This is a genomic window from Stenotrophomonas sp. GQ19 (assembly GCF_059758695.1).
This window is the reverse complement of record NZ_JCAXES010000002.1, coordinates 55,857-112,986: the sequence shown is the minus strand read 5'-3', so window position 1 is coordinate 112,986 and position 57,130 is coordinate 55,857. Positions and strand designations below refer to the sequence as shown.

Annotated in this window: 48 protein-coding genes (1 of these 48 running past the window's edge); 27 read left to right on the top strand and 21 right to left on the bottom strand. The window is 68.1% G+C overall.

The annotated features are described in order from the left end of the window. The 4 genes from AC6CHL_RS04665 to AC6CHL_RS04650 all read right to left on the bottom strand — a co-directional run. A protein-coding gene (locus tag AC6CHL_RS04665) for a M2 family metallopeptidase (protein ID WP_038686956.1) crosses the window boundary here: on the bottom strand, window positions 1–1,934 show its 5' portion. 64 nt of this gene lie to the left of the window's left edge; 1,934 of the gene's 1,998 nt are visible here — the first part of the coding sequence; it begins with the start codon at window positions 1,932–1,934; its stop codon lies off the left edge, out of view. A gap of 372 nt (window positions 1,935–2,306) precedes the next feature. After that, entirely contained in the window at window positions 2,307–3,959 is a 1,653-nt protein-coding gene (locus AC6CHL_RS04660; protein ID WP_498293573.1) for a phosphoethanolamine transferase, read from the bottom strand. Further along, window positions 3,956–4,729 carry a phosphatase PAP2 family protein gene (locus tag AC6CHL_RS04655; protein ID WP_498293571.1) on the bottom strand — a complete coding sequence of 258 codons (774 nt, stop codon included), beginning with the start codon at window positions 4,727–4,729 and terminating at the stop codon, window positions 3,956–3,958. Before AC6CHL_RS04655 ends, AC6CHL_RS04660 begins: the two co-directional genes overlap by 4 nt. 111 nt (window positions 4,730–4,840) lie before the next feature. Next, window positions 4,841–6,466 (bottom strand): ArnT family glycosyltransferase, encoded by a 1,626-nt coding sequence (locus AC6CHL_RS04650; RefSeq protein ID WP_498294003.1) that lies wholly within the window; start codon window positions 6,464–6,466, stop codon window positions 4,841–4,843. A gap of 214 nt (window positions 6,467–6,680) precedes the next feature. Here AC6CHL_RS04650 and AC6CHL_RS04645 point away from each other — a divergent pair, with 214 nt between their 5' ends. From AC6CHL_RS04645 to AC6CHL_RS04630, 4 genes are all read left to right on the top strand, one after another. Next, complete coding sequence (locus AC6CHL_RS04645) at window positions 6,681–7,382, top strand: response regulator transcription factor (RefSeq protein ID WP_128096234.1); 702 nt, start codon at window positions 6,681–6,683, stop codon at window positions 7,380–7,382. Continuing rightward, on the top strand, window positions 7,369–8,679 hold the full coding sequence (locus AC6CHL_RS04640; protein ID WP_498293568.1) for a sensor histidine kinase: 1,311 nt from the start codon (window positions 7,369–7,371) through the stop codon (window positions 8,677–8,679). Before AC6CHL_RS04645 ends, AC6CHL_RS04640 begins: the two co-directional genes overlap by 14 nt. 116 nt (window positions 8,680–8,795) lie before the next feature. Further along, entirely contained in the window at window positions 8,796–10,046 is a 1,251-nt protein-coding gene (locus AC6CHL_RS04635; RefSeq protein ID WP_498293566.1) for a DUF819 family protein, read from the top strand. Between the two features lie 355 nt (window positions 10,047–10,401). Beyond that, the gene (locus AC6CHL_RS04630) at window positions 10,402–11,538 is read left to right on the top strand and encodes a DUF3103 family protein (protein ID WP_498293564.1); all 1,137 of its coding nucleotides are present in this window, start codon (window positions 10,402–10,404) and stop codon (window positions 11,536–11,538) included. Window positions 11,539–11,960: 422 nt separating this feature from the next. Here the strand turns inward: AC6CHL_RS04630 and AC6CHL_RS04625 are convergent, their stop codons facing one another. Next, window positions 11,961–12,185 (bottom strand): YbdD/YjiX family protein, encoded by a 225-nt coding sequence (locus AC6CHL_RS04625; protein WP_038686969.1) that lies wholly within the window; start codon window positions 12,183–12,185, stop codon window positions 11,961–11,963. Beyond that, on the bottom strand, window positions 12,185–14,266 hold the full coding sequence (locus AC6CHL_RS04620; RefSeq protein ID WP_038686970.1) for a carbon starvation CstA family protein: 2,082 nt from the start codon (window positions 14,264–14,266) through the stop codon (window positions 12,185–12,187). The genes AC6CHL_RS04625 and AC6CHL_RS04620 overlap by 1 nt, the downstream gene beginning before the upstream one ends. A 262-nt stretch (window positions 14,267–14,528) precedes the next feature. On the opposite strand from AC6CHL_RS04620, the gene AC6CHL_RS04615 reads away from it, so the two are divergent. Together AC6CHL_RS04615 and AC6CHL_RS04610 are read left to right on the top strand one after the other, a co-directional pair. Then, window positions 14,529–15,380 (top strand): pirin family protein, encoded by an 852-nt coding sequence (locus AC6CHL_RS04615; protein ID WP_498293562.1) that lies wholly within the window; start codon window positions 14,529–14,531, stop codon window positions 15,378–15,380. A 223-nt stretch (window positions 15,381–15,603) separates the two neighbouring features. Further along, entirely contained in the window at window positions 15,604–16,287 is a 684-nt protein-coding gene (locus tag AC6CHL_RS04610) for a transposase (RefSeq protein ID WP_498293560.1), read from the top strand. Window positions 16,288–16,404: 117 nt separating this feature from the next. Here AC6CHL_RS04610 and aqpZ read toward each other — a convergent pair whose 3' ends face one another. From aqpZ to AC6CHL_RS04595, 3 genes are all read right to left on the bottom strand, one after another. Then, the gene (gene aqpZ, locus AC6CHL_RS04605) at window positions 16,405–17,127 is read right to left on the bottom strand and encodes an aquaporin Z (RefSeq protein ID WP_498293559.1); all 723 of its coding nucleotides are present in this window, start codon (window positions 17,125–17,127) and stop codon (window positions 16,405–16,407) included. A gap of 103 nt (window positions 17,128–17,230) precedes the next feature. Beyond that, on the bottom strand, window positions 17,231–18,094 hold the full coding sequence (locus tag AC6CHL_RS04600) for a pirin family protein (protein WP_038686977.1): 864 nt from the start codon (window positions 18,092–18,094) through the stop codon (window positions 17,231–17,233). Between the two features lie 414 nt (window positions 18,095–18,508). Next, a complete protein-coding gene (locus AC6CHL_RS04595) occupies window positions 18,509–20,572 on the bottom strand; it encodes a 3-hydroxyacyl-CoA dehydrogenase NAD-binding domain-containing protein (RefSeq protein WP_498293557.1) in 2,064 nt (687 codons plus the stop codon). A gap of 238 nt (window positions 20,573–20,810) precedes the next feature. Between AC6CHL_RS04595 and rpoE the strand changes: the two genes are divergently transcribed. The 9 genes from rpoE to recO all read left to right on the top strand — a co-directional run bounded on the left by rpoE (window position 20,811) and on the right by recO (window position 29,540). Continuing rightward, a complete protein-coding gene (gene rpoE, locus AC6CHL_RS04590) occupies window positions 20,811–21,431 on the top strand; it encodes an RNA polymerase sigma factor RpoE (RefSeq protein ID WP_038686981.1) in 621 nt (206 codons plus the stop codon). 8 nt (window positions 21,432–21,439) lie between these two features. Next, window positions 21,440–22,321, top strand: coding sequence for a sigma-E factor negative regulatory protein (locus AC6CHL_RS04585; RefSeq protein WP_498293555.1), 882 nt, complete (start codon window positions 21,440–21,442; stop codon window positions 22,319–22,321). A gap of 97 nt (window positions 22,322–22,418) precedes the next feature. Next, complete coding sequence (locus AC6CHL_RS04580; protein WP_038686983.1) at window positions 22,419–23,945, top strand: DegQ family serine endoprotease; 1,527 nt, start codon at window positions 22,419–22,421, stop codon at window positions 23,943–23,945. A 170-nt stretch (window positions 23,946–24,115) separates the two neighbouring features. Then, window positions 24,116–25,906, top strand: a complete 1,791-nt coding sequence (gene lepA, locus AC6CHL_RS04575; RefSeq protein WP_038686985.1) for a translation elongation factor 4 — start codon at window positions 24,116–24,118, stop codon at window positions 25,904–25,906. A gap of 114 nt (window positions 25,907–26,020) precedes the next feature. Then, window positions 26,021–26,815 carry a signal peptidase I gene (gene lepB / locus AC6CHL_RS04570; protein ID WP_498293553.1) on the top strand — a complete coding sequence of 265 codons (795 nt, stop codon included), beginning with the start codon at window positions 26,021–26,023 and terminating at the stop codon, window positions 26,813–26,815. Between the two features lie 32 nt (window positions 26,816–26,847). Then, the gene (locus AC6CHL_RS04565) at window positions 26,848–27,231 is read left to right on the top strand and encodes a DUF4845 domain-containing protein (RefSeq protein ID WP_498293551.1); all 384 of its coding nucleotides are present in this window, start codon (window positions 26,848–26,850) and stop codon (window positions 27,229–27,231) included. After that, window positions 27,221–27,901: a ribonuclease III gene (gene rnc / locus AC6CHL_RS04560; RefSeq protein WP_463601439.1), complete on the top strand. Its 681-nt coding sequence runs from the start codon at window positions 27,221–27,223 to the stop codon at window positions 27,899–27,901. Before AC6CHL_RS04565 ends, rnc begins: the two co-directional genes overlap by 11 nt. After that, the gene (era, locus tag AC6CHL_RS04555; RefSeq protein WP_038686993.1) at window positions 27,898–28,794 is read left to right on the top strand and encodes a GTPase Era; all 897 of its coding nucleotides are present in this window, start codon (window positions 27,898–27,900) and stop codon (window positions 28,792–28,794) included. Before rnc ends, era begins: the two co-directional genes overlap by 4 nt. Before the next feature lie 23 nt (window positions 28,795–28,817). Next, window positions 28,818–29,540 carry a DNA repair protein RecO gene (gene recO / locus AC6CHL_RS04550; RefSeq protein WP_038686995.1) on the top strand — a complete coding sequence of 241 codons (723 nt, stop codon included), beginning with the start codon at window positions 28,818–28,820 and terminating at the stop codon, window positions 29,538–29,540. Window positions 29,541–29,647: 107 nt separating this feature from the next. Here recO and AC6CHL_RS04545 read toward each other — a convergent pair whose 3' ends face one another. After that, complete coding sequence (locus tag AC6CHL_RS04545) at window positions 29,648–30,373, bottom strand: response regulator (RefSeq protein WP_463601438.1); 726 nt, start codon at window positions 30,371–30,373, stop codon at window positions 29,648–29,650. Window positions 30,374–30,510: 137 nt separating this feature from the next. Here AC6CHL_RS04545 and rlmD point away from each other — a divergent pair, with 137 nt between their 5' ends. Next, entirely contained in the window at window positions 30,511–31,845 is a 1,335-nt protein-coding gene (gene rlmD, locus AC6CHL_RS04540; RefSeq protein WP_447595075.1) for a 23S rRNA (uracil(1939)-C(5))-methyltransferase RlmD, read from the top strand. A gap of 60 nt (window positions 31,846–31,905) precedes the next feature. Here rlmD and AC6CHL_RS04535 read toward each other — a convergent pair whose 3' ends face one another. Next, a complete protein-coding gene (locus tag AC6CHL_RS04535) occupies window positions 31,906–32,541 on the bottom strand; it encodes a hypothetical protein (protein WP_498293550.1) in 636 nt (211 codons plus the stop codon). A 60-nt stretch (window positions 32,542–32,601) separates the two neighbouring features. Here AC6CHL_RS04535 and AC6CHL_RS04530 point away from each other — a divergent pair, with 60 nt between their 5' ends. The 8 genes from AC6CHL_RS04530 (at window position 32,602) to AC6CHL_RS04495 (ending at window position 38,381) form a co-directional block, all read left to right on the top strand. Next, entirely contained in the window at window positions 32,602–33,108 is a 507-nt protein-coding gene (locus AC6CHL_RS04530) for a CYTH domain-containing protein (RefSeq protein WP_447595071.1), read from the top strand. An 85-nt stretch (window positions 33,109–33,193) separates the two neighbouring features. Further along, window positions 33,194–33,883 (top strand): DsbA family oxidoreductase, encoded by a 690-nt coding sequence (locus tag AC6CHL_RS04525; protein ID WP_498293548.1) that lies wholly within the window; start codon window positions 33,194–33,196, stop codon window positions 33,881–33,883. A 96-nt stretch (window positions 33,884–33,979) separates the two neighbouring features. Then, complete coding sequence (gene nagZ, locus AC6CHL_RS04520) at window positions 33,980–34,987, top strand: beta-N-acetylhexosaminidase (RefSeq protein WP_447595067.1); 1,008 nt, start codon at window positions 33,980–33,982, stop codon at window positions 34,985–34,987. Further along, a complete protein-coding gene (locus AC6CHL_RS04515; RefSeq protein WP_038687008.1) occupies window positions 34,987–35,541 on the top strand; it encodes a hypoxanthine-guanine phosphoribosyltransferase in 555 nt (184 codons plus the stop codon). Before nagZ ends, AC6CHL_RS04515 begins: the two co-directional genes overlap by 1 nt. Next, window positions 35,541–36,287 carry an S-methyl-5'-thioinosine phosphorylase gene (locus AC6CHL_RS04510; RefSeq protein ID WP_038691933.1) on the top strand — a complete coding sequence of 249 codons (747 nt, stop codon included), beginning with the start codon at window positions 35,541–35,543 and terminating at the stop codon, window positions 36,285–36,287. The genes AC6CHL_RS04515 and AC6CHL_RS04510 overlap by 1 nt, the downstream gene beginning before the upstream one ends. 88 nt (window positions 36,288–36,375) lie before the next feature. Then, entirely contained in the window at window positions 36,376–36,582 is a 207-nt protein-coding gene (cspE, locus tag AC6CHL_RS04505) for a transcription antiterminator/RNA stability regulator CspE (protein WP_019183439.1), read from the top strand. A gap of 139 nt (window positions 36,583–36,721) precedes the next feature. Continuing rightward, window positions 36,722–38,005: an FAD-dependent oxidoreductase gene (locus tag AC6CHL_RS04500; protein WP_498293546.1), complete on the top strand. Its 1,284-nt coding sequence runs from the start codon at window positions 36,722–36,724 to the stop codon at window positions 38,003–38,005. Between the two features lie 109 nt (window positions 38,006–38,114). Then, complete coding sequence (locus AC6CHL_RS04495; RefSeq protein WP_038691935.1) at window positions 38,115–38,381, top strand: hypothetical protein; 267 nt, start codon at window positions 38,115–38,117, stop codon at window positions 38,379–38,381. Window positions 38,382–38,405: 24 nt separating this feature from the next. Here the strand turns inward: AC6CHL_RS04495 and pdeM are convergent, their stop codons facing one another. The 4 genes from pdeM to AC6CHL_RS04475 are packed head-to-tail and all read right to left on the bottom strand — an operon-like array spanning window position 38,406 to window position 44,110. Continuing rightward, window positions 38,406–39,050, bottom strand: coding sequence for a ligase-associated DNA damage response endonuclease PdeM (pdeM, locus tag AC6CHL_RS04490; protein WP_463601433.1), 645 nt, complete (start codon window positions 39,048–39,050; stop codon window positions 38,406–38,408). Then, window positions 39,040–41,487, bottom strand: coding sequence for a ligase-associated DNA damage response DEXH box helicase (locus AC6CHL_RS04485; protein WP_498294001.1), 2,448 nt, complete (start codon window positions 41,485–41,487; stop codon window positions 39,040–39,042). Before AC6CHL_RS04485 ends, pdeM begins: the two co-directional genes overlap by 11 nt. A 14-nt stretch (window positions 41,488–41,501) precedes the next feature. Continuing rightward, on the bottom strand, window positions 41,502–43,106 hold the full coding sequence (locus AC6CHL_RS04480) for an ATP-dependent DNA ligase (protein ID WP_498293545.1): 1,605 nt from the start codon (window positions 43,104–43,106) through the stop codon (window positions 41,502–41,504). Next, the gene (locus tag AC6CHL_RS04475; RefSeq protein WP_038687018.1) at window positions 43,103–44,110 is read right to left on the bottom strand and encodes a ligase-associated DNA damage response exonuclease; all 1,008 of its coding nucleotides are present in this window, start codon (window positions 44,108–44,110) and stop codon (window positions 43,103–43,105) included. The genes AC6CHL_RS04480 and AC6CHL_RS04475 overlap by 4 nt, the downstream gene beginning before the upstream one ends. A gap of 109 nt (window positions 44,111–44,219) precedes the next feature. Between AC6CHL_RS04475 and AC6CHL_RS04470 the strand changes: the two genes are divergently transcribed. Next, entirely contained in the window at window positions 44,220–45,851 is a 1,632-nt protein-coding gene (locus tag AC6CHL_RS04470; protein WP_498293543.1) for an isovaleryl-CoA dehydrogenase, read from the top strand. Between the two features lie 501 nt (window positions 45,852–46,352). Here AC6CHL_RS04470 and AC6CHL_RS04465 read toward each other — a convergent pair. The 3 genes from AC6CHL_RS04465 to AC6CHL_RS04455 form a co-directional block, all read right to left on the bottom strand. Next, window positions 46,353–46,757, bottom strand: coding sequence for a hypothetical protein (locus AC6CHL_RS04465; protein ID WP_038687022.1), 405 nt, complete (start codon window positions 46,755–46,757; stop codon window positions 46,353–46,355). Window positions 46,758–46,918: 161 nt separating this feature from the next. Continuing rightward, window positions 46,919–47,260, bottom strand: a complete 342-nt coding sequence (locus tag AC6CHL_RS04460) for a hypothetical protein (RefSeq protein ID WP_038687024.1) — start codon at window positions 47,258–47,260, stop codon at window positions 46,919–46,921. Between the two features lie 124 nt (window positions 47,261–47,384). Further along, window positions 47,385–48,560 carry a thiolase family protein gene (locus tag AC6CHL_RS04455; RefSeq protein WP_448134160.1) on the bottom strand — a complete coding sequence of 392 codons (1,176 nt, stop codon included), beginning with the start codon at window positions 48,558–48,560 and terminating at the stop codon, window positions 47,385–47,387. A 180-nt stretch (window positions 48,561–48,740) separates the two neighbouring features. Here AC6CHL_RS04455 and AC6CHL_RS04450 point away from each other — a divergent pair, with 180 nt between their 5' ends. After that, entirely contained in the window at window positions 48,741–51,596 is a 2,856-nt protein-coding gene (locus AC6CHL_RS04450; RefSeq protein ID WP_463601430.1) for a S8 family serine peptidase, read from the top strand. 94 nt (window positions 51,597–51,690) lie between these two features. Here AC6CHL_RS04450 and AC6CHL_RS04445 read toward each other — a convergent pair whose 3' ends face one another. After that, window positions 51,691–52,788, bottom strand: coding sequence for a Glu/Leu/Phe/Val dehydrogenase dimerization domain-containing protein (locus tag AC6CHL_RS04445; protein ID WP_038687030.1), 1,098 nt, complete (start codon window positions 52,786–52,788; stop codon window positions 51,691–51,693). Between the two features lie 327 nt (window positions 52,789–53,115). Here AC6CHL_RS04445 and AC6CHL_RS04440 point away from each other — a divergent pair, with 327 nt between their 5' ends. After that, window positions 53,116–54,207 (top strand): HDOD domain-containing protein, encoded by a 1,092-nt coding sequence (locus tag AC6CHL_RS04440; RefSeq protein ID WP_498293540.1) that lies wholly within the window; start codon window positions 53,116–53,118, stop codon window positions 54,205–54,207. Window positions 54,208–54,249: 42 nt separating this feature from the next. On the opposite strand, the gene AC6CHL_RS04435 is transcribed toward AC6CHL_RS04440, so the two are convergent. Both AC6CHL_RS04435 and AC6CHL_RS04430 read right to left on the bottom strand, forming a co-directional pair. Then, a complete protein-coding gene (locus AC6CHL_RS04435; protein WP_498293538.1) occupies window positions 54,250–55,827 on the bottom strand; it encodes a phospholipase D family protein in 1,578 nt (525 codons plus the stop codon). Between the two features lie 57 nt (window positions 55,828–55,884). Continuing rightward, complete coding sequence (locus tag AC6CHL_RS04430) at window positions 55,885–56,595, bottom strand: rRNA pseudouridine synthase (protein WP_141059600.1); 711 nt, start codon at window positions 56,593–56,595, stop codon at window positions 55,885–55,887. Between the last annotated feature and the right edge of the window lie 535 nt (window positions 56,596–57,130).

The following is a 57,130-nucleotide window of genomic DNA, read 5'->3' as shown; positions in this document are numbered from 1 at the left end:
CCGCACATCTGGCCCTGGTTCTGCTGCTTGAGCCAGTCGTTGACCGGGGTGAAGTACTCGATCATCGGGCCGGCATCGAGCTTGTCGCCGCCGGTGATCTCGCGCAGCGTGGCCTGCCACGGCTGGCTGGCGCCCTTGCTCAGCATCGCCCAGAACTTCTGCCCGGCTTCCTTGTTGCCGTAGAAGCTGCACTGGTGCAGCGGGCCCTTGTAGCCGGAGGCATCGCACAGGCCCTTGTAGAACTGGAACTGCAGGATGCGCGCCAGGAAGTAGCGGGTGTACGGGGTGTTGCCCGGCACGTGGTACTTGGCGCCCGGATCGAAGAACTCCTCACCGCGCGCACCCACCGGGGCCACGCCCTGGTACTTGGCCTTCAGGTCCCACCATGCCTGGTTGTAGTGGTCCGGGGTGATGGAGCCATCGAACACGCCCCAGCGCCAGCGGTCGATCATCAGGCCGAACGGCAGGAACGACACGCCGCTGAGGGCCATGCGCATCTGCGCGTTGATGGTGGCCTCGCGGCTTTCCTGCGGCTTGTCGACCAGGCCGATGGAGTTGAGGTACTGCGGGGTCATGGCCAGCACGATGGTGTCGCCGATCGCTTCATGGAAGCCATCGTTGGCACCGCCCTGGAACAGCGGCGGCAGCGGGTTGTAGGCCAGGTCGTAATAGATGTGGCCCAGCTCGTGGTAGATGGTGGTGAAGTTTTCTTCGGTGGGCTTGATGCACATTTTGGTGCGCACGTCGCCGTCCATGTTCATGTCCCAGGCGCTGGCGTGGCAGACCACGTCGCGGTCCAGGGGCTTGATGAACTGGGTCTTGTCCCAGTACGACTTGGGCAGCGCGGGCATGCCGAGCGAGACGTAGAAGTCCTGCGCACGTTCGGTCATCTGCTTGGCGGTACGCAGTTCGGCCTCGCGCTGCGCCTTGAACTGCGCTTCGATGGTGGCGTTGTTGCCGCCGGCCTTGGCCAGCGCGCCGCTGAGGTTGGTCTGGTACTGCTTTTCCAGTGCGGCGGTGATGTCCAGGCTGCCGGCGCCGGGATACGGTTCCAGCTGGTCCCAGAGGTTGGACCAGTCCTGCTGCCACATGTTGCCGAGCAGGTGGGCGGCGATCAGGCCACCCTCGGTTTCGGCCTTGTCCTTGCCGTAGGTGTCATCCAGCTTGGTGCGGGCGTAGCAGTGGAGCTGTTCGTACATGGGCTTGACCTGTTCCCACAGGCGGTCGGTTTCCGGGCCGATCTGCTCGGGGGGCATGTCGTAGCCGCTGCGCCACATCTGGCCGGCGTCGGCGAAGCCCATTTCCTTGGCACCTTCGTTGACCAGGCCGACGAAGCGCTGGTAGTCGGCGCGCATGGGTTTGGTGGTGGCGTGCCAGCCCTGCCAGGCGTCAAGCTGCTTGTCGTAGTCGCGGCTGCGGGCCAGGACCTGTTCGAGGTCGCCAAGCTGGCGGCAGGTGGCGGGGTTGGCGTCATCGGTGCAGTACTTGCCCGAGCCGTAGGCGCCTTCCATGCGGCTGGCGATGCGGGTGAGCTCGGAGAGCTTGGCCGGGTCGCGCGGGGCGGGCATGGAGGTCATGAGTTTGAGGAGGTGGATCTGGCGCTTGGTATCCTCGCTCATGGGCTTGCCGTCGTAAGTGCCGGCCTGGGTGATCCAGCCGTTGAGGACGGTGAGCCAGCGTTCGTTGGCCTTGGCCGCCACGCGCTCGGAATCCTCGTTGATGTAGGTCGAGGAGAGCCACTGTGCCGAGGTCATTTCCGGGTACATGGCCTTGTACTCGGCGTTGACGCGGGCGATGAACTGGTCCGCGGTTTCGGTCGGGGTGGCAGCAGCCGCGGCGGGGGCATCGGCCGGGGTCGTTTCCTTCTGGCAGGCCGCCAGCGTCAGTGCGGCAGCACTGACAGCCAGGGCCAGCAGGAGCGGGCGGTGGTTCACGGGGACATCCTTGGGTGGTGACAGACCGGCGAAGGCTAGTGAAGCGTCCGTCACACCGCAAGGGGCAGGGCAGCAACGTCCGCTCCGTTCGTCCTTTAAAAGCAGTTGGCTGCGACGCTCCGGAAGCGGGTCGGCGTGGGTGGGTTGGCGGGACACGCCGTGAATCCATCCCTGGAGGCTCGTGGGCGCCATCCATGGCGCCCAACGGTCCCGCCAACCCACCCACACCGACCCGTTCACACAGGGCTGGTCCGTATGGCAACGGCAACGGCATCGACCAGCATTGCGCTTGGGTCATGGCCGACGTTGGCTGCGTGTGTCTTTGCTATCCGGCGAAGCAGAAGCGGAGAGGGGAGAGTGGCCAGCAGGAAACTAAGCCTCGCATCCTGCAAACAGATCGCGGTCGCGTTCGTAGATCGTGGTCTTGACCTGCATCAGCCCCAGGACCGACGGGAAGACGTTGTCGTGGTCGGTGTACTTGCCCGCGCGCTGGCGCACGCAGGCGAGGTTGAGCCCGCGGTTGGCGGCGAAGGATGGGGAGAACCACATCGTCATCGGTACCCGCGTCTGTTCCTGCGGTGCAATCGCGTACGGCATGCCGTGCAGGAACAGGCCCTTCTCGCCGAGTGATTCGCCGTGGTCGGAGAGGTAGATCATCGCCGTGTCGTAGTCGTCCATGCCTTTCAGGGTGCCGATCGTGCGCGACAGCAGGTGGTCGGTATACAGCAGTGCGTTGTCGTAGCTGTTGGTGATCTGCTCGCGGCTGCACTTGCCCAGGTCGGCGGTGTCGCAGGTGGGCGTGAAGTGGCGGAAGCGGGCCGGGTAGCGTTCGAAATAGCTCGGCCCGTGGTTGCCCAGCTGGTGCAGTACCACCACCCGGTCGCCGGGTTTGGCGCGTACCTGCGCGGCCAGGTCGTCGATCAGGATCTCGTCCATGCAGCGTCCGTTGGCGCACAGCTGCGGGTGCTTGGCATCGTCCAGTGCCTGCATTGGCAGCCCTTCGCAGACCCCCTTGCAGCCGGACTGGTTGTCACGCCACAGCGTGCTGATGCCGGCGCGGTCCAGCACGTGCAGCAACGACTGGTGCGCGCGGATCTTTTTTTCGTCGTAGTCATGGCGACCGTACGGCGAGAACAGGCACGGCAGCGATACTTCGGTGCTGGTGCCGCACGAATGCATGTCCGGGAAGTTGATCACCCCGGCCTGCGCCAGTTCCGGTGTGGTCTGCCTGGCATAGCCATTCAGACCCCAGTTCTGCGCGCGTGCGGTTTCGCCCATCACGATCACCAGCAAGCGCGGCCGGCTGCCTGCGGCGCGCGGCGTGGCGGTGGCGTCGGTGCCGATCGGCAGCTTGGGGGCGCGCTGGATCGGATTGTCGCCGCGCAGCGCCTTGGGCAGGCCCAGCAGGACATTGCCGGGGGTAGCCAGGTAGCGCACCTCGCGCTGGTTGCGCATCAGCGCCGACATTTCCTGGAACGACAGCATCGCCCCGCCCAGTGCCACCAGCAGCGAGAGCAGCAGGAAGCCGGCGCGCCACAGCAGCGCCTTGCCCCAGCTGCGCTTGACCAGCTGTACCCGCCACAGCACCAGCATCGGCAGCAGCGCCAGCAATACCAACGGCGCAATCAGCGCCGAGGTCATCAGCTCACGGCTTTCCTTGTGGTCGGTGGCCAGCACGTTGCGCAGCATGTCCGCATCCAGGTAGATGTGGTAACTGCCCATGTAGTGCGCGGCCATCGCGGTGCACAGCAGCAATACCCCGATCACTACCTTGGCGTTCCACCGCCACACCAGCAGGCCCATCAGCAGGCAGTGCGCACCCACCAGGAACAGCAGCAGCGAGGTGGCAAAGCGCAGGCTGCCCGGGTGGGTGGCCATGGCGCTGTGCCAGAACAGGCTATTGCAGGCCAGCGCGAAGAACACGCTGGTCAGTACGATCAGGCGCTCGGTGGACAGCTGCGGCCGCCAGTGCAGCAGCGTGGCCAGCGCGGGCAGGCGCTCACTGCGCGGCAGGGTGGCGCTCATGCGGCCTCTCCCTGTGCAGCGATGGCTGGCACGCTGTGCGTGCGGGCGTCGATGCGCTGTACCAGCAGGTACAGGCCCAGCGAGATGGCCCAGCAGGTGGCCAACGTCCACAGGTCATGCGACAGGAAGTGCGCGCCGCGCAGCTGCTGGGACAGGCCGAACACGCCGCCGGCCACCAGCCCGACCGCCAACCCGCGCCAACGCCACGCCGGGCGCACCAGCAGCGCGAAGAAGTACAGGCTGACCCAGGCGAAGCCGGCGCTGGAATGGCCGGCCGGGAAGCACACCCCGCGCGGCATGCCCGGTGGACGGCTGGCGAACACGCCCACGTATTCGCGGAGCCCGCCATAGCGGGCCAGGTCCCACGGGCAATCCATGTTGGTCACCGACTTCAGCAGCGACACCGCCGCAGTGCCCAGGGCCACCGCCAGCACCAGGTACAGCAGCGGCCAACGCCATGCCGCGGTGCGGTCGCTGCGCCAGGCGTGCGTGCACAGCAGGATCGCGACCAGCACGCCCAGCGCGCTGGCCCACTTGCCGCCCTTGTGCACCAGCTGGCTGGTGGCCCAGGCGTTCTGCAATGCCCACTGCTGGCCTTCAAGCCGATAGAACTGGTCGGCCAGCCACTGGTCGCCGCCCATGCCCATCAGCACCGCGCTGGCGGCCAGGGTGAGCAGCAGGGGCAGCCACAGGTGGCTGCGCAGGAAGCCCGGGCGGATGGCTGCGGCCAGCGGAAGCGGGCGAAACGGTACGGCAGGAACTGAGGACATGGGCAAAGCGCCGGGCGGGGTGATCCGCGGCCATGGTCATCAGCGGTGTGTCGGAGAGCGGTCGGAGCGGTGTTGCCCGCAGGTTAAGCCCCGACCGCCGATGCCGCCGGTTCAGTCTTGCTCGTCGTCCGAGGCCGCATCGGGGGCCAGGTGGGCCTGGCACCCGGCGCGCCATGCACGGCCCGGCACCAGCTGCCAGCGATTGCGGTTGCTGCTGCCAATGTCCACCACCTGGGCGGCGTCCACGCAGGGGCTCATGGCCTGGTCCAGCACCAGCAGCCAGCGTGTATCCGGCGCCTGCTGCAGCCACGGCCCGGCCTGCTGCCATTGTTCGTCCCACGGCCGCTTGAAGCCGAACTCGGTCACCGGGCGATCGGCCTGCAGCAGGTTCTGCTCGCGCCAGGCCACCAGGCCCAGCTGCGCGTCCGGCCCGATCCGCTGGCCAACCCGCTGCATCAACGCCGAGGCCGAGCTGTAGGGGTCCAGCGCCGGCATCAGGCCCCAGCCGTACACGTTCCAGAGCAGGCAGGCGCACACCACCACCAGGGCGCCGACGCGTCGCTGGCGCAGCCACACCACTGCGGCCACCAACAGCACGCCGAAGCCGAGCAGCCAGCCGCCCAGCAGTGGCAGCAGGCTGTCGGGCATGCCACGCCGGTCGAGTTGCGCATGCGCCCACGGGCTTCCGCCGAGCAATTGCACGCTGACGTACAGCGCGGCAGCGGCCAGCACGCCTACGTAGGCCAGCAGCAGCCAGCGCGGGCCGGTGCGGCGCAGCAGCCCGGGCAACACCGGTGCGGCGGCCACGGACAGCAGCGGCAGCATCGGGAAAATGTAGACCTCGCGCTTGCCCGGGCTGGCGCTGAAGAACACCAGCACCAGCACCGCCCACCCCAGCAGCAGCCAGTAGCGGCCATCCAGGCGCTTCAGCCGCCGCCACCATGCCGGCAGCAGCGCCGGCAGCAGCAGGCTGCCGGGCAGCCACAGCGTGGCCATCACCTGCAGGTAATACCAGGCCGGCTTCACGTGGTGCCACGCATTGGCGTAGCGCGTGCCGGTCTGCTTGAACAGCAGTTCACGGGCGTAGGCCTGCAGGCTCGGATCGGGGGAGTGCAGCAGGGCCAGGCCCAGCGGCGCCAGCCACACCGCGGCACCGAGCAGGAACCCGGGCACCAGCAACCACAGCGCCCGTCCACGGCCGGCGTGGCCGTCGTCGCCCTGCACCCGCCACCGCCACAGCGCCCAGGGCAGCAGCACCAGCAGCGGCAGGAAGCCCACCCCCTTGGTCACCGTGCCCAGGCCCGCGGCAAACCCGGCCACCAGCACCGCGCGCCGGTTGGGCGCCTCCAGCAGGTGCCGCAGCAGGCCCCACATGGCCAACGTGGTCAGCCCCACCAGCACCATGTCGATCTGCGCGCGCTTGGCCATCAACCCGAACTGCAGGCAACTGGCCAACGCCAGCATGGCCCACCAGGCAACACGCCTGTTCCACAGGCGACGCCCCAGGTCCCAGCACAGCCAGAGTGTCAGCAGCGCCGCCAGCAACGACGGCAGCAGGAACGCCAGATTCCAGTTGCCCAGCAGCTGGTGGCTGGCGGCCTGCATCCACATGAACACCGGCGGCTTTTCGGCATACAGGTCGCCGCCGCGATGCGGCAGCAGCCATTGCCCGCTGTCCACCATGGCGCGGGCCGCCAGTACGAAGCGCGGCTCATCCGGCGGCGAGGGCTGACGCATGCCGATCCCGGCCAGCAGCGCCAGCACGATGGCCACGCAGGCGAGCAGATGCCAATGCTGGCGGGACAAGCGGGCTTCAGGCACGTCCGGATCCTTGGGCAAAACCAGTACTGTCTCCCCGACAGCGTAGGAAAAGCGTCGAAACCGGGCCATTGCGACCGGATTCCGACATGGATGCGGCTACCATGCGCCGATCCGTTCACGAGAGTCTGCCATGCGGCTCCTGGTCATTGAAGACAACCGCCAACTGGTCGCCAACCTGTTCGACTATTTCGAGTCACGCGGGCATGTTCTGGATGTGGCGCCCGATGGCGTCACCGGCCTGCACCTGGCCGCCAGCCATGCGTACGACGCCTTGATCCTGGACTGGATGCTGCCACGCATGGAAGGCCCGGAGGTGCTGCGCCGGCTGCGCGCCGACCATGGCTCGGAAGTCCCGGTGATCATGCTCACCGCACGTGACGAACTGCCCGACAAGATCGCCGGTTTCCGCGCCGGTGCCGACGACTACCTGACCAAGCCCTTCGCGCTGCCCGAACTGGAAGTCCGGTTGGAGGCGCTGATGGTGCGTGCGCACGGTCGCAACCCGCGCAAGCTGCTGGAGGTGGCCGACCTCAAGCTGGACCTGGCCACGCTGGAGGCGCACCGCGACGGCAAGGCGCTGCACCTGTACCCGGCCTGCCGCAAGCTGCTGGAAGTGCTGATGCGAGCCAGCCCCGGCGCGGTGACCCGTCAGCAGCTGGAGTTCGCGCTGTGGGGCGATGAACCACCGGACGGGGACCTGCTGCGGTCGCACGTGTACGAACTGCGCCGCAGCGTGGATGGACCGTTCCAGCAGAAGCTGATCCACACCCTGCCACGGGTGGGCTACCGGTTGGGTGTGAGCGCTGCGGACAGTGCCGATGAAACCGCGTAAACCGGCACCCCTGCATCGGCGCCTGGTGTGGTGGCTGCTGGGCTACCTGGGGCTGATTTCGCTGGCGGTGTTCAGCGTGGGCAACTACGTGCACGAACATGCCGAGCACTCGGCCTGGCGCGCCCTGCTCAACTCCGAGCTGGACAGCATCGTCAACCACATCGAACACGAGCCGCACTACCGCTGGCAGGACTCTGACACCCTGCGCCTGTTCACCGTGGATGCCAGTGAGCGCGTGCCGCCGATCCTGCGCACGCTGCACCCGGGCCTGCACGACGGGGTGGTGATCAACGGCCGCTCCAGCGCGGTGATGGTGCGCGATACCGAGCGGCTGGGGCGGCTGGCCTTGGTGCTGGACATCAACGACTTCCACGAGCTGGAAGAGTTCGCCACGCGCTGGGTGATGCTGGCCGGCGTGGTGATGATCCTCGTGACCGTGCTGATGGCCTCCTTCGGCGTGGGCCGGCTGGTACGGCCACTGCGGTCGCTGGCCCAGCGCATCGACGGGCTCAAGCCCGGCGTCCCGGGGCAGCAGGTGCAGGTGGATCCGCGCGGCAGTTCGGAGCTGTATGTCATTGCCGATGCGGTCAACGACTACCTGGCCCGCAACGAACAGTTCGTCGAGCGTGAGCGCATCTTCGTCAGCACCGCCAGCCACGAACTGCGCACGCCGATCGCGGTGATCACCGGCGCGGCCGAACTGGCGCTGGAGCAGCCGGGCCTGCCCGAACGCGCGCGCCAGCAGATGCAGCGGGTGCATCGCACCGCGCAAGGCGTGGAGCAACTGATCCAGCTGCTGCTGGTGCTGGCCCGCGAACCGGCGCGGCTGGTTGCGCTGGGCGAGCGCATCGCGCTGGACCAGCTGGTGCCGGCCATCATTGAAGACCACCGCCACCTGATGGGCGACAAGGACCTGCGCATCGCCGTGGACGGCCTGGCCCGCATCGACATCATCGCGCCACCGGCGGTGGTGCAGGCGGCCATCGGCAACCTGCTGCGCAATGCCATCGAAAACAGCGGGCGCGGCACCATCCATGTGCACGTATCCGACCGGGCCGTGGTGACACTGCAGGATCCCGGGCACGGCATGAGCCCGGAGGAAATCGCCGCGGTGCATGCACGCCTGGCGCGTGGCGATCGCAACGAACAGAGCGGGATCGGGCTGGAACTGATTGCCAAGCTGTGCGACCACCTGGGCTGGGCCCTGCAGATAGAGCCATGCGCGCCACGCGGCACGCGGGTGATTCTGGATCTGGGTGCGTCGCTGCCGCAGGCAGCCGACGACGCGATGACGTAACCGACATCAAGAACGCTGCGCTGCAGGGTGGCGCAGCGTGAAGATGATGTTAACCTCTGGAAGGGCGCCGCTTTATGCGGCGCTTTTTTTTTCTTCGATCGACAGAGGATGGCAAGATGCCGACCGAAACCAGTACTGCCCTGATCACCAACGATATCGTCGGGCTTGGCCTGATTGCCGCCACGCTCGCCGTGATTTTCTGGGCGGCCAGTGGCCCGACGCCCCGCCTGAAAAAGATCTTCGCCTGGGTGCCGGCGTTGCTGCTGTGCTACTTCATCCCGGCCATCTACAACACCGCCGGCCTCATCGACGGCCACAACACCTCGCTCTACAACCCGGTGGCGCGCGACGTGCTGCTGCCGGCCGCGCTGGTGCTGCTGACCCTGTCGATCGACCTCAAGGGCATCCTCAAGCTGGGCCCGAAGCTGCTGGTGATGTTCTGCGCCGGTACGCTGGGGATCATCCTTGGCGCGATCGTGTCGTTCCAGGCAATGTCCTGGATCCATCCGGCAACCGTCGCAGGCGATACCTGGAAGGGCATGGCCGCACTGGCCGGCAGCTGGATCGGCGGCGGGGCCAACATGGTCGCGATGCGCGAAGTATTCGGCACCGACGCCACCACCTTCGGCCAGTTCGCCGTGGTGGATGTGGCCTGTGCCAGCCTGTGGATGGCGGTGCTGCTGTTCCTGGCCAACCGCGCCCAGCAGATCGACACGCGCAACGGGGCCGATACCTCGGCCATCGATGAAATGAAGTCGCGTATTTCCGCCTATGAAGCGCAGAACGCCCGCATTCCCAGCCTCACCGACCTGATGGTGATCGTGGGCGTGGCGCTGGGTGGGGTGGGCCTGGCGCATGCCATCGCCGCACCGCTGAGCGGGTGGTTCAAGGCCAACGTCAGCTGGGCCAGCCAGTTCAGCCTGGACAGCGCGTTCGTGTGGGTGGTGCTGTTGTCCACCGCCTTGGGCCTGGGCTTGAGCTTCACCCGCGCGCGGCGGCTGGAGTCGGCCGGTGCATCGCGCCTGGGCACGCTGTTCCTGTACTTCCTGATCGCCTGCATCGGCATGCAGATGGACCTGTTGTCACTGCTGGATCGCCCGTGGCTGTTCGCGCTGGGCGCGATCTGGATGCTCACCCACATCCTGGTGCTGTGGATTGCCGCCAAGCTGCTGCGCGCGCCGTTGTTCTTCTTTGCGATCGGTTCGCAGGGCAACATCGGCGCCGCCGCGTCGGCCCCGGTGGTGGCTGCTGCGTTCCATCCCTCGCTGGCTCCGGTGGGCGTGCTGCTGGGCACCGTGGGCTACGCCACCGGCACCGGCCTGGCCTATGTCACCGGCCTGATCCTGAAATGGATGGCCGGGGCCTGACCGGCCAACCCGGTAGTGCCGGCCGCTGGCCGGCTCCACGCAGCCCACTGGTAGTGCCGGCCGCTGGCCGGCTCCACATCAACCCATGGTGTCACCTGGAGCCGGCCAGCGGCCGGCACTACCGGGGAATTGACATTGGCCTGGAGCCGGCCAGCGGCCGGCACTACCGGGGAATTGACATTGGCCTGGAGCCGGCCAGCGGCCGGCACTACCCTTCGACGTGCAGAGTGTGGAACGGGTATCAGACGCAGCGGCGATTGCCCCGTAACGTGCGGCGTTATGCGCCACCCCGTGGCAGGGGCATCACGGGTGGGAATCTCCGCCGATGGCAATCGGCGTCCAGCCAGGACGTTGCATGAAACCGCAGGGACTGTTCCGATGCTGTGTCACCGCGCTGCTGTTGTTGGCCAGCGCCACTGCCGTTGCCCAGACTGCGCGCATCGAGCGCGCCGATGTGCAGGCCATTACCGATGCCAGTGCCCGTGATGTGGCAGCGCTGATCGCCCAGCCGGGCTTCGCCACGGCGGTGACCGGCGCCCTCGCCACGCGCCCCGACGGCGTGCCGCTGGCCCGGGTGATGGCGCGCTTCGACCCGCAGGCGCGCACCCAGGCCTCGCGCACGCTGGCTGCCCAGGATCGCCAGCTGCGCCAGCAGAAAGGGTTGCCCACCGCGGGCGCGGACCTGCTGCAACTGCGCGCCTACGTCCCCGCTGGCACCCGGCTGACCGACGTGCCCGCCGCGCAGCTGTGGGTGGCGGTGCTCCCGCGCGGTGATGACCGCCACTGGACCACGCTGACCGCCTACGACCCGCAGGGGCGTCGCCACACGCTGGACGCGCGCACGGCCCCGGCCTTCCCGGTATTGATCGTCGACGTGGATACGCGCACGGCGGTGGAAGAGGGCATGGCGGTGGTCAATGCGGGGCTGCAGGCGCGCGGCCTGCAATCGCCGGACCGCATCCGGCTGGCCACCAACGGCAGCGCCTCGCTCGACCTGACCCGGCTGGACCGCATCCGCTTGGCCGACGACCAGGAGCCGTGGGCGCTGGGCGGCGCGGAGGTATTCGCGGTGGTGTCGGGCCTGCAGATCGGCGCGGCCGAACCGGAGATGGCCACGCTCACCCTGCCGTACCTGGACCACGACACTACCGACTACGCGCCCGGCCAACCGCTGGTGATCTGGGGCAACTACCGCTTCGACGCGGCCAACGTGCAGCTGTTCGAAGATGACGGCGACACCAACTACCAGGACCTGCTGGTGGCGTTGACCGATGGCGTCAAGGCGGCATTGGGCGCGTTCGCGCCGGAGTACGCCGTGATCGCCGACATCGCCGGCGCCATCCTCAAGGCGATGCCGACCACTTGGTTCGCCAACGACACCGACTACCTGGACAGCTTCTACCTGCTGCAGCGCGGGCAGGCCTACACCGACCGCATGGGCGCGGCCAACAACGCCAAGGTCACGCTGACCCCGGTAACCCTGACCGAATAACGGGTAGTGCCGGCCGCTGGCCGGCTCCTCGCAACATCGACGCAAAGGTAATGCCGGCCGCTGGCCGGCTCCTCGCAATATCGACGCAAAGGTAGTGCCGGCCGCTGGCCGGCTCCTCGCAATATCGACGCAAAGGTAGTGCCGGCCGCTGGCCGGCTCCAGGTGAAACCGTGGGTTCATGAGGAGCCGGCCAGCGGCCGGCACTACCAGGTAAGGTTCACGGGCGCCGCCGGAACCAGGTGCGGTTCACGGGAACCGGTCGAACCGGGTGAGGTTCACGGGTGCCGACCAAACCCGGTGAGGTTCACGCGAACCAGCCGAACCGTATGTGGTTCATGCGAACCGGACGACAACCGGCTCCCGCCATGAAAAAACGGCGGCGCTTTCGCGCCGCCGTTCCGGTATTCCACCGATGTCGCCGCTCAGCAGCAGCGGCCCCCGTTCCTGCCGCCGTAGCGCGCCTCTTGGCGCTCGCGGAAGAAGGTCTTGTAGTCCATCGGCACGCGGTCGGGATGGTTGTCGAGCACGTGGCGCACGTAGTTGTCGTAGTCGGGGATGCCGCAGCACAGGCGTGCGGTCTGCACCAGGCGCCGCCACAACCGGCGGTGCGCCTGGTACTGCCCAACGGGAACCAGTTCAGTACTCATCACAGGTCCGCCATCTGGTGCGGCTGCAGCGCCACGTACGGGGTTTCCTTGTCCGTGCGCTGGGGGTTGCGGCGTGCCTGCACGATGGTCTTGATCGCATAGAACAGGATCGAGAACACCACGAACAGGAACAACACGGTCAGGCTGGTGTTGACGTAGGCGTTGACCACGATCTGGTGCATCTGGTCCAGGCTCTTGGCCGGCGCGGTGATGGTGCCGGTGGCGATCGCGTCCTGGAACTTGTGCGCCTGGGCCAGGAAGCCCTGGGCCGGGTTCTTGTCGAAGATCTTGATCAGGCCCGCGTAGGTGGTGCAGATCAGCAGCCACACCGCCGGCACGCCGGTCACCCAGGCAAAGCGCTCGCGCTTCATCTTGAACAGCACCACCGTGCCCAGCATCAGCGCAATACCGGCCAGCATCTGGTTGGAGATGCCGAACAGCGGCCACAGGGTCTGGATGCCGCCGAAGGGATCCTTCACGCCGGTGTACAGCAGGTAGCCCCACAGCGCCACGCAGCCGGCCGTGGCGATGATGTTGGCCGTCCACGATTCGGTCTTCTTCAGCGCCGGGATGAAGTTGCCCAGCAGGTCCTGGAGCATGAAGCGACCGGCACGGGTACCGGCATCCACCGCGGTCAGGATGAACAGCGCTTCGAACAGGATCGCGAAGTGGTACCAGAACGCCATCATCGCGTTGCTGCCACTGGGAATCGCCTGGTGCAGGATCTGCGCGATGCCCACCGCCAGCGTGGGTGCACCACCGGCACGGTGCAGGATGGTCGGCTCGCCGATGGCCAGTGCGGTGGCTTCCAGCTGCTCGGGGGTAATCGCAAAGCCCCAGGTCGTGCTGATGAAGTGCGCGGCCGAGGCGGCATCGGCACCGATCACCGCCGCCGGGCTGTTCATCGCGAAGTAGACGCCCGGGTCGATGATCGAGGCCGCTACCAGCGCCATCACCGCCACGAACGATTCCATCAGCATGCCGCCGTAGCCGATGTAGCGCATGTGGCGCTCATTGGCCAACAGCTTGGGCGTAGTGCCCGAGGCGATCAGCGCATGGAAACCGGACACCGCGCCGCAGGCGATGGTGATGAACAGGAACGGGAACATGCCGCCCTTCCAGACCGGGCCGTCTCCGCTGGCCGCGAACTGGGTCAGTGCCGGCATCTTCAGTTCCGGCATGACGATCAGGATGCCGATCGCCAGCGCCACGATGGTGCCGATCTTGAGGAAGGTGGACAGGTAGTCGCGCGGCGCCAGCAGCAGCCATACCGGCAGCACCGAGGCCACGAAGCCGTAGCCGATCAGCATCCAGGTGATCTCGATGCCGGTGAAGGTGAAGGCCGGGCCCCAGACGGGATCGGCGGCGACCTTGCCGCCGTACCAGATGGCCGCCAGCAGCAGGAACAGGCCAACCACCGAGATCTCCCCGATCTTGCCGGGGCGGATGTAGCGCATGTACACGCCCATCAGGATCGCGATGGGCATCGTGGCGATCACCGTGAACATGCCCCACGGGCTTTCGGCCAATGCCTTGACCACCACCATCGCCAGCACCGCCAGGATGATGATCATGATCAGGAAGGCGCCGAACAGCGCGATGGTGCCGGGCACCTGGCCCATCTCCTCGCGCACCAGGTCACCCAGCGAGCGGCCGTTGCGGCGGCTGGAGATGAACAGCACCATGAAGTCCTGCACCGCGCCGGCCAATACCACGCCGACCACCAGCCAGAGCAGGCCGGGCAGGTAGCCCATCTGCGCGGCCAGCACCGGGCCCACCAGCGGTCCCGCACCGGCGATCGCGGCGAAGTGGTGGCCGAACAGTACGTGCTTGTTGGTGGGCACGTAGTCCAGGCCGTCGTTGTTGAGCACCGCCGGGGTGGCCCGGGTCGGGTCGAGCTGCATCACCTTGTCGGCGATGAACAGGCTGTAGAAGCGGTAGGCGATCAGGTAGATCGACACTGCGGCGACGACGATCCACAGCGCATTGATGTGTTCGCCACGGCGCAGTGCGACCACGCCCAGACAGAACGCGCCGAGCAGCGCGAGCGCGGCCCAGCCCAGCTTGGAAAAACCTTTCATGAGATTGCGTCTCCCTGGAGATCGTCGTAAGAGTCTGCCTTGGCACCGATGGGGTCAATGCAAACGCAGGTGCTTGCCGCTAGTACTTTGGTCGTAGGTCGCAACGTGGCGTGCGTGCCGATGCGGACAACGGCCCGGTGGACGCACGCGCCTGCACGGGGTGCGAACGCCACCGCTGGAACAATCGGTTGCGGGCGTGGCGATTGGCGGCTGCCACCCGGGCGCCCATCTTGTTGGCTGGTTTCCTTTTGCTGGAGTCGAGATGAGCAGCCCAACCCCGGTGCGCGTACAGCGCACGATCCGTGGCATGGCCACCTCCGATGGCGCCGGCGTGCGCCTGACCCGGGTGATCGGCGGCCCCGCGCTGCCCGACCTGGACCCGTTCCTGTTGCTGGATGAATTCGGCACCGACCGCGCCGAGGACTACATCGCCGGCTTCCCCAGCCATCCGCACCGCGGCTTCGAAACCGTCACCTACATGCTCGACGGGCGCATGCGGCACAAGGACAACCACGGCAACGAAGGCCTGCTTACCCCGGGCAGCGTGCAGTGGATGACCGCCGGCCGTGGGCTGGTGCATTCGGAGATGCCCGAGCAGGAATCGGGCCAGATGCGCGGCTTCCAGCTGTGGGTGAACCTGCCCGCGCGCGACAAGATGACCGACCCGAAGTACCAGGAATTCGCGCCCGAGCGTATTCCCGTCACCGCGCCCGGCGACGGCGTGCAGGTGAAGGTGATTGCCGGCGAAGTGGGCGAGGTCACCGGCCCGATCGTGCAGCCGGCCACCGACCCGGTGTACCTGGACATCACCCTGGACGCCAACGCGCGCTGGGACTACACCTTGCCGGAACGGCACAACGCGTTCGCCTACGTGTTCGAAGGCGGGCTGACGGTGGGGCAGGGTGAGGATGCACGTCCGGTGGCGCGCCAGGAACTGGCGGTGCTGGGCGGCGGCGAACTGCTGCAGCTGCAGGCCGGCGCCGAGGGTGCACGCCTGATCCTGGTGGCAGGGCGACCGCTGCGCGAGCCGGTGATGCGCCACGGGCCGTTCGTGATGAACACCCGCCAGGAGCTGATGCAGGCCTTCGTCGATTTCCAGGAAGGCCGCTTCTGACCGGTGGTGCCGGCCAACGGTCGGCACCCCCATGACGCTGCGGAAACCCGGGCGGTGCCGGTCGCTGGCCGCCAACCGCATCACGCTGCAAAAGCACAGGTAGTGCCGGCCGCTGGCCGGCAACCGCATCACGCTGGGGGAGCACGGGTAGTGCCGGCCGCTGGCCGGCAACCGCATCACGCTGGGGGAGCACGGGTAGTGCCGGCCGCTGGCCGGCAACCCGATGGAGCCTGGAGGCAGGGGCGCAGCCGGCCAGCGGCCGGCACTACCGGGATGTGCGCCATGCACATTCCCGGCCATCTCAGCGCCCTGCGGCGACCGCCGTGGGCGTGAGGTTCATGCCCTGGGTGAGCGACTGCAACGCGCCCAGCTCCTTGGCATCGCCGGCATACAGCGCGATCTGCGCGTAGCGGTTCTTGTCGAACTTCACCACGGTGATGCGGCGCGTTTCGTAGCCCGGCGGCTGCTGGCCGCCCAGGTCGGGCTGGTACCAGTACAGCGATTCACCGGCGAACACGCCCTTTTCCTGGCGCAGCGGCCGGGTCAGCGGCAGGTTCGGGTCGCGTGCGGTCAGCATCAGGCTGAGCACTTCGCGGCCATCACCGGTGCTGGCCTTGCACAGGACGAAATCGGCCTGCGCCTGCTCCTGCCATTGCAGGCCGCTGTCGGCGGGCAGGGACGGGCACACGTTCGAGGACTGGGCCGAGACGGCCGCAGCAGACAACAACAACAGGCTCAGGCACACGGCAGCGCGCAGGATGTTCATGGCTTCCCCCAAAAGGTCGAAGTGGCCGCGCGTCGTGCTGGCAGAGGGGTTCCGGGGGCCGCAGACAACCCAGGCCGTCCGTGCGCATTTTTCCCCATGCGCGTCCCGGAGTACCTCGCCTGCCAGGTGACGGCGTGGTGATTCGGACCTTAACGGAATGTGACTGGATCTACAAATAACTGTTTCAGATGGTCCCATCTGTGGACCACGACGCCTTGAATCAGGCGGCCGGGACCGTATCGGCCCGGCCGCCCAGGCTCAGCGCGGCTCGGTGCCGATCCACTTGTAGGCGATGCCGCCGATCAGGCCGCCCAGCAGCGGGGCCAGCCAGAACAGCCACAGCTGGCCGAGCGCGCCGCTGCCGGCAAACACCGCCACCGCCGTGGAGCGCGCCGGATTCACCGAGGTATTGGTCACCGGAATGCTGATCAGGTGGATCAGGGTGAGCGCCAGCCCGATGGCGATCGGCGCAAAACCGGCCGGGGCGTTGCCGTGGGTGGACCCCATGATGACCACCAGGAAGAAGGCGGTGAGCACCACTTCGCACAGGAACGCAGCGGCCACGCTGTAGCCACCCGGCGACAGGGCGCCATAGCCATTGCTGGCAAACGCGCCCGCCTGGCTGCCGTCGATGGCGAAGCCGGGGGCGCCCGAAGCGATCTGCAGCAGGATGAAACCGGCCAGGATCCCGCCCAGCACCTGGGCCACGATGTAGGGCAGCAGGTCGCGCGCCGGGAACCGGCCGCCGGCCCACAGCCCCAGGCTGACGGCAGGATTGAAGTGCGCACCAGAGACGTGGCCGAACGCATAGGCGCCGGTGAGCACGGTCAGCCCGAAGGCCAGCGCCACGCCCACGAAACCGATGCCAAGCGGATTGCCATCACCGCCGAACTTGGCCGCCAGCACCGCGCTGCCGCAGCCCCCCAGAACCAACCAGAACGTGCCGAGAAACTCCGCGGCCAGACGTTTGCCCATGCTCATCGATCGTTCTCCACCAGACGCCCGGGACGGGCAGGCAGACCGTAGCTGAATCGCGGTTCATCGGGGTGAACGCGGCGTCAAGGCGCCGACGAACGGCATTGCCTCAGTAGGTGGGCAGCGGAATGAATTCCTTGTCGTCGCCGGGAATGGTGCCGAAACGCCCGGCGTCCCAATCGTGCTTGGCCTGCTCGATGCGCTCGGTGGAGCTGGACACGAAGTTCCACCACAGGTGGCGCGGCCCATCCAGCGGCTCGCCGCCGAGCAGCATCGCCTTGACCGGCGTCTTCGCGCGCAGGCGGCCGCGCGCATTGAGTTCCGGAATCACCAGGTGCTGCGCCGGCAGATCCACGCCGTCCAGCTGCGCCTCGCCTTCGAGGATGTACAGGGCGCGCTCCACATGGCCGGTATCCAGGTCGATTTCCGCACCCGGATCCAGATCGATCGCCACATTCAACGTGTCCGCGAACACCTTCACCGGCGACTCTTCGCCATACGCACGCCCGGCGATGACCCGCAGCCAGGCACCGTCGCGGCGCTGCTGCGGCAGGGTGGCCGCCGCGTGGTGGAAGAACCCGGGATCGGTTTCCTCGAAACTCTTCGGCAGCGCCACCCAGGTCTGCATCCCGTGGATGGGGTGATCGTGCTCGCGCTCGGGCGGCGGGGTACGTTCGGAATGCGCGATGCCACGCCCGGCGGTCATCCAGTTGACGTCGCCGGGGCGAATCACCTGGTCCGACCCCAACGTATCGCGGTGACCGATCGCACCGGACCACAGGAACGTCACGGTCGCCAAACCGATGTGTGGATGCGGACGCACATCGATGCCGGTCCCCGGCGCAAGCACCGCCGGGCCCATCTGGTCCACGAACACGAACGGACCGACGCTGCGCGCCTGCAGGGTAGGCACGGCGCGGCGCACCTGCAGACCGCCGATATCGTGGACACGGGGCGCAATGATCGTCGTCATGCGGGCTTTCTCGCTGGCGTGGACAGACCCGCAGGATCGCATGCAGACACACCCCCTGCATGCCCCATTCGGGCAACAGGGTGTTGCGCCAACAGCCCAAGTAGCGCCGGACGATGCCCGGCAGCGTTTCGTCGCGGCGACAGCAGCCGGGCAGAGCCCGGCGATACGCGTAGGCGTTTATGCCGTCACCGGCCAACTATCGAAGGCGGGGTGGGTCGGGTGGCGGGGGTGTGAGCGCCATGGATGGCGCGACCAAGCCCCCAGGGATGGGTTCACGGCGTCCCCCGCCACCTGACCCACCCCGCCAGCCCCGATCCAGTCCAGAGCCGCTTTACGCTCTCCGCTTGCGCTCTGGCCCTTGCAGTTGGACTTGCACTTGCACGTGCATCGGCAGGTGCCGGGCGGCAGCCCGGCTTACATCACCGGCTCACGCAACACCGCCGCATCCCAACCCGGGCGCGGCGCGAAGCGCTCCCCGTGCCGCTGCTGCAGCACCTTCAAACGTTCCACCAGCGCGTCCGCACCGGTCGCCCGGATGTACTGGATCGGACCGCCGCGGAACGGCGCGAACCCCGTCCCGAAAATCACCCCCGCATCCAGCAGATCCGCATCGGCCACCACCCCGTCGTGCAGGCACGCCACCGCCTCATTGAGCAGCGGCAGAATCAGACGGTCTTCCAGATCCGCAGGCACCTCTACATTGGCCGGCACGTCCGGCTTCTGCGCCCGCCCGTTTTCCCACGTGTAGATACCCTGGCCATCCTTCTTGCCGCGCTTGCCCGGTTCCACCGTCTGCAGCGCCGCCGGAATCTGCAGGCCCAGGAACGGCGCCAGCTCCTTGCCCACGCCCGCGGCCACGTCCAGCCCCACCGTATCCAGCAGTTCGATCGGGCCCATCGGCATGCCGAACTTCACCGCCGCCTTGTCGATCACCGGGCCCGGAATGCCTTCCGCATACGCCGTGGCCGCTTCCAGCATGTACGGGAACAGCACGCGGTTGACCAGGAACCCCGGCGTGCCGGCCACCGGCACCGGGAACTTGCCCAGCGCCTTGCAGAACGCCGCCAGCCGGCGCTCGGTCTCCGGCGCCATGCCGTCGTGGTGGATGATCTCCACCAGCGGCATCTGCGCCACCGGGTTGAAATAGTGCAGGCCGGCGAACTGCGCCGGGTGCTCGATGTGGTCGCGCAGCTCAAGCAACGGAATCGACGACGTGTTGGTGGTCAGCAACGCACCGGCCTTCATCTTCGGCTCCAGCGTCTGGTACAGCGAACGCTTGGCGTCGGCATCTTCGATGATCGCCTCGATCACCAGATCGGCCAGCGCCACGCCTTCACCGGCCAGATCGGCCTTCAGCCGTGCGGCCACGGCCGGGCGCTTGCTCTCGTCCTTCACCTTCTTGGCGAACAGCGCCTGCGCGCGCTCCATGGCCGGGTCGATGAAACGCTGCTCACGGTCCTGCAGCGTCACGTTGAAGCCCTTGTAGGCCGACCACGCCGCAATATCGCCGCCCATCACGCCGGCGCCCACCACGTGCACGTGGCTGATGCCATGGTCCTTGCCACCCAGCGCCTTCAGGCGTTCGGTCAGGAAGAAGATGCGGATCAGGTTGCGCGCGGTCGGGGTGCCGGCCAGCTTCACCACCGCACGGCGTTCGGCGTCCAGACGGGTCTGGATCGGGCTGCCGCCGGTGCGCGCCCAGGTATTGATCAGCGCGTACGGCGCCGGGTAGTGGTCCTTCTTGGCCTTGCGCGCCACCTGCTTGGCCATCTGCGGGGCCAGCAGCTTGCGCGCCAGCCAGGTGTTGGTGGCCCAGGCGGTCGCGCGCTGCTTGAACGGGCGGGTGGTGCCCGACAGCCCCAGTGCCACCGCGGTATCCAGCAGCACCGCCGGGGCCACGACCTTGTCCACCAGACCGATGCTGCGCGCGGCCGATGCCGACAGATTGCGACCGGTCAGCATCATGTCCATCGCCGCCGGTGCACCCACCAGCTGCGGCAGGCGCGAACTGCCGCCCCAGCCGGGGAAGATGCCCAGCTGGGTTTCCGGCAGGCCGATCCGGGTGGACGGATCATTGGAAGCCACGCGATAGCGGCAGGCCAGCGCCAGCTCGGTGCCGCCGCCCAGGCAATGGCCGTGAATGGCGGCCACGGTCGGGCAGGGCAGCTCGGCCAGCTTCTGGTAGGTGCTCTGGCCGCGGCGGATGGCGTCGTTGACGGTGCCGCGGCGGTCGAATTCCTGGAACTCCTTCAAGTCTGCGCCGGCAATGAAGCCGGCCGGCTTGATCGACTGGATCACCACCGCCTTGGGCGGGTCCATGGCGATGCGTTCGATCAGGTCGCCCAGTTCCAGCAGCACGTCCTGGGACATCGCGTTGACGCTGCTGTCGTGGCGGTCGAGGCTGAGCACCACCACACCATCATCACGGATCTGCGGGTGCCAATGTGCGAAGCGGAGCCCATCGAAGCCTGAGAGCATGGGAACGTTCCATCCGGTTGTGTATGGAGAAGGGGGCTATGATCCAGAGGTTGTTTCCTCCCCGTCAAATCCCAATAGCTGGGGGATGGGCGGGCCCGGTTCAGTGCCGTGAGCGGGAACCTTAACGGAACGGTGGTTAAAAGCTGGTGCGGCGTCGTGTGATCGGTCGCTGAACTTTTCCCGGGATTGGCAGTCTCATTGCTCGACGTTGGTCGGGCTGACAGGAGTGCGGCCCCACATGGCCGAGGTTGAAACACCACAGGAGCTGGACCTGGAGCTGGTCCGGCGCGTGCAGCGCGGCGAGAGTGCGGCGTTCGATGTCCTGGTGCGCAAGTACCAGCATCGGATCGTGGCGCTGATAGGGCGCTACATCGCCGACTGGAGTGAATGTCAGGACGTCGCACAGGACACGTTCGTCCGCGCGTACCGCGCGATCGGCAGTTTCCGGGGCGACGCCCAGTTCTATACCTGGTTGCACCGGATAGCCGTGAATACTGCCAAGAACCACCTTGCCGCCCACAACCGCCGCCCGCCCACCGATGACATCGACATCGGTGACGCCGAGCAGTTCGACAGCGGCACCCGCCTGCGCGACACCGACACCCCCGAGCGCGAGTTGATGCGCCAGGAGTTGGAGCAGACGGTGATGAAGGCGGTGGCGGCATTGCCGGAAGAACTGCGATCGGCCATCACCCTGCGCGAGGTGGACGGGCTGAGTTACGAAGATATCGCGCAGAAGATGGGGTGCCCGATCGGCACCGTGCGGTCGCGGATCTTCCGTGCCCGCGAGGCGATCGACACTGAACTTCGGCCGCTGCTGGATATCGGCAGTGCCACCCGCGAGAAGAGCCGCGTATGAGCGAACACATGCCAATCCCTGGAACCGCCGGCACCACGCCGGACAAAATCGACATCCATAACCGCCAGCAGCTGTCGGCGCTGGTCGATGGCGCACTGTCGCCCGACGAGGCGCGCTTCATGCTGCGCCGCCTGGAGCACGATGAAGCGCTGGCCGGTTGCCACGAGCGCTGGCAGGTGCTGGGCGACGTACTGCGCGGCCAGGCCTGCGCACCGGCCCCGGTGGATTTCGCCGCGCGCGTACGCAGTGCGGTCGCCGCCGAACAGGCCCCGCTGGCACCAGTGACCCCGGTCGAACGCAGTCGCGAACGTCGTACTGGCTGGCGTCGCTGGGGCGGTGGCGCCGCGCTGGCCGCCTCGGTCGCCGCCGTGGCGATGTTCATGACCCGCGAACAGCTGCCCAGCGAGACGCCGCTCGACGCGCCCGCCACCACCATCATTGCCAGCCAGGCCCAGTTGCCGCCCAGCCCTCCGGCGGTCTCGCCTGCGGCAGTGGATGCGGTCGTCGCCGTTGCCGCGGTGCCAGCTGCGGCCGTCGCTGCCGCCAGCCGTCGCCAAGACGTGGCCGCCGTGCGGCGCGCCAGTGCCACCCGTACCCAGCAGGCCGCGCGCAGCGCCGGCGAACGCAGCGTCGAGCCGCAGCGTGCCGTGGCCAGCCAGGCCGTGCCGGTGCCGGTGGTGCCGGCCGCCAATGCCCGTGCCTTGCCGTTCGGCGATGTCGCCGCGCTGCAGGCCAAGCCGTGGCCGCGCTCGACCCTGGCCCCGGCGGCTGGCGGGGCGCTGAACGCCAGCTTCTCCACGCAGGAGCCGCAGGCCGCGTTCTACCCGTTCGAGCCGCGCCTGCAGGAGGTCGACCCGGCCGCCCCCGCGCCGCGCCGGCATCGCGACTGACCCTGTCGTCGCACCCGCTCCAGCACACCCTGCGTCCGGCCTTGTGGCCGGAACGCCCCCGCTTTTCCCCACGTCCCGATCCGGAGGCTGACGTCCGATGACTCCCCGCATGCGTAGCCAGGCCATGACCCTGCTGGCCCTGACCCTGCCGTTGATGGCCTGCGCCCAGGCGCCGGCCCCTGCCGCTCCCGCCGCCCCGGCCCCCGCCGCGGCGCCCCGCGCGCCCGCCCCGCAGCTGGTCAGCGGCCTGCCGGACTTCACCAACCTGGTCGAACAGGTCGGCCCCGGCGTGGTCAACGTGGAAACCACCATCGTGCGCAGCAACCGCCAGGCCCGCGGCATGGGCCCGGGCGGCGACGATGAGATGCCCGAATTCTTCCGGCGCTTCTTCGGCCCGGACTTCCAGATGCCGGGGCAGGGCCCCGGTGGCCAGGACGACAGCCCGCGCATCCAGGGCCGCGGCATGGGCTCGGGCTTCATCATCTCCGCCGACGGCTACGTGCTGACCAACTACCACGTGGTCGCCGACGCCAGCGAAGTGAAGGTCAAGCTGGGCGACCGCCGCGAATTCACCGCCAAGGTGATCGGCAGCGACCAGCAGTACGACGTGGCCCTGCTCAAGATCGACGGCAAGAACCTGCCGACCGTGCGCGTGGGCGATTCCAACACGCTCAAGCCGGGCCAGTGGGTGGTGGCGATCGGCTCGCCGTTCGGCCTGGACCACTCGGTCACCGCCGGCGTGGTCAGCGCCGTGGGACGCAGTACCGGCGGCGCCGACCAGCGCTACGTGCCGTTCATCCAGACCGACGTCGCCATCAACCAGGGCAATTCGGGCGGCCCGCTGCTCAATACCCGCGGTGAGGTGGTCGGCATCAACTCGCAGATCTTCTCCGCCTCCGGCGGCTACATGGGCATCAGCTTCGCGATCCCGATCGACCTGGCGATGGGCGCGGTCGAGCAGATCAAGAAGACCGGCCGGGTCAGCCGCGGGCAGCTGGGCGCCGCCGTGGGGCCGATCGACGGGCTCAAGGCGCAGGGCCTGGGCCTGTCCGACAGCCGCGGCGCCCTGGTCAATGAAGTGGTGCCGGGCAGTGCCGCGCTGAAGGCCGGGGTGGAACCGGGCGACGTGATCCGCTCGGTGAATGGCAGCCCGATCAATACCTTCAGCGACCTGCCGCCGCTGATCGGCGCGCTGCCGCCGGGCAGCAAGGTCCGCCTGGGCGTGGTCCGGGACGGCAAGGAACGTGAAATCAGCGCCACCCTGACCGAGTTGGCCGACGATGCCGAACGCGGCACGACCCGGCCCACCGCCGAGGCCGCCGCGCCGCAGACCGGCTCCAACGCCCTGCTGGGGCTGGAGGTGGCCGACCTGACCGCCGCCCAGCGCAAGCAGCTGGGCCTGGGGGCGGGCGAGGGCGTGCGGGTGACCCGCGTCAATGGCGCCTCCGCGCGTGACGCCGGTGTTTCGCCCGGCATGGTGGTGCTGCAGGTCGGGCGTACCCCGGTTGGCAGCGTGGCCGGGCTGGACAAGGCGCTGGCCACCTACAAGAAGGGCGATGTGGTCATGCTGCTGGTCCGGGCCACCGGCAACAGCGCCTTCGTGGCGATCAAGGCCGGGCAGTAAAGCCCCCGCCAGCGCTACGTTTCCGGGCCCGCTTCGGCGGCCCCGGTCGTTTCTGGCGGGCCGATCACGCCAATCGCGGGCGGCCGCACGCGGGACCGGGCCGGCCATGCGATAATCCGCAGTCATCCTGACGACGCGACGCGCCGCCGCCACCTATGTCTTCTGATTCGATGCGATTCATCCGCAACTTCTCCATCATTGCCCACGTCGACCACGGCAAGTCCACGCTGGCCGATCGCATCATCCAGCTTTGCGGCGGCCTCCAGGCCCGCGAAATGGAGGCGCAGGTGCTCGACTCGAACCCGATCGAGCGCGAGCGCGGCATCACCATCAAGGCCCAGTCGGTCTCGTTGCCCTATGTGGCAAAAGACGGCCAGACCTACCACCTGAACTTCATCGACACCCCCGGACACGTCGACTTCTCCTATGAAGTCAGCCGCTCGCTGGCCGCCTGCGAAGGCGCGCTGCTGGTGGTCGATGCGGCCCAGGGCGTGGAAGCGCAGTCGGTGGCCAACTGCTACACCGCCGTCGAGCAGGGTCTGGAAGTGGTGCCGGTGATCAACAAGATCGACCTGCCCACCGCCGACATCGAGCGCGCCAAGGCCGAAATCGAGGCCGTCATCGGCATCGACGCCACCGACGCCGTGCCCGTCAGTGCCAAGACCGGCCTGAACGTGGTCGACGTGCTGGAGGCAATCGTGCATCGCATTCCGCCGCCGGTGCCGCGCGATACCGACAAGCTGCAGGCGCTGATCATCGACTCGTGGTTCGACAACTACCTGGGCGTGGTCTCGCTGGTGCGCGTGATGCAGGGCCAGATCAAGGCCGGCGACAAGCTGCAGGTGATGTCCACCGGCCGTACCCACCAGGTCGACAACGTCGGCGTGTTCACCCCCAAGCGCAAGGTGCTGCCGGCGCTGCGGGCCGGTGAAGTGGGCTGGGTCACGGCCAGCATCAAGGACGTGCACGGCGCGCCGGTTGGCGACACCCTGACCCTGGCCGCCGACCCGGCCTCCAAGCCGCTGCCGGGCTTCCAGGAAATGCAGCCGCGCGTGTTCGCCGGCCTGTTCCCGGTCGACGCCGAAGACTACCCGGACCTGCGCGAAGCGCTGGACAAGCTGCGCCTGAACGATGCCGCGCTGCGCTTCGAGCCGGAAAGCTCCGAAGCCATGGGCTTCGGCTTCCGCTGCGGCTTCCTGGGCATGCTGCACATGGAAATCGTGCAGGAGCGCCTGGAGCGCGAGTACAACCTGGACCTGATCAGCACCGCGCCGACCGTGGTCTATGAAGTGCTCAAGACCGACGGCACGATCATCAACATGGACAACCCGGCCAAGCTGCCGCCGGTGAACATGGTCGATGAGATCCGCGAGCCGATCATCCGCGCCAACGTGCTCACCCCCGAGGAGTACATCGGCAACATCATCAAGCTGTGCGAAGAAAAGCGCGGCAGCCAGATCGGCATCAACTACCTGGGCAGCCAGGTACAGATCAGCTACGAGCTGCCGATGGCCGAAGTGGTGCTGGACTTCTTCGACAAGCTCAAGTCGGTCAGCCGCGGCTATGCCTCGCTGGACTACCACTTCGTGCGGTTCGATGCCGGCCCGTTCGTCCGCGTGGACGTGCTGATCAACGGCGACAAGGTCGATGCCCTGTCGCTGATCGTGCACCGCAGCCATGCCGACCGCCGGGGCCGCGAGCTCTGCGAGAAGATGAAGGAACTGATCCCGCGCCAGCAGTTCGACGTGGCCATCCAGGCCGCCGTCGGCTCGCAGATCATCTCCCGCACCACGGTCAAGGCGATGCGCAAGAACGTGCTGGCCAAGTGCTATGGTGGCGACGTTTCGCGCAAGAAGAAGCTGTTGGAAAAGCAGAAGGAAGGCAAGAAGCGCATGAAGCAGGTTGGCCGCGTGGAAATCCCGCAGGAAGCCTTCCTGGCCGTGCTGCAGATGGACAAGTAAGGCCGGCAGGTCGCCCGGCCACCGCGCGGCACCCGCCAGGTGCCGCCGGGCGCGCAGGGATGGCCCCGTGGCCGCTGCACCCGCACCGCTGCACCCGTTGCCCAAGGACACCGCATGAAATTGTTTGAGATCCTCCTGGTCGTACTGACGCTGGCCTCGGGTTTGATCCTGCTGGCCGACAAGCTGTATTTCGCCAAGCGCCGTGCCGCGCGCGCCGGCCTGCTGGATTCCGAACCGGTTGCGGTCGACTACGCCCGGGCGTTCTTCCCGGTGCTGGCGATCGTGCTGGTGGTGCGCAGCTTCATCGCCGAGCCGTACAAGATCCCGTCCAGCTCGATGATGCCCAACCTGCTGATCGGCGATTTCATCCTGGTCAACAAGTTCTCCTACGGCCTGCGCCTGCCGCTGAACAATGCCAAGGTCGTCCCGCTGGGCGAACCCAAGCGCGGCGACGTGGTGGTGTTCCACTTCCCGGGCCATTCGGACAACGATCCGGCCAAGGGCGAGAATTTCATCAAGCGCGTGATCGGTATCCCCGGTGACCAGATCGTCTTCGAAGGTGACGGGCTGATCCTCAACGGCGAGCCGGTCAAGTACGACAACAAGGGCCTGTACGCCGGCCATCGCGGCCAGGGCGAGGGCAGCTCGCTGCTGGTCGAGAACCTGCCGGGCCGCACCCATACCGTGCTGGAAACCGACTACCCGCGTGGCGCAGGCCAGTGGACGGTACCGGCCGGCAAGTACCTGGTGATGGGCGACAACCGCGACAACAGCGATGATGGTCGCTTCTGGGGCCTGCTCCCGGAAGAGAACCTGCGCGGCAAGGCGTTCCTGATCTGGCTGAACTGCTCGGGGTGGTTCTGCAAGGACGGCTTCGAGCCGTCGCGGATCGGCTCGAGCATCAATTGATCCATCACACTCGCGTATCTGGGGAGAACGCAATGAAGACGATGAACACGCAGCGCGGCATGACCCTCACCTCGTTCCTGGCGGTACTGATCGTGGTGGCGTTCGGCCTGTATGTGGGCATGAAGCTGTTCCCGATGTACCAGGAGTACTACTCGGTGCGCTCGGCGATGAAGAGCCTGGCCAAGGAGCCGGGCGTGGGCAACATGGAGCCGGCCCGCGTGCAGGACCTTTTGTTCAAGCGACTTGACATCAGCTACTCGGAAAACGTGAAGCCGGCCAACGTCAAGTTCGATCGCATCGACGGCGGCTGGAACATGAAGGTCAACTACGAAGTGCGCCGTGAACTGATCGGCAACCTCGACGTGGTGGGCAAATTCGATTCGAACCAGGAACTGACCCTCGCCGGTGTCGACTAAGACTTTCCAACGTGGTGACCGCATCGGCCACCCCTTCGCAGATCCGGGCCTGCTCCAGCAGGCCCTGACGCATCGCAGTGCCGGTACGCCCAACAACGAGCGGCTGGAATTCCTCGGCGACAGCATCGTCAACATGATGGTGGCCCAGGCGCTGTACCAGCGCTGGCCCAAGGCCGACGAAGGCGCGCTCACCCGCGCCCGTGCCGAACTGGTGCGTGAAGGTGCGCTGGCGGTCATCGCCCGCACCCTCGAACTGGGCGACCGGCTGATCCTGGGCCCGGGCGAGATGAAGACCGGCGGCCACCGCCGCGACTCCATCCTGGCCGATGCCCTGGAGGCGGTCGTGGCCGCCATCTACCTGGATGCCGGGTTCGAGGCCTGCCGCACCGTGGTGCTGCCGTGGTTCAACGCCTCGATGGAGGCACTGCCGGCCACCGGCAAGCCCGAAAAAGATCCCAAGACCCGCCTGCAGGAATGGTTGCAGGCCCGCCAGAAGACGCTGCCGCAGTATGAGCTGGTGTCAGAAGCGGGTGACGATCACGCCAAGACCTTCCGGGTACGCTGTGGCGTAGCCGATCCCGCTGTCAGCACCGAAGGCGAAGGTGCCTCGCGACGGCTGGCCGAACAACAGGCGGCCGCGGCCGCCCTCGAGCAACTGGATTCCAAGTGAGCGAAGCAATTCCCCATCATTGCGGCAGCGTGGCCGTCATCGGCCGCCCCAACGTCGGCAAATCCACCCTGACCAACGCCCTGGTGGGCGCCAAGGTCAGCATCGTGTCCAACCGCCCGCAGACCACGCGGCACCGGTTGCTGGGCATTGCCAGCTACCCGGAAGGGCAGCTGGTGCTGGTGGACACCCCCGGCCTGCACCGCGTGCAGAAGCGCGCCATGAACCGCGTCATGAACCGCGCCGCGCGCGGTTCGCTGGAAGGCGTGGACGCCGGCATGCTGGTGATCGAAGCCGGCCGCTGGGACGAGGAAGACACCTTGGCCTTCAACGTGCTCAGCGACTCGGGCATTCCGGTGGTGCTGGTGGTCAACAAGGTCGACCGGCTCAAGGACAAGGCCGCGCTGCTGCCGTTCCTGCAGCAGGTCACCGAGGGCCGCACCTTTGCCGCCGTCCACCCGATTTCGGCGCAGAAGCGCAACGGCCTGGAAGCGCTGGTGCGCGACCTGCTCAAGCTGCTGCCGGAAGCCCCGCCGATGTTCGGCGAGGACGAAATCACCGACCGCAGCCAGCGCTTCCTGGCTGGCGAACTGGTGCGTGAGCAGCTCATGCGCCAGCTGGGTGAAGAACTGCCGTACGCCACCACGGTGGAAATCGAGCGGTTCGTCGAAGACGGCAACCTGCTGCGCATCGGCGCGGTGATCTGGGTCGAGCGCGAAGGCCAGAAGGCCATCGTGATCGGCAAGGGCGGCACCCGCCTGAAGGACATCGGCGCCAAGTCGCGCATGCAGATGGAGCGCCTGTTCGGCGCCAAGGTCTTCCTGGAGACCTGGGTACGCGTGCGTGAAGGCTGGTCCGACGACGAAGCCGCGCTGAAGGCGTTCGGCTACGAGTAAGCCGGGTCGCTGACGGCTGCGCCATGCGCATCGATGACGAACCCGCCTTCGTGCTGCATGCCCGGTCGTGGCGCGAAACCAGCCTGCTGGTGGAGGTGCTGACCGAGCAGCACGGCCGTATCGGCCTGTTGGCGCGGGGTGTCAGCAGCCCGCGCAGCCAGGCCTTGCGGGCGGCACTGCAGCCGCTGCAATGGATCCGTTTCAGTGCCGTGCAGCGCGGTGAACTGGCCCAGCTGCGCGGCGCCGAAGCCCTCGATGCCGCACCGCGGCTGGGCGGCGAGGCGATGCTGGCCGGGTTCTATATCAATGAGCTGCTGATGCGGCTGGCCCCGCGCCAGGATCCGCTGCCCGAGCTGTATGACCATTACGGCCTGGTGCGCCAACGTCTGCGCGACGGCGAGCCGTTGGCCTGGACGTTGCGCCGGTTCGAGCGCGACCTGCTGGAAGCGCTGGGGTTCGGGTTCGACCTGGCCCATGGCAGCGACGGCGAGCCGGTGGACCCGGCCGCCCGCTACGATCTGGACCCGCAGGAGGGGCCGCGCCGGCTGCTCAGCGAACGCGGCACCGACCCCCGCCGCGGCACCGCCACGGGCAGCGCCCTGCTGGCACTGGCCGACGACCGCCAGCCCGACCCCGACGACCTGGCCAGCCTGCGCCGGGCCATGCGCGCCGTGCTGCTGCACCACCTGGGCGGGCGCGGGCTGAAGTCGTGGGAAATGCTGGAAGACCTGGCCAGGCGCAGGTAGCGCCGGGCGTATCGAACCGCAGTAGAGCCGGGTTCTACCCGGCTGCTTTGGGTGCGCGACCCCATCAGTTTCCCCGCCGGCCGGGCAGAGCCCGGCGCTACGGGGGCTCAATGCAACAGGGATTCCACCGCCGCCTGGAACTGGGTGTGGGCGCCGCTGGACTCCGGGGCCTGGTGCAGCTGGCGTACCGCGCGTGCCAGCCGCGCTGCGCCGACGAAGCCGCAACTGGCCTGCAGCCGGTGCAACTGGCCCTGCAGGGCACGCACGTCCTGCTTCAGCAAGGCCTGGGCCACCGCATCGCGCACGCTCGGCAGCTCGGCCAGGAAGAGTTCGCGCAGCGCGATGAGATGGTGGCGCTGCCCGTTCAGGGCGGCCAGCGCGGTGATTTCGTCCCAGTCTTCACGCTCGCTGTCCAGGCTCGCACCCACGGCGGGCGGGGCGGTGCCGGGGCTGTTGACCAGCGCCCGGCGCACGGCCTTGAGCAGCTGTTCGCCGGTAAGCGGCTTGACCAGGGTGTCGCTGAAGCCGGCATCGCGCAGCCGCGCATGGATGCTGGTGTCGCCATCGGCGGTATGCGCCAGCGCGGGCGTGTCCGGCCGTGAACGGCGCAGCGCATGCAGCAGCTGGGTGCCATTGCCGTCGGGCAGGTTGACGTCGATCAGCCACAGGTCGTGCTGACCGCTGCGGCCGGTGTCCATGGCCGTGGCCAGCGAATCGGCGGTATCCACCTGCGCCGGCAGGGTCTCCAGCGCGGCCTTGAAAAAGCCGCGGCTGATGGTGTCGTCCTCGACGAGCAGGAATCGGGGCATTGGATCCCGAGGGGTCATCTGCATTGGGGCTGCCTCCATGTCAGCTATGCCCATATTAAACATGACAACGCGCTCTGCAAGCGTTTCCAACGGGCCCATCGGCAGCCCGACCCACGTATCTGCGACAATACGCACCCTTTTTGCCCGCAGCCTGTTGCCACGTGGCCCGATCCCGCTCCCGCCTCGACCGTACCCCTTTCCAGACCGACATCCTCGACCTCAGCCATGATGGCCGCGGCGTTGCCCGCCGTGAAGGCGAGGGTGCCAAGGTCACCTTCATCACCGGCGCACTGCCCGGCGAAGTGGTGAGCGCTGAACCGACCGCGCGCAACCGCCATTTCGACGAGGCGCGCACCCTGGAGGTGCTGCAGCCGTCGCCCCAGCGGGTCACCCCGCGCTGCCCGCATTTCGGCGTCTGCGCCGGGTGCGTGCTGCAGCATCTGGAGGAGTCGCAGCAGATCGTGGCCAAGCAACGGGTCCTTACGGACAATCTGACCCGGATCGGCCACGTCACCCCCGGCACGGTGTTGCCGCCGCTGGTGGGCGACAGCTGGGGCTACCGCCGCAAGGGCCGCTTCTCGGTGCGCCGGGTGGAAAAAAAGGACAAGACCCTGGTCGGCTTCCGCGAGCAGGACCCGCGTTTCGTGGCGGACCTGAGCCAGTGCCTGACCGTCATTCCGGAGATCGGCAGCAAGGTCGGGGCGATGGCCGCGTTCATCGAAACCCTGGACGGCAAGCGCGACATCCCGCAGATCGAGTTCATCGCCGGTGACGAGGCGATCATGCTGACCATCCGCCACATGCAGCCGCTGACCGAGGCCGACCGCGCCGCCTGGACCGCCTTCGGGCAGGAACATGGCTTTGCGATCTCGCTGCAGCCGGGCGGGGTGGAGTCGGTACAGCCGTTGTGGCCGGCCGAGGTGCCGCTGTCGTTCAAGCTGGCGCCGTGGGACGTGGAGCTGGCCTTCCGCCCGCTGGACTTCATCCAGGTCAATGCCTCGCTCAACGTGAAGATGATCGCGCTGGCGCTGGAGCTGCTGGAGGCCGGTCCGGACGAGCGCGTGCTGGACCTGTTCTGCGGGCTGGGCAACTTCACCCTGCCGCTGGCGCGTACCGTGCGTGACGTGGTGGGCGTGGAAGGCGATGCGGGCCTGGTCGCCCGGGCCAGGGAAAATGCCGAGCGCAATGGCCTGGCCAACGCGCAGTTCCATGCCGCGGATCTCACCCAGGACCAGCGCAACGCCCCGTGGATGCGCCAGGGCTTCGACAAGCTGCTGCTGGACCCGCCGCGTTCGGGCGCGATCGAAGTGCTGCAGCAGCTGCCGCTGAAGCAGTTCAAGCGCATCGTCTATGTGAGCTGCCACCCCGGGTCGCTGGCGCGCGATGCCGGCTACCTGGTCAACGAACAGGGCTTCACCCTGGTCAGTGCCGGTGCGATGGACATGTTCCCGCACACCGCGCACGTGGAAAGCATCGCGGTATTCGAGAAGCGCTGAGACCGGCGCCACCGCCCGGGAGGCCGATGCATCGCATCGGCGCCCGACCGGGGCGGCCGCTTACGGCTGCGGGGCGTTGACCCACTGGCCGTCCCGCCAGGCAAACGCCATGGTCTGCTCGCCGCGCTCGCTGCCGGCACCGGCGCGGACCGTGCACTCGATCACCGGCGCATCGTCGCCGACCGCGCAGTCGCGCACGTCCAACACCTCGGCACTGTTCATGGCCAGGGTCAGATCCGCACGCGTGCCCGCATCCTGCTCGCGGGCCAGCCGCGCAGCAAACCCCTCGCGCAGCAGTACCTGCACGCGCGCCGTGGGCGGCACCGGTGCCGGCCGCTGACGCTGCTGCTGTGTGTGCAGCAGCGCCCAGCTGCCGTCCACCTGGCTGAAGCGCAGCAGGCGGTGCACCGCGTCCCCGCCATCCTGCGCGGTGACGATGCAGTCCACGCTGGGCGGGCCCGCGTCGGTTACCGGCAGGCAGCCGGACACGGCCTGCAGGCGCGGACGGAAGGCCTCGGCCACCAGGCGGCTGCTGTCGTTGGCCGGGCGATCGGCGATGGCCTCGTCGAACAGGCGATCCATTGCGGCCTGGGCCTGCGCCAAGGTGGGATCGGAGACGGCGGCATGCGCGACAGGCAGCGCCAGCAGCAGGGCGGGCAGGGTGGACAGGAGCAGAAAACGGGTGCGACGGGTCATGGGGGAACCGGGTCCTTGGAAAGGGCGCGCAGTGTAGGCGGTGCGCGCCATAATGCGGGCATGGGCATTGAAATCGAACGCAAATACCTCGTAACCGGTGATGGCTGGCGCAGTGCCGCCCACGCGGTGATCCCGATGGCGCAGGGCTACATCAACGACTCCGCCGCACTCGACAGCGGCGCGCAGAAGGCCTCGGTGCGCGTGCGCATCCAGGGCGAGCAGGCCTTCCTCAACTTCAAATCGCGCGAGATCGGTCATACCCGGCAGGAGTTCGACTACCCGATCCCGGTCGACGACGCGCGCGCGCTGCTGGCCTTGTGCGTCGGCGGCCTGATCGACAAGCGACGTCACCTGGTGCGCCATGCCGGTCTGGTCTGGGAGGTGGACGAATTCCTGGGCGACAACGCCGGGCTGGTGGTGGCCGAGGTGGAGCTGGAGCACGCCGACCAGGCCATCGAACTGCCCGACTGGGCCGGCACCGAAGTGACCGACCAGGTGCGGTACTACAACCTGGCCCTGGCCGCGCATCCCTACGCGCGCTGGTCAGCCGCTGAACGGGGCCGGTAGGTACCCACCGTTGGTGGGTACGTAGGCGTGCCACGCAACTACGACGCCCCTTGTTTTGGCGGCCCGCGGCCCACAGTCTGGTCAGATGAAAATCGATATCTGGTCCGACGTGGTGTGCCCCTGGTGCTGGATCGGCAAGCATCGTTTCCAGCAGGGCGTGGCCTTGCTGGGCGATGACGCGCCCGAGATCGAGGTGCACTGGCATCCTTTCCTGCTCGACCCCGACGCCGGCACCACCCCGGTACCGCTGCGCGAGGCCTACGTGGCCAAGTTCGGCAGCGCCGAGCGCACCGCGCAGATCCTGTCCCAGACCCAGACCACCGCGCGTGCCGAGGGCCTGCCGATGGACTTCGACCAGGGACAGGTGCGGGTCACCACCCTGCCAGCGCACCGGCTGCTGTGGCTGGCCGGGCGTGAAGGCGTGCAGGCGGCGGTGGGCGAGGCGCTGTTCCGGGCCCATTTCGTCGAGGGCCGCAACCTGGCCGATACGCAGACCCTGATCGCCGCGGCGGCCGCCGGTGGCATCCCCGCCGAGCGGGTCACCGCGCTGCTGGCCGGCGACGAGGGGCTGCCAGAGATCCAGGCGCAGCTTTCCCAGGCCCAGGCGCTGGGCATCCAGTCGGTGCCCACCTTCGTGGTCAATGACCGCTATGCCATCCAGGGGGCCCAGCCGCCGGAGGCGTTCGCCCAGGCCCTGCGCCAGATCGCCGCGGACATGCCCGAGGCACCTGCGGCGGCGCAGGGTGGCCAGTGCGACGTGGACGGCTGCCCGTAAGAAGGCCGGCCACGGCGCAGGTCGTGGCCCAGTACACGCGGCTTCTGCGACAATGCGGCGGTGCGCCATCATGGCGCCCCGTATTGGAGATCGACCATGCTCGTGATCGGCGTTGCCGGGACCGAACTTACCGCCCAGGAACGCGACTGGCTGCAGCACGATGCGGTGGCCGGGGTCATCCTGTTCAAGCGCAACTTCGCCTCGCGCGAGCAGGTGGCCGAGCTGTCGGCGGCGATCCGCGCCGCCGCGCCGCGCCCGCAGCTGATCTGCGTGGACCAGGAGGGCGGTCGCGTCCAGCGTTTCCGTGAGGGCTACAGCGCGTTGCCGCCGTTGCAGGGCTTCGATGCCCTCTACCGGCAGGACCCGCAGGCCGCGCTGGCGCTGGCCGAACAACATGCCTGGCTGATGGCCAGCGAAGTGCGCGCCAGTGGCGTGGACCTGAGCTTTGCCCCGGTGGTGGATCTGGGCCGTGGCAACCTCGCCATCGGCGACCGTGCCTTCAGCGCCGACCCGCAGGTGGTGGCGGCCTTCACCGCGGCCTACGTGCGCGGCATGCACAGCGTGGGCATGGCCGCCACCCTCAAGCACTTCCCCGGCCACGGCACGGTGCGTGAGGACACCCATTTCAACGACGCCTCCGATCCGCGCTCGCTGGACGAACTGCGCGCGCTGGACCTGATTCCGTTCGCGGCCGGCATCGACGCCGGTGCCGATGCGGTGATGATGGCCCACGTGGTCTACCCGCAGGTGGCACCCGAGCCGGCCGGCTACTCGCCGCGCTGGATCCAGCAGATCCTGCGCGACCAGATGGGCTTCCGCGGCGTGGTGTTCTCCGACGACATCGGCATGGCCGCATCGTTCTCGGCCGGCGGGGTCAAGGCGCGCGTGGATGCGCACCTGGATGCCGGCTGCGACGTGGTGCTGGTCTGCCACCCCGAGCTGGTCGACGAATCGCTGCGTGCGGTGGAACCGCGCACCCTCAATACTGCTGCGCTGCTCGGCCTGATCGGCCGCGGCGCGCTTGGCTGGGATGGCCTGCTGGCCGATGCCCGCCATGGCACTACCCAATCCCGTTTGCTTGACACCCTTGGAAGAACTGTCTGATGCCCAACCTCACCATTTCCCAGGCCCTGGCCCAGGCCGACCTGCTGGTCGACCGTCCCACCATCGACACGGCCATCGCCACCATCGCCGACGCCATCGCGCGCGATTACAAGGGCGAAGTGCCGTTGTTCCTGTCGATCATGCACGGCGCGCTGCCGTTCGCCGGCCAGCTCGCGCTGGAACTGGGCGCACGCGGCCAGGACGTGCAGTTCGATTACCTGCATGCCACCCGCTACCGCGGCGAAACCACCGGCGGCGAGCTGGTGTGGAAGCACAAGCCGGCCACGTCGCTGTTCGGCCGCCGCGTGCTGCTGGTCGATGACATCCTCGATGAAGGCTTCACCCTGCAGGGCGTGCGCACCTGGTGCCTGGAGCAGGGCGCCACCGACGTGCGCATCGCCGCGCTGACGGTCAAGCAGCACGACCGCGCGCTGCCGGACGTCAAGGCCGACTACGCCGGTATCGATCTGCCCGACCGCTATGTGTTCGGCTTCGGCATGGACGTCAATGAAACGCTGCGCTGCGTGCCGGCCATCTACGCGATGAAGGAATGATGGAACACATCGCACTGGCCGTCATTGGCGGCACCGGCGTCTACAAACTGGCCCAGCTCGACGACGTCAGCAGCCACCAGGTGGAAACGCGCTACGGCACGCCATCCGGCCCGATCCGGGTCGGCACGCTGCTGGGCCAGCGCGTGGCCTTCCTGGCGCGGCACGGCGAGGGGCATTCGCTGCCGCCGCACAAGATCAATTACCGCGCAAACCTTGCCGCATTGCAGCAGATCGGGGCGACGCGTGTGTTGGCGCTCAATACGGTCGGCGGCATCACTGAACAGTGCGGCCCGCGCGTTCTGGCCTGCCCGGACCAGCTGATCGACTACACCTGGGGCCGTATTTCGACCCTGAGTGAAGAACCCGGCAGCGAGGTGCTGCACGTGGATTTTGGCCACCCCTACACGACGCTGCTGCGCAGCAAAGTGCTGGCGGCGGCCAAAGTCACCGGCGTGCGTGTGCACGACGGCGGCTGCTACGGCGCCACGCAGGGTCCGCGGCTGGAAACCAACGCGGAAATTGCGCGGATGCGCCGTGATGGGTGCGATCTGGTCGGCATGACCGGCATGCCCGAGGCCAGCCTCGCACGCGAGCTGGGGCTGGACTATGCCTGCCTGGCCATCGTGGCCAACTGGGCCGCCGGCTGTGGCGATGGCGATGAAATCACGATGGCCGAAGTACTGGCCAACGTGGATGCCGCATCGGCCGGATTGCCGGAACTGATCGGCGAATTGGCGCGGGGGTGATTGTCATTGCGGAGCAAGCTTTGCATACTCCGCCAGTGCGCTGGTTGAGCGTACACCACCCATTCATAGAAGAAGGTCTCGCATCACCATGCCGAACGGTACCGTCAAGTGGTTCAACGACGCCAAGGGATTTGGCTTTATCTCGCCGGAGGACGGCAGCGCCGACGTCTTCGCGCACTTCTCCGCGATCAACTCCAAGGGCTTCCGCAGTCTGCAGGAAGGCCAGAAGGTCACCTATGACGTGACCCAGGGCCCGAAGGGCGCCCAAGCCTCGAACATCGTGCCGGCTGAGTAACTCTCGCGCTGCGCATTGAAAAACCCCGCTTCGGCGGGGTTTTTTTTGGGTGCGACCCGGTTTGCCAGCGGCGCACGTCAGCACTCAGGTTCGCGCGTTCCGCGCACCACGTGATGCCCATCACGCTATAAGGACATGCATGCACCCGCAACGACGCACCATCGCCATTGTCGGTTACGGCACCGCCGGCCAGGCATTGGCCGTTCTTCTTTCACGCGACCATCACGACGTGCACGTCTTCGAACGGGCCGCTGCGCCCGGTCCGGTGGGCGCCGGTTTCCTGCTGCAGCCCACTGGCCTGGACGTGTTGTGGCAGATGGGCCTGCTGCCGGACGTGCTTGCGCACGGCGCAGCGGTACGCCGGTTGTATGGCGACACGCCCTGCGGGCGCACCGTGATGGAAATGGGCTATGCGGGTCTGGATGCACGCCTGCACGGCGTCGGCATGCAGCGCGGCGCGTTGTTCACCCTGTTGGCGCAGGCATGGGCGCATCCGGGCAACCTGCAGGCCGACACCACCATCGTGGAGGTGGACGCCGTGCAGGGGCGCGTGCGTGATGCGCGTGGCCAGTGGCATGGGCCGTACGATCTGGTGATCGCCGCCGACGGTTCCGCCTCGACGTTGCGCACCCAGGTGCAGGCCACGCAGCTGGATCGCGAATACCCGTGGGGCGCGCTGTGGTGCCTGCTGCCGCGCGGCGACTGGGCGTATCCCGATGAGCTGCGCCAGCGTTACGTGGCCGCGCGCAAGATGATCGGGTTGCTGCCGGTCGGTACGCGACCGGGCGATGCGCAGCCGCGGCTGAGCTTCTTCTGGAGCCTGCCGCGCGAGCAGTTCGCGCAATGGGAACGCGACGGTCTGCAGCGCTGGCTCGATGAGATTGCCGCGCTGTGGCCCGAAGCGCATGCGCGTCTGGACAGTGTGCGCGACAGTGCGCAGCTGGCGCGTGCGGGGTATCGCGATGCGGTGATGTCGCGCTGGAGCCGCGAGCGGCTGGTGCTGGCCGGCGATGCGGCACACGCGATGAGCCCGCAGCTGGGGCAGGGCGTGAACATGGCGCTGATGGATGCCCTGGCGCTGCGCGATGCGTTGCGCGCGCATGCCGACCGCGACGCAGTGCTGCAGGCCTATGCGGCGCAGCGGCGCGCACACGTGGCCGTCTACCACTTCTGGAGCCGCTGGCTGACGCCGCTGTTCCAATCCGAACGCGACACCTTGGCGCGTGCGCGCGACGTGCTGTTCAAGCCGATGGGGCGCATGCCCGGTGGCAACGGCCACATGCTGCGCGTGCTCAGCGGCACCCAGCGCGGCTGGATGGGCAAACTGGCGCTGAATCCCGGCTTCATCGCGGCAATGCACGCCCATGCGACCCAACCGGCATCCGCTGATAACCCCGCGTGGCGGGCTTCTGCGGGGGAGTGAAGGCAGAATTAACCTGGATTGACGATGAACTCACCCACGACCTGTCACAAGTAATTGGTTGGCCCCGCACACCCGTGCACCTGCCAACCGCTACCTGAAGGAGATGGACATGCTGTTCCCGGCCGAAATCCTGGATGCTGAAATCTGCAAATTGCGCGGACTGCTGCAGATGCTGCACGAGGATCAGCCCGACGTGATGCACGACATTTTCGAGTTCCATGTCACCAGCCTGATCACGCATACCGCACCAGAGCACCACCGCCGCATCCGCGATGCCGCACACGCGATGCTGACCGACATTCAACGGCGGCCGGTTCGACCCGATCCGCCGCGGTCGGAAATCCAGCTGATGCCGCAGGTGCTGGCGGCCGCGTAAGGCCTGCTGCCTGATGCTGGCGCGTCAACGCGCCGGCAAGGCAATGGCCTCGTCTTCCACGCAGGCCACCAGCTGTTCGCCGGTGGCAAGCACCGGCGCGATGCCCGCGGTAAACCGCGAGTAGGCCGGCAGCACCGTGAGCCGCTCACGCAGCCAGAACGCCGGCCAACGCCGCTGCATGCCGGGCAGGCGGGCCAGCGGATGCACATGCCCGCACAGCACATGCAATGACGGGTGCGGGTGCGGATCGTGGCGCAGCAGAAACGGCCCCACCTGCAGTTGCTCGCCGAGCAGCGTGAGGCCGAGATCGGCCTTGGGCAACGCCCGGTCGTGATTGCCGGCCAAGGCGCCGATCTCCAACGCGGCGTGCTGCTCGCGCCAGCCCTGCCATTGCCGATACCACGCCGCGCGATGCGCTGGGCCGTGCAGCACGTCGCCGAGAATCCACAGGGTATCCACGGCGTGCTGGTGCAGCAGCGCCGACAGGCGCTCCAGATCGTCGCCGGTACCGCCACTGGGCAGGCCGATGCCGGCGCGCCGGAACACGTCGGCCTTGCCCAGGTGCAGGTCGGCGATCAGCAGCGCCTTGCGCGCAGGCCAGTACAGCGCGCGGGCGCCCAGCAGCAGGACCTGCTCGCCGGCGAGCGTGGTGGGCAACTCAGGTGCCATGGCGGCTCTCCAATTGCGCGGCAGCGCGTTTGACGCGGGTTTTCCAGTCTTCATTGCTGAGCTGGCCGCGCAGGCGTTCGGCCCACAGCGGAAATGACAGCGGACCCAGCGTGCGCGGTGACTGCAGGCACAGCGTACGCCCCTGCAGGCGCTGCAGCGTGGCCGCCAGGCTGTCCAGGTCGAGTTGGCCGTGCAGCACCTCGCGTTCGGCCAGCCCCAGCAGGATGTGGTCCGGATCATGCTGGCGCAGCACGTCGTACAGCAGTCCGCTGGACGCCTGCAGTTGGCGCAGGCTGCGCGGGGTGCGTCCGGGCAATGCCGGTACCAGCATGCCCGACACCCGGGCAATATCGCGGAACTGGCGGCGGGCCAGTTCGGCCAGGTTGAGGCTGTCGCGCAGGTCGTGCAACAGCCCTGCAGGCTGCAGCAGGGCGCGCATGCCGGCCACGTCCAGCTCGACCGCGCGTGCCGGCGCCAGCACGAAGCCGTAGTCGTTGGCGGCGTAGCCCAGGGTGTTGGGCTGCAGGCGGGCCAGGCGCAGCGCCATCAGCGCGGCGACGCCTTCGTTGATCTGGCGCCCGGCGAACGGATACACGAACACGAACTGTCCCTCGCGACGGCGCACAACTTCCACCAGCAGCGACGACGGGCCCGGCAGCATCGAGATGCGCGATTGCAGGGTGAGCAGGGGAGCCAGCCAGCGCATCTCCGGTGAAGTCGGCGGCGCGGCGAAGACCGCTTCCATTTCCTGCCCCAGTGCTTCGGACAGCGGCAGCCGGCCGCCCTGCCAGCGCGGCACCAGCCCATCGCCGCCCTTGGCCAAGCGCACGTAGGCGGTGAGGTTTTCCAGCCGCACCAGTTCCAGCAGGCGCCCGGCGAACTGGAAGCGGTCGCCCGGGCGCAGCCGCCCCAGGAACTGCTCTTCCACCGAACCCAGCCGGCCACCGCGCAGGAACTGCACACTCACGCTGCCATCGCTGGTAATCGTGCCGATCGACAGCCGGTGGCGCAGCGCCACGCGCCGGTCATGGACCCGGTACACGCCGTCCTCGTCGCGCACCACCTTGTGGAAGTCCGGATACTGCGACAACGCGCGGCCGCCCTGCACGATGAACTCCAGCACGCCCTGCCACTGTGCGGCATCCAGTGCCGCGAACGCGTGGGTGCGGCGAACCTGCGCGAACAAGGCCTCGGCATCGAAGCCACCGCCCAGCGCACAGCTCACGCAATGCTGGGCCAGCACGTCCAGCGACAGCGTGGGCGGGGGGCGCGCTTCGATCACGCCGGCAGCCAGTGCATGCCGTGCCGCGGCATATTCGACCAGCTCCAGCGCGTGCGAGGGCACGCACACCAGCGTGCCCGATTCGCCCGGCCGGTGCCGCGCACGCCCGGCGCGCTGCAGTAGTCGCGCGATGCCCTTCGGGCTGCAGATCTGCAGCACCTGGTCCACCGCCGGGAAGTCCACGCCCAGGTCCAGGCTGGAGGTGGCCACCACGCAGCGCAGTTGGCCCTCGCGCAAGCCCTGTTCGGCGTGGCGGCGCACGGCCGGATCCAACGAGCCGTGGTGCAGCGCCAGCGTGGACGGATCTTCCGGCCACACCGCCGCCAGCGCCTGGTGCCAGAGCTCGGCCTGGGCGCGGGTATTGGTGAACAGCAGGCTGGTGCGCACCGACAGCAGCTTTTCCAGCACGCGCTGCAACTGCGACAGGCCCAGGTGGCCGGCCCACGGGAAGCGTTCGCCGTGGGCGGGCAGCAGCGTGTCCAAGTGCACCGGGCGCGGGCGGGCGCCGGCCACCAGCGGGGCATCGGGAACATCGGGCAGCAGCACCTCGCGCGCCTGCTCCAGGTTGCCCAGCGTCGCCGACAGGCCCCACACCTGCAGCGCAGGCAGCGCATCGCGCAGCCGCCGCAGGTTCAACTGCAGCAGCACGCCGCGCTTGTTGCCCAGCAGTTCGTGCCACTCGTCGACCACCACGCAGCGGAGCTGGCGCATCTTCGCCAGGCCGTCGGGATAGCTGAGCAGCAACGCCAGCGATTCGGGTGTGGTGACCAGCACATCCACGCGGCCCTCGCGCGCCAGCCGCTTGTCCCGTGCGCTGGCATCGCCGGTGCGCAGCCCCACCTGCCAGTCCAGCCCCAGCGCGGCCAGCGGTTCGCGCAGGGCGCGGGCGGTATCGGCGGCCAGCGCGCGCAACGGGGTGATCCACAGCACCTGCAGGGCCGGCACCGGCTTGCGTGCGCGACCACCCGCTGGCGCCGGTCGCGTAGCGCTCAGCGCCTGCAGCAGCGGGCCACCGAACACGGCCAGGGTCTTGCCGCTGCCGGTGGGCGTGTGCAACAGCCCGGACGCGCCCGACAGGTAATGGCGCCACACGGTCTTCTGGAAGGGCAGCGGAGCCCAGCCGCGGCTGGCAAACCACGCCACCAGCCGCGCCATCGCCTCGCGCCGCGTCACCGCGCCAGGGCCTGCAACTGGGCCAGCGTATCGGCCTCGCTGGCGGGCTTGTCGCGACGCCAGCGCAGGATGCGCGGAAAGCGCACCGCGATACCGGATTTGTGCCGGGTACTGCGGTTGACCGCTTCAAAGCCCAGTTCGAATACCTGTTCGCCGCGCACGCTGCGCACCGGCCCGAACCGCTCCACGGTGTTGGCCCGTATCCAGCGATCGAGCGCGAGGATTTCCGTGTCGTCCAACCCCGAGTACGCCTTGGCAACCGGCACCAGCGTGTCGCCGTTCCACACCCCGAAGGTGTAGTCGGTGTACAGCGTGCTGCGCCGGCCATGGCCGGCCTGCGCGTAGATCATCACCGCATCGATGGTCAGCGGATCGATCTTCCACTTCCACCAGTCGCCGCGGCGACGCCCGCTCTGGTACAGCGAATCGTGGCGCTTGAGCATCAGCCCTTCCACGCCGCGTTCGCGTGCCAGCGCACGTTGCGCGGCCGCGGCCGGCCAGTCGCTGGCCTCCAGCGTGGGCGAGAGCACGATGCGCGGATCATCCAGTGCCTGCAGCAGGGTGGCCAGGCGTGCGCGACGGGCGTGCAGCGGCTGCGTGCGCAGGTCCTCGCCGTCGATCTCCAGCAGGTCATAGGCGAGCACACGCACCGGCGTATCGCGCAGTGTCTTCGGCCCCGGCTTGCGACGCTGGATGCGCGTCTGCAGCGCGGTGAACGGCAGCGGCTGCGCCTCGCCGTCGCGCCACGCGAGCAGCTCGCCATCGATCACGCAGCCGTCGGGCAGCGCCATGGCCGCCGCCTCGATTTCCGGGAAGCGCCCGTCCAGGCGTTCTTCGCCACGCGACCACAGTGCGGCCTCGCCCTTGCGGCGCAGCAGCTGCAGGCGGATGCCATCCCACTTCCATTCCAGCACCCAGTCGGTGATCGGTCCGAGGCTCTCGACGTCGGCTTCAAGTGGCGAGGCCAGGAAAAAGGGGTAGGGCTGCTGGCGGTCTTCCGGGCGCTCCTGCGGCGACAGCAACGCCGCGAGCAGCCCGGGGGAGGGCACCCACTCGCCGAGCATGCGCTGGGCAATGCGCGCGATGTCGATGCCCGACAGCTCAGCCAGTGCCTGCTGCACCAGTCGCTGCGACACGCCCACCCGGAGCGCGCCGGTCAGCAGTTTGTTGAACACCAGGCGTTCGTTGGCGGGCAGCTGCCGCCAGCCGTCGAGTACCGCGGCGTGGCGCACCGGCTCGGGCTGGTTGGCCACCGCCAGCAGATGCGTTTCGATCCATTCGGCCAGGGGCCGGTCCGGGCTGCGGTCGGGCGGATCATCCAGCAGCAGGGTCAGGGTTTCGGCGAGGTCGCCCACCTGCGTGTAGCTGTCCTCCACCAGCCAGGGCGGCAACCCGGAGGCCTCGCTGATCCATGCGCGCAGCTCACCGCTGGCGGCAATCTTGCGCCGTGCCCCGCCGACCTTGCCGCCACTGAGCAGGTACAGCGCCCACGCGGCATCGTGCGGGCGCGCATCGCGGAAATAGGCGACCAGGGCCGCGCGTTTGTCCAGCGTGGCGGTGCTGCGGTCCAGGCGCTGGTACAGCGCGGCGAAGGCCTTCATTCCTCGCTCCCGAAATCGGTGCGGAACGCTTCGGCGGCGATGCCACGTTCGCGCAGGAAGGGAATCAGGGCATCGGTGTTGCCGTGGGTGGCGATCACCCGGCGCGCGCCGGTCTCGGTGATGGTCTGCAGCAGCGCCGGCCAATCGGCATGGTCGGACACCACGAACCCCCGGTCGTAGTTGCGTCGGCGCCGATTGCCGCGCAGCTGCATCCAGCCCGACGCGAAGCCCAGTTGATGCTTGCCGAAGCGGCGCAGCCACGGCGTGCCGGCGGCCGACGGCGGTGCCAGGATCAGCTTCCCGGCAGCGTCGGGTTGGCGGCCCTGTTCGGCCACGGTGTGGGTGTCGAGCATGGCAATACCGGCCTCCCGGTACACCGCCACGCCATTGGCAATGGCGCCGTGCAGCCAGGCGGGCTGGTCATCCAGTGGCAGCAGTTCGGCCAGCACCCGCTGCGCCTTGCCCAAGGCATAGCAGAGCAGGATGGCGGCTTCGCCGCGTGCGGCGCACTCGTGCCGCCACGCCACGATCTCGGCGGCGACCTCGGCGGTGTCCTGCCAGCGGTAGATCGGCAGGGCGAAGGTGGCCTCGGTGATGAACACATCGCAGGGCACCACCTCGAACGGCGCGCAGGTGGGGTCGGGCTGGCGCTTGTAGTCGCCCGAGGCGACCCACACCTGCTGGCCATCGTCGATGCGCACCTGCGCCGAGCCCAGCACATGCCCGGCCGAATGCAGCGACACCTCGACATTTCCCACGCGGAACGGGCGGCCGTAATCGTGCGCCTGCAGCGGCACATCGCCCAGCCGCCAGCGCAGGATCGGCACGCTGTCGGTGGCGCAGTAGTACTGGCCCATGCCACTGCGCGCATGGTCGCCGTGGCCATGGGTGATCACCGCACGCGGTACGGGCCGCCACGGGTCGATATGGAAGTCGCCGGCCGGGCAATACAGCCCTTCCGGGCGAAGTACCACCAGATCGTCATTCGTGCTGCCAGGGCTCATGGCTGCACTGTGCCGTCGCGCTCGTGCAGGAGGTGAGAATCCACCTGAACGGCGCACGACAACCGGATGCGGCAGAATCGGGTGAACCCTTGGCCAGGAGGCCGCTGCGATGTCCTCTGCACTGCCCGCATTCGACACCCATGAGGTATTCAACCAGCCGCCGCCGTTCGGTGGCCGCAACCTGTGGGCCGATGACGTGGCCCTGGCCGAGGCGGTGCAGCGCGAAGGCGGCGAGGGGTTTGCGGCGGCGCTGGCGGGCTATGGCGGGCTGGCCGGCGATGCACTGTACCGGCTGGGGTTTGACGCCAACCGCGATAAACCGCGGCTGCGCACGCACGACGCGCAGGGGCATCGCATCGATACGGTGGAGTTTCATCCCGCGTATCACCAGTTGATGGACGCGGCCAAGGCGCATGGCGTGGCGGGACTGTCCTGGCACGATGGCACTACGGGTGCGCATGTCGCGCGCGCGGCATTGAGTTACCTGCATCACCAGGCCGATGCAGGCACCAGTTGCCCGCTGACGATGACCCATGCGGCGGTGGCGGTGTTGCGTCAGGACCCGGCGCTGGCCGAGTGGGCCGACAAGGCGGCGGCGCCGCAGTACGATCCGCGCGATGTGCCGATCGCCGACAAGGGCGGCATCACGCTGGGCATGGGCATGACCGAGAAGCAGGGCGGTTCGGATGTGCGCAGCAACACCACGCGTGCCGAACCGCAGGCCGATGGCAGCTATCGCCTCGTGGGGCACAAATGGTTTTTCTCGGCGCCGATGTCCGACGGTTTCCTGGTGCTGGCGCAGGCACCGGCGGGGTTGAGCTGTTTCCTGATGCCGCGCCGTCTTGCCGATGGCAACCGCAATGCGTTCCGTTTGATGCGGTTGAAGGACAAGCTGGGCGACTGGTCCAACGCGTCCAGCGAGGTGGAGCTGTGTGGCGCGTGGGCACGCCGGGTGGGCGAGGAGGGGCGCGGGGTGGCGACGATCATCGGCATGGTGATGATGACCCGGCTCGACTGCATGCTGGGGGCGGCGGCGGAAATGCGCATGGCGCTGGCGCAGGCGTTGCACCACACGCGGCACCGGACCAGCTTCGGCAAGCGGTTGTGCGACCACGCGTTGATGGCCAACGTGCTGGCCGATCTTGCGATTGAATCCGAAGCGGCAACCGCGTTCGCGATTCGCGTGGCCGGTGCGGTCGATCGTGCGGGCTACAGCAGCGCGGAGGCGGCGTTCGCGCGCATTGCCACGGCGGTGGGCAAGTACTGGGTGTGCAAGCGCGCGGCGGTGTTCGTCAACGAGGCGCAGGAGTGCCTGGGCGGCGCGGGGTACGTGGAGGAGTCGATGCTGCCGCGGTTGTACCGGCAGGCGCCGTTGAATTCGATCTGGGAGGGCAGCGGCAACATCCAGTGCCTGGACGTGCTGCGCGCGTTGTCGCGCGAGCCGCAGGTGGTGCCGGTGCTGGACGCCGAGCTGGATGGTGTGGCGGGCCGCGATGGCATGTTCGATGCGGCGTTGCAGGCGTTGCGCAGTGCGCTGGCGGCGTCGCCGGGCGAGGCGCAGGCGCGGCGCATCACCGAGCAGTTGGCGCTGCTGTTGCAGGCGGCGGTGCTGCTGCGTGCCAACAGTCCGATCGCCAGCGCGTTCGTGCGCTCGCGACTGGGCGGCGAGCATGGCATGGCATTCGGGACGCTGCCGGCGGACCTGGACACAGCGGCGGTGCTGGCGCGGGCGCTGCCGTAGGTCACCACCGTTGGTGGTGACGCGCTTGGTGCGAACGGTTGATCGGCGGGTCGGGCGCTGGCTCCCCAGACCCTTTCCGGCGAATGTCCCCCGGCGTCGGCCTGCGGCCGCCCCCTCCTCCTTTATTTCGCCTCCAAGGGCATGGGGAGCCAGCACCCGACCCACCGATCACCGCCCAAAAGGCGTGGCGTCTACCTGCTAACCGCAAGCCGAGCCCCGTAGCAGCCGGTAGGCTCCTGGGCAAAATAAAGGAGGAGGCCGCCCTGCGGCCGGGGGACATTTGCGCCAGGGGCCTACCGGCTGCTACGGGGCCCTCACGCGCGCGACCAGCCCGATCGGAGACGCCAGCCGCGGTGCCTGCACGCCCGACCACCCGCGGGCTGTCGTGCTCACTTTACGACGGCCCTTGCAACAAGACGCCCCCCCTTCGATGGGAGAAGAACCATAAAAAAACGCCCCTTCCTGCGAAGGGGCGTCTCGGGTGCTGCGGAAACGGCAGACTCAGCGCTTGGCTTCGTCGGCGTTCTTCTTTGCTTCATCGGCCACGTCGCGTGCCTTGTCGGCCACCTTCTGCGCGGCATCGGCGGTGGCGTCGCTGGCGTGCACGCCTGCATCCTTGGCGGCCGTCTTGGCTTCGCCCGCGGCTTCGGAGGTGGCTGCCGCAGCGCGGTCGAGCGCCTGCTGGGTTTCGGCGGCGGCGCGCTCGGAGGCGGCAGCGGCATCGTCGGCGGCGTTGCGCGTGGAGGCGGCGGCCTTGTCCACCGCTTCGCGTGCGGCGGCATTGGCGCTGTCAGCGGCCTGCGCGGCGTCGTCGCGCGCCTTCTCCGCTTCCGGGCCTTTGCATGCGGCCAGGCCGAGCAGCAGGGAGGCGGCCAGCAGGGACGTGGTGAACGGACGAATCTTCATGGCGGTCTCCAGTACGGTGATCGTAGGGGAGGCCAGCCTATTCATGCCTGCGTGAAGACAGGGTCGGTGCGCAGCGGCCATGCCCCCGGCCGGATCGCGCCCAAAGAAAAAGCCGCTGGCGAACCAGCGGCTTCTTCAGACTTGCGTGAAGAAAGAAGTTATTACTTCTTGGCTTCTTCAGCAGCGTCCTTGGCCTGCTCGGCGGTGGCTTCACCGGCCTTGGCAGCGTCTGCAGCGGTGTCGGCAGCAGCGTCGGTGGCAGCAGCGCCAGCCTGAGCAGCGGCGTCAGCCGAGGTGTTGGCAGCGGTGGCAGCGGTGTCGGCAGCAGCCTGGGCAGCGTCGGCGGTCTGGGCGCCAGCAGCAGCGGCCTGGTCGGCGGCGACCTGGGCGTCAGCGGCAGCTTCGTTGGCCGAAGCAGCGGCGTCAGCAGCCTGTTCCTGCTTCGAGCAGGCGGTCAGAGCCAGGCCCAGGGCCATCGCGATCAGCAGCTTGTTGATGCTCATTTGTGTGAATCCTCGTCGTTAGATTAGGCAACGCGCTATTGCGCGCCCGGCAACATGATGACAAGCCACGTTTGGCTGTCAAGCGATCGCGCATTCATTTTTGCGAAATGCGCGTTAAGTTCAATCAAATCAATTCGATGGCAATGGCCGTGGCTTCGCCGCCGCCGATGCACAGGGTAGCGATGCCGCGCTTTCCGCCGCGCGTGCGCAATGCGTTGACCAGCGTCACCACCAGGCGCGCGCCGGAAGCGCCGATCGGATGGCCCAATGCGCAGGCACCGCCGTTGACGTTGACCTTCTCGTGCGGGATGCCCAATTCACGGATCGGCGCCATGGCCACCACCGCAAACGCCTCGTTGATTTCGAACAGATCGACCTGGTCCAGACTCCAGCCGGCTTTTTCCAGCACCTTGTGCAGGGCGCCGATGGGGGCGGTGGTGAACCATTCCGGTTCCTGGGAATGCGTGGCGTGGGCCACGATCCGCGCCAGCGGCGTCACCCCGCGTGCAGCGGCGTCTTCTTCGCCCAGCAGCACCAGCGCGGCGGCGCCGTCGGAAATGCTCGAAGAGCTGGCCGCAGTGACCGTGCCGTCCTTCTTGAAGGCCGGGCGCAGGGTCGGGATCTTGGCGATGTCCGAGCGGCCCGGCTGTTCGTCCTGGCTGAATTCAACCTCGCCCTTGCGGCCGGCCACCTTCACCGCAACGATTTCGTCGTCGAAGGCACCGGCGGCCTGCGCGGCCTGGGCGCGACGCACCGATTCGATGGCGAACGCATCCTGTTCCTCGCGGCTGAACTGGTACTTGTCCACCGTGCATTCGGCGAATTCACCCATCGCCTTGCCGTCGTAGGCATTGACCAGGCCGTCGTGGGCCATGTGGTCGACCGCCTGGAAGTTGCCGAAGCGGTTGCCGGTGCGCGAGTTGGGCAGCAGGTGCGGCGCATTGGACATCGATTCCATGCCCCCGGCCACCACGATGCTGGCCGACCCGGCCTTGATCAGGTCGTGCCCCAGCATGATGGCTTTCATGCCCGAACCACACACCTTGTTCAGCGTGGTGGCGCCGGTGGAGACCGGAATGCCCGCCGCGATCGCGGCCTGGCGCGCCGGTGCCTGGCCCAGGTTCGCCGGCAGCACGCAGCCCATGATGACTTCGGACACATCGCCCGCTGCGATACCGGACTGCTGCAGTGCCGCCGCGATGGCGCTGGCGCCCAGGGTCGGGGTGGGCACGCCGGTGAACTGGCCCAGGAAGGAACCGATGGCGGTGCGTTTGGCAGCGGCGATGACGATGTTGGACATGGGCAATCTCGTTGGTGCGTGAGCAGGTTTCAAGAGTGGGACCGCGTGCCATTGGCGGCAGCGGGTTTTCCCGGCAGACTGCGGACTACCGGCCAAGTATAGAGGCTTGGCACTGGCCGCCGGGTCAGGTCCAGGAGGACCGATCGGCGGCGATACCACCACGTCAACGGGGATGCAGGGATGAACAAGGCAGCAGTGGGGCGGTCGGTGCTGGTCACGGCCATGGCAGCGGTACTGGGCGCCTGTGGCGGTGGGGGCGGCGGTAACAATGTGCGCGTGGATCCGCCACCGGTGTCGCCCCCGCCCACTACGCCGCCGACCACGCCCCCGGTCACCCCGCCCACGCCCCAGCAGCCCGCGTTCGACGCGCACCTTGCCATCACCCAGGCCGGTGCGGCGCGCACCGCGGGCCTGGATGGCACCGGCGTGCGTATCGGCGTGGTCGATTCCGGCGTGATGCGCAACCATCCCACGCTGGCGGGCCGGGTGTTGGCCAACTACACCTACATCGATCCGCGCACCAACAACCTCAATGTCGACGACGTGGTCGGCCATGGCACGGCAGTGGCCGAACTGGCGGCCGGCAAGGCGCTCGGCAGCTGGCCCGGTGGCATCGCGCCCGGTGCACAGATCGTGTCGGCGCGCATCATCGCCGACCAGCGCCCCACCGACGACGGCTCGGGCAGCGGCAATGAAGTAAACGGCGCACTGGGCCTGGACCAGGTCCACCAGGACCTGATCAGCCAGGGCGTGAAGGTCATGAACAACTCGTGGGGCGGTCTGTACTGGACCAACCCGGCGGCCACCGCGCCCATCGCCCAGGAGTACCGCCCCTTCATCATCGCCAATGGCGGGTTGGTGGTGTTCGCCACCGGAAACGAGAGCAAGCCCAATCCCTCCAGCATGGCGGCGCTGCCCAGCCAGGCCGGTCCGGGCGGCACGCTGCCGGCGGCCGACCTGGAGCGCGGCTGGCTCAGCGTGACCGCGGTGGATTCCACCGATCCCAGCAAGCTGGCGTCCTACGCCAATGCCTGCGGTGTCGCCGCGCGGTATTGCCTGGCCGCCCCCGGCGCGGCGGTGTACGTCGACCCGGCGTCCACCAGTGCAACCCCGAACTACCTGTGGAACTACGGCACTTCCTTCGCCGCCCCGCTGGTATCCGGCGCAGCGGCACTGGTGTGGCAGAAGTACCCGTATTTCAGCAACGATCTGGTGCGCCAGACCCTGCTGGGTACGGCCACCGATCTTGGCGCGTCCGGCGTGGACAGTACCTTCGGCTACGGCCTGCTCAACATTGCCAAGGCAATCAATGGGCCGGGCCGCCTGGACTGGGGCAACACCACGGTCAACGTCAACCAGGCGGGGCTGAACTCGGTCTGGAGCAACAACATCACCGGCAGCGGCGGGCTGATCAAACAGGGTGTCGGTGCGCTGGGCCTGTCCGGTACCAACACCTACACCGGTGCCACGCGGATCGAGCAGGGCACGCTGGCGCTGCGCGATGGCGGGTCAATCACCTCCAACGTGCTGGTGGTGGCCCAGGGCGGCAGCCCGAACAACGCGGCGCTGCAGTTCATGACCGGAACCAGCCGGGTGAAGGGCGATGTCGACAACGGCGCCAGCGTCATCGTGCGCGATGCCAACAGCTCGGCCACCATCGAGGGCAACTACACCCAGCGCGCCGGCGCGCAGCTGATGATCGCGCTGGGAGCCGGCCCGCTCAATGTCACCGGCAGCGCGGCCCTGGCCGGCAATGTGCATGTGAGCAGCATCGTCAGCGGCTACGTGCCTGCCAACGGTCGCACCCAGACGGTGCTGCAGGTTGGCCAGGGCATCAGCGGGCAGTTCGATGGGGTCACCCACAGTCTGGCCCAGGCCACGTTGCTGCAGATGTCGCTGCAACAGAGCGCCACCACCGTCACGCTGACTACCGACCAGATCAACATCACCAGCGCCAGCCTCAGTGCCGGCGTGGGCGGGGCTGCGCTGGCGTCGGCGGCGCGGGTGGAAACCGCATTTGAAGTGCTCGATGGCGGCAGCATGGCCGGTAGTGCCTTCGCCAATGGTGCAGGTCAACTGCAGCAGGTGCAGGGCAACCAGGCGCTGCAGGCCAGCCTGGACAGCCTGTCGGGCAAGGCCCACGCGCTGGCCACCGCGGCCACCTTCGACAGCGTCGACCTCAACCGCCGCGCGCTGTCGGCGCGATTTGGCCAGGTGCAAGGCGCACCCCGTCTGCGCGGTGCCTGGCAGAACCAGCTCGGCGAGGTCGGGCAGGGCAGCTTCTCTGCCAGCGGCGCCGACACCCGCGGCTGGATGATGGGCCAGGACATGGCCTTTGGCAGCAACGGTGTGCTTGGCTTCGCCTTTGGCGAGACCCGCACGCACAACAGCCGCGACTGGGGCAGTGACCGTGGCCGTGACCGCCAATCGCAGGCGCAGGTGTATGCCGGCTGGGGCACGGGGCGAGCCTATGCGCTTGGCCAGCTGGGCGCCGGCCAGTTCACGCGGGAAATCGATCGCCAGCTGCTGCTCGGTGCCGGCCAGTACGGGGTCAATGCCCGTTACGGCGGCCAGTTCACGGCGGCCAGCGTGGAAACCGGCTATCGCCTCGGCGATGGCCGCGCCTCGTTGACCCCGTACCTGGGGGCCGACTACGCCCGCGTGGACAGCGACCGCTTCAGCGAACAGGGCGGGCTGGGCTTCGGCCTGCGCACCCAGGGCGGGGTGAGCACGCGCAGCCAGGCACTGGCCGGCGTGCGCGCCGAACGCCAGTGGGGCAGCTGGGCGCTGCGCGGCTATGCCGAATGGCAGCAGCTGCTGTCCAGTGATGGGCTGGTGCAGGACGCCAGCTTTGTCGGCGTGGATGCCTGGGCGCCGATGGCGGGCCTGCAGCCGGCGCGGTCGGGTGGGCTGTTCGGCCTGTCGGTGGAATCGTGGCTGACCCGCAACACGCGGGTGGCGTTCGGTTACGACCAGCGCTTCGGGCCGCGCGGTGACCTGAGCCAGGTGGCGCTGCGCTACTCGGCTGCCTTCTGAGCACCCGGCCGCTGTCGGGGCGACCAACGTAACGGTCTGAAACGCAGAAGGGCGCGATGCAATCGCGCCCTTCTTCATGGTGCGGCAGAGCGGCTCAGTTGCCGCGCAGCGTGCCCAGTCGCGGCGTGGCCCGGCCCAGCGGCATCTTCAGCTTGCCGATGGAATGGATGCGCGTTTCGGCGATCTTGTCGGCCGCCCGCTGGGGCGCGATGCCCTCCTGCTGGGACAGGGCGAAGATCCGGCCGAGGTTGTGGTAAATGCTGCGGATCAGACGCATCGCGCGTTCGCGGTTGTAGCCGTCGATTTCCAGCGAGACATTCATCACCCCGCCCGCGTTGACCGCATAGTCCGGGGCATACAGGATGCCGCGCGCATGCAGTTCATCGCCGACCTCCAGGCTGGAGAGCTGGTTGTTGGCGGTGCCGCAGACGATCTTGCACTTCAACCGCGCCAGGGTCTGCGGGTTGATCGCCCCTTCCAGCGCGCACGGGGCGAACACATCGGCGTTGACGTCGTAGATGTCGTCCGGCTTCACGGCCTCGGCGCCGTATTCGGTGACCGCACGTTCGACCCGCGCGCTGTCCAGGTCGGTGACAAACAGCTTGGCGCCCCGGTCGCGCAGCAGCTTCACCAGCTCCATGCCGATGTGGCCCAGGCCCTGCACCGCGATGCTGGTCTTGCCCACTTCTTCATGGCCCAGCTTGTGCTGCATCGAGGCCATCAGCGCCTGCAGCGCGCCATAGGCGGTGAACGGGGCCGGGTCGCCGGAGCCGCCATGGACCTGGTGTACGCCGGTGACGTACTCGCTTTCCAGGTAGATGTTCTCCATGTCGTTGACATCGGTGCCCACGTCCTCGGCGGTGATGTAGCGCCCGCCGAGCGAGTCGACGTAGCGGCCGAACGCGCGGAACAGCACCTCGCTCTTGTCCTGGCGCGGGTCGCCGATGATCACCGCCTTGCCGCCACCCACGTTCAGCCCGGCCAGGGCGTTCTTGTAGGTCATGGTGCGGCTCAGGCGCAGCGCGTCGGCCAGCGCATCATCGGTGCTGGCGTACGGGCGCATGCGCACGCCACCCAGGGCAGGGCCCAGGGTGGTGTTGTGGATGGCGATGATCGCCCTCAGGCCGGCATCGCGGTTGTGGCAGAACACCACTTGTTCGTGACCGGAAGTTTCGAGGGTTTCAAATAACATGGTGGCTCCGATGGGGCGAACGGCTGGGAACAGCGTCGAACGCACCAGCAAAAGGTGGGTTGTAAAACAAAAAAAGCGACTTCGTCGGATCGGGGGACGGGTCGCGCGGCGCCATTCTAGTGCATTCCGCCGGAGGGTGTTGTCAGGGCTTGCCCCGACCCCGCGACAGGCATCGGCCCCGGTTGCGACGGCACGGGCCATTAAAGTTGCTGAAGATGGCGCCGATGCCGTGGCAACGGTGCGCAGTACCAGCAATGCCAGGACGGACGACGTGGGTGCAGTGACAACACAGAAGCAGTGCCGCCCAAGGCGGCCGCGCGGATGGACATGAACGTGATCGTGGCGGCGGGGCTGGCGGGAGCGGTCGCGTTGGGCGTGGCGGTGACCTGGCAGCGCAGGTGGCGCGCCTCCGCGCCGGCGGGGGCCGCGCGTGCGCCCGTGACGCTACCGACTGCGCAGCCCGGCACTGTCACCGATACTGCCCCCGCCGAGGCGCTGCAGGCGGGCCTGCACGCATTGGCGCTGGTGCGGCGCAGTGGCGACACCGCCGCCGACGACCGGCACCACGATGGCGCGCTGCACGCGGCGGTGGTGGCGGCACTGGAGCAGCGCGACTGGTCGGCCCGGCAGCTGCCCCGGCGCCCGCAACTGCTGCCGCAGTTGATCCAGACGGTCAACGACAGCGACGCTTCGGCCCGCGCGATGGCCGCCATCATCGGCCAGGACCCGGTGTTGACCGGCAACCTGCTGCGCATTGCCAACAGCCCGGTGTACCGCCTGCAGTCCAAGCCGGTGGACAGCCTGCAGCGGGCGGTGACGCTGGTGGGTACCGAGGGTATCCGCCAGATCATCAGCGCGGTGCTCGTGCAGCCGGTGATGCAGGTGCACTGCGAGGCCTTCCCGCAGTTCGGCACGGTGATCTGGGAGCACGCGCTGCTTGCCTCGCGCGCGGCGGCCGATCATGCGCGGCTGGTGACCCATGAAGACGCGTTCGCCGCGCAGTGGCTGGGGCTGACCCAAGGCCTGGGCGCGGCGTTGGTGATGCGGCAGTTGCTGGACGCCTGCGCCGCGCAGGACGGGGCGCTGCCATCGCGCGCGCTGGCCATGCAGTTGCTGGATGCCTGGACCTTGCCCGTGGCCGGGCGCATCGCGGCGGCCTGGGAACTGCCGGGTGCGGTGCACGAAGCGCTGCTGCGCGACGCCGGCACGGCCGAGGGAGGATTGTCGGCCAGCCTGCGCTTCGCGCGGGCGGCGGCCGCCGCCAGCCTGCTGTGCCGGCATGGCCGGATCGGCCAGGCCCAGGCGCTGGCCATCCTGGAACAGCAGCACGGCACCCCGCCGCACGCGCTGCAGTGGATCTGGCGGCGCCTGCATGGGCGCGCGGTGGAAACCCTGGACGCCGACGAGGCGGAGGCCTGAGGGCAGGGCGGGGCGCAGACGGCGTCTGCCGCCAGCGCCGGGTTACAGCTGTGATTCCAGCGGCAGCCAGCTGATGGCGCGTGCGCTGGCCCGCAGCCAGAACGAGGTGTCCGGTTCCCGATCGAGCAGTACCGGTGGCTGGGCGGCCCGATCCAGCCAGCGCACCCGGTCCTGTGCGTCCAGCGTTACCCAGTAGCTCTGCGCCGGGTCGGCCAGGCGCAGGTACTCGGCACGCAGTTGCGCGCCCAGCACCGCATCGTCGAACAGCACGCCCATCTCGGTGTTGAGGTAGGCCGAGCGTGGGTCGAGGTTGAACGAGCCGACGAAACCGCGCCGGTCATCCAGCAGGAAGGCCTTGGTGTGCAGGCTGGCCCCGCTGCTGCCGAACAGGCCGCTGCGGTCGCCATAGCCGTGCGCCTTCAGTTCGTAAAGGTGCACGCCACTGCGCAGCAGGGGCGCCCGGTAGTGCATGTAGCCCCCGTGCACGGCGGCGACGTCGTTGGCCGCCAGCGAGTTGGTCACCACCCCGACCACGGCGCCGCGCTTGACCATGGCGCCCATGCCGTCGGTGCCTTCCTCGCCGGGCACGAAGTACGGCGAGATCATCAGCGCCTTGTGGCGGGTGGCCTGCATCTCGCTGACCAGCCGGGTGACCAGCCAGTTCGACGTGTCATCGCGGCGGTGCTTCATGGCCGGGTCGGAGACGATCTCCACGTTCGGTGACCAGTGCAGCTCGACCGCGTCGCGGTAGTACGAGCGCGCCGACTGCGATTGCTGGACACGGCGCAGGTACGGCTGGGCGACATCGCGCCTGGCTTCGTTCTCGGATTCGCGCACCAGCAGGCGCAGCTGGGCCGGGGTGTGGAAGGCCAGCGCGGCGATTGGAACGGCGGTTTCGCTGTTCCAGTACTCGTCAAAAATACGGTTGGCCTGGTCTACCGCATGACCGGCAACCAGCAGGTCCAGATCGCGGAAGTTCACATCCGACCGCGCGCTGAAATACTCTTCGCCGATGTTGCGGCCGCCGACGATGGCCACGCGACCATCGGCGATCCATGCCTTGTTGTGCATACGATGGTTGACGCTGAAAAAGCGCTGCACCATTTCCACCAGCCGCCACAGCCCGGTGCGGTTGCGGAAGGGGTTGTAGAGGCGGATTTCGATGTTGGGATGTTCATCGAGCGCCATCAGCAGGGCATCCTTGTCCTGGGCATTCATGTCATCGAGCAGCAGGCGCACCCGCACGCCGCGTTCGGCGGCCTGGTACAGGGACTGCGCCATCAGGTGGCCGATCAGGTCGTCGTGCCAGATGTAGTACTGCAGGTCCAGGCTGCGGCCGGCATGGGCGGTGATGACGGCGCGCGCGGCGTAGGCATCCAGCCCGTCGGCCAGGAAGGCGACACCGCTCTGGTCGGGGTGGCTGGCCTGCAGGCGGGTCAGTTCGCGGTCGATGACAGTCTGCGCCGGCTGGACCGGCAGTACGCTGCTGGGGGCGCCCATCGCCTTCGGGGTCAGGTGGTCGGCCAGCAGCAAGCCGCTGAGCACCAACAGCACCAGCACCGCGAGCACGATTCCCAGCCAGCGCAGCATCCGGCGCCAGAGCGGTTTTCGTTCAGTCATGTGCCGATGCTAAGCCGGGCGTGCGTGCACGGCGAGTGCCGGGCGCGCACGGCCGCATCAGAAGCGTTCGTCGGGCGCGAGGTAGCGCCACTGGCCGGGCACCAGCTTGCCCATGGCGACGCGGCCGATGCGCAGGCGGCGGACGCTGACGACGTCGAGCCCGACCTGGCGGCACATGTCGCGCAGCTGGCCGGGCTGTACGGGTTTGATGGCAAAGCGCAGGCGGGTTTCGTTCTGCCAGCTGACCTTGCATGGGGGCAGGGGCCAGTTGCGGAAGCTGAGGCCATGGGCGAGGCGCTTCATGCCATAGGGCGCCAGTTCGCCACTGACTTCGACCAGATATTCCTGTTCGAGGGTGGCGCCGCGATCCTTGAGGTGGGACACGACGCGGCCGTCCTGGCTGACGACGACCAGGCCGCTGTCTTCGTCGGCAAGGGGCATGACCAGTTGCAGGGCGTGGAAATGGCGCTGGAGGAGGGTGACGCCGGTGGCGTCCAGTTCGCTGCGGCTGTCGGGGGTGACCAGGGCGCACAGTTCGTCGGCGCGCATGCCGGCGGGTTTGTGCAGGAGCATGCTGACGGTTTCGGTGCGGGTGGCTTCGGCGTTGTCGCGCAGGACGATGGTTTCGTCGGTGACCAGGGTCTGCGGTTGTTCGACGACCGTGCCGTCCACGGTGACCCAGCCGCCTTCGATGTAGCGCTGGGCGTCGCCACGGGAGCAGCCGATGAGGCTGGTCAGGCGTTTGTCGAGTCGGATCGGGTCGGTCATGGGGCTGGCAACGAAAAGCGGGATACGGGCGGGGAGTGTACTGGGTGTGGGTGGGTGGGTGGGCCCGGCTGGGCCGGAGCCGGAGCCGGAGCTAACAGCCAAAGCCACAGCCACAGCCGGTTGGCCGGGCGGCTTGGGTTGGCCGGGGGTGGGTTGGCGGGACACGCCGTGAATCCATCCCTGGAGGCTCGTGGGCGCCATCCATGGCGCCCAACGGTCCCGCCAACCCACCCACCCCCAGCCCCGACAGTTGGCTGGTGGCCTTTTGGGGGAGGCAACGGCGGATGGCGAATGGCGGGCTTTGGGGCCGGCGGGTGAGTTGGTGGCTGGGTGCTCGACTGGAAGGCCGAAGCTGAAGTTTGATTTGAATCTAACTTTTCAAATTGAATTATTCATATGAATTCAAATTGAAATTGAAAATAGAATTCAGATAAAAATCGAATCTTGGGCTTTGGTTTTGGTTTTGGCTTTGGCTTTGGCTTTGGCTTTGGCTTTGGCTTTGGCTTAGCGCTTCGCCTGCCCTGGCTCCTGCCTC

Bases quoted from the DNA above. Each gene is read 5' to 3' on its own strand.
- AC6CHL_RS04645 (WP_128096234.1), top strand. From the start codon at position 6,681: ATGCGGCTCCTGGTCATTGAAGACAACCGCCAACTGGTCGCCAACCTG.
- AC6CHL_RS04445 (WP_038687030.1), bottom strand. From the start codon at position 52,788: ATGTTATTTGAAACCCTCGAAACTTCCGGTCACGAACAAGTGGTGTTC.
- AC6CHL_RS04435 (WP_498293538.1), bottom strand. From the start codon at position 55,827: ATGACTGAACGAAAACCGCTCTGGCGCCGGATGCTGCGCTGGCTGGGA.
- AC6CHL_RS04625 (WP_038686969.1), bottom strand. From the start codon at position 12,185: ATGAGTACTGAACTGGTTCCCGTTGGGCAGTACCAGGCGCACCGCCGG.
- rpoE (WP_038686981.1), top strand. From the start codon at position 20,811: ATGGCCGAGGTTGAAACACCACAGGAGCTGGACCTGGAGCTGGTCCGG.
- AC6CHL_RS04495 (WP_038691935.1), top strand. From the start codon at position 38,115: ATGCTGTTCCCGGCCGAAATCCTGGATGCTGAAATCTGCAAATTGCGC.
- lepB (WP_498293553.1), top strand. From the start codon at position 26,021: ATGAAATTGTTTGAGATCCTCCTGGTCGTACTGACGCTGGCCTCGGGT.
- AC6CHL_RS04650 (WP_498294003.1), bottom strand. From the start codon at position 6,466: ATGCGTCAGCCCTCGCCGCCGGATGAGCCGCGCTTCGTACTGGCGGCC.
- AC6CHL_RS04480 (WP_498293545.1), bottom strand. From the start codon at position 43,106: ATGAAGGCCTTCGCCGCGCTGTACCAGCGCCTGGACCGCAGCACCGCC.
- AC6CHL_RS04595 (WP_498293557.1), bottom strand. From the start codon at position 20,572: ATGCTCTCAGGCTTCGATGGGCTCCGCTTCGCACATTGGCACCCGCAG.
- nagZ (WP_447595067.1), top strand. From the start codon at position 33,980: ATGCTCGTGATCGGCGTTGCCGGGACCGAACTTACCGCCCAGGAACGC.
- AC6CHL_RS04585 (WP_498293555.1), top strand. From the start codon at position 21,440: ATGCCAATCCCTGGAACCGCCGGCACCACGCCGGACAAAATCGACATC.
- cspE (WP_019183439.1), top strand. From the start codon at position 36,376: ATGCCGAACGGTACCGTCAAGTGGTTCAACGACGCCAAGGGATTTGGC.
- AC6CHL_RS04525 (WP_498293548.1), top strand. From the start codon at position 33,194: ATGAAAATCGATATCTGGTCCGACGTGGTGTGCCCCTGGTGCTGGATC.
- AC6CHL_RS04655 (WP_498293571.1), bottom strand. From the start codon at position 4,729: ATGTCCTCAGTTCCTGCCGTACCGTTTCGCCCGCTTCCGCTGGCCGCA.
- AC6CHL_RS04470 (WP_498293543.1), top strand. From the start codon at position 44,220: ATGTCCTCTGCACTGCCCGCATTCGACACCCATGAGGTATTCAACCAG.
- AC6CHL_RS04515 (WP_038687008.1), top strand. From the start codon at position 34,987: ATGCCCAACCTCACCATTTCCCAGGCCCTGGCCCAGGCCGACCTGCTG.
- lepA (WP_038686985.1), top strand. From the start codon at position 24,116: ATGCGATTCATCCGCAACTTCTCCATCATTGCCCACGTCGACCACGGC.
- AC6CHL_RS04455 (WP_448134160.1), bottom strand. From the start codon at position 48,560: ATGTCCAACATCGTCATCGCCGCTGCCAAACGCACCGCCATCGGTTCC.
- AC6CHL_RS04545 (WP_463601438.1), bottom strand. From the start codon at position 30,373: ATGCAGATGACCCCTCGGGATCCAATGCCCCGATTCCTGCTCGTCGAG.
- AC6CHL_RS04600 (WP_038686977.1), bottom strand. From the start codon at position 18,094: ATGACGACGATCATTGCGCCCCGTGTCCACGATATCGGCGGTCTGCAG.
- AC6CHL_RS04440 (WP_498293540.1), top strand. From the start codon at position 53,116: ATGAACGTGATCGTGGCGGCGGGGCTGGCGGGAGCGGTCGCGTTGGGC.
- AC6CHL_RS04465 (WP_038687022.1), bottom strand. From the start codon at position 46,757: ATGAAGATTCGTCCGTTCACCACGTCCCTGCTGGCCGCCTCCCTGCTG.
- AC6CHL_RS04535 (WP_498293550.1), bottom strand. From the start codon at position 32,541: ATGACCCGTCGCACCCGTTTTCTGCTCCTGTCCACCCTGCCCGCCCTG.
- AC6CHL_RS04580 (WP_038686983.1), top strand. From the start codon at position 22,419: ATGACTCCCCGCATGCGTAGCCAGGCCATGACCCTGCTGGCCCTGACC.
- AC6CHL_RS04510 (WP_038691933.1), top strand. From the start codon at position 35,541: ATGGAACACATCGCACTGGCCGTCATTGGCGGCACCGGCGTCTACAAA.
- pdeM (WP_463601433.1), bottom strand. From the start codon at position 39,050: ATGGCACCTGAGTTGCCCACCACGCTCGCCGGCGAGCAGGTCCTGCTG.
- AC6CHL_RS04630 (WP_498293564.1), top strand. From the start codon at position 10,402: ATGAAACCGCAGGGACTGTTCCGATGCTGTGTCACCGCGCTGCTGTTG.
- AC6CHL_RS04615 (WP_498293562.1), top strand. From the start codon at position 14,529: ATGAGCAGCCCAACCCCGGTGCGCGTACAGCGCACGATCCGTGGCATG.
- AC6CHL_RS04475 (WP_038687018.1), bottom strand. From the start codon at position 44,110: ATGAGCCCTGGCAGCACGAATGACGATCTGGTGGTACTTCGCCCGGAA.
- AC6CHL_RS04565 (WP_498293551.1), top strand. From the start codon at position 26,848: ATGAAGACGATGAACACGCAGCGCGGCATGACCCTCACCTCGTTCCTG.
- AC6CHL_RS04640 (WP_498293568.1), top strand. From the start codon at position 7,369: ATGAAACCGCGTAAACCGGCACCCCTGCATCGGCGCCTGGTGTGGTGG.
- recO (WP_038686995.1), top strand. From the start codon at position 28,818: ATGCGCATCGATGACGAACCCGCCTTCGTGCTGCATGCCCGGTCGTGG.
- AC6CHL_RS04485 (WP_498294001.1), bottom strand. From the start codon at position 41,487: ATGGCGCGGCTGGTGGCGTGGTTTGCCAGCCGCGGCTGGGCTCCGCTG.
- AC6CHL_RS04450 (WP_463601430.1), top strand. From the start codon at position 48,741: ATGAACAAGGCAGCAGTGGGGCGGTCGGTGCTGGTCACGGCCATGGCA.
- AC6CHL_RS04430 (WP_141059600.1), bottom strand. From the start codon at position 56,595: ATGACCGACCCGATCCGACTCGACAAACGCCTGACCAGCCTCATCGGC.
- AC6CHL_RS04620 (WP_038686970.1), bottom strand. From the start codon at position 14,266: ATGAAAGGTTTTTCCAAGCTGGGCTGGGCCGCGCTCGCGCTGCTCGGC.
- AC6CHL_RS04635 (WP_498293566.1), top strand. From the start codon at position 8,796: ATGCCGACCGAAACCAGTACTGCCCTGATCACCAACGATATCGTCGGG.
- AC6CHL_RS04610 (WP_498293560.1), top strand. From the start codon at position 15,604: ATGGAGCCTGGAGGCAGGGGCGCAGCCGGCCAGCGGCCGGCACTACCG.
- AC6CHL_RS04530 (WP_447595071.1), top strand. From the start codon at position 32,602: ATGGGCATTGAAATCGAACGCAAATACCTCGTAACCGGTGATGGCTGG.
- AC6CHL_RS04500 (WP_498293546.1), top strand. From the start codon at position 36,722: ATGCACCCGCAACGACGCACCATCGCCATTGTCGGTTACGGCACCGCC.
- AC6CHL_RS04660 (WP_498293573.1), bottom strand. From the start codon at position 3,959: ATGAGCGCCACCCTGCCGCGCAGTGAGCGCCTGCCCGCGCTGGCCACG.
- aqpZ (WP_498293559.1), bottom strand. From the start codon at position 17,127: ATGAGCATGGGCAAACGTCTGGCCGCGGAGTTTCTCGGCACGTTCTGG.
- AC6CHL_RS04460 (WP_038687024.1), bottom strand. From the start codon at position 47,260: ATGAGCATCAACAAGCTGCTGATCGCGATGGCCCTGGGCCTGGCTCTG.